A 41241-nucleotide genomic window follows, 5' to 3' on the forward strand; every position below is an offset into this window, starting at 1 on the left:
CGTCATGCGCACGGCCGACGGCAGCCTGGTCGCATCACGCCACTCCGTCGTCCATGCCATCGTCTTGTCAGCATAGGCGAACGACATCCGGAACGGCGCAGACAGCAGCACCACGGGATCACCGAACCGGAATTGATCGGCCACGGGTTGTCCGACCGACACGGGCTCGAACGCGGCGCGAGATCGCAACAGAGCGCGCTCGCTTCTCGCGCCATCCGCGCCGATGCGCACGATGTCGAGGCCATGCCCGGCATTGGGTCCGAGTTCGGCGCGAACGAACGTCGCCGTGAACTCCCCGCCCACGAACAGCGGTCCCTTCTGCTCGCGATTGGCCGATACGAATTGCGCAGCAGCGAAATCATCACCGACCCGCCGCAGCGCAGCGGCGACCATCTCGGCGCGCTGCACGCGATCGAGGCCGCGCTTCCAGGCCGGCAGCCATTGCGACGTCACCACCGCCAGCGCCGATAACACGATCCCGGCAATCGCGAGCGCACCGAGCGCCTCGATCAGTGCGAAGCCCTGCTCCGGCGATTGATCGGATCGGGCGATCATCACCGCGCTCCTCGCACCAGGCGAACCGTCTGCACGTCGGCGACCGCACCCGAACCAGTCTTGATGCGCAAGGTCACTGCCTCCGGAATCCATCCGGTCTGTCCGGCCGGCTCATTCCAATCGCCGCCGAGCGGCCGGGCCAGCAGCGCCACCGCCCCGGAGCCGGAACGCCGGTCGATGCTGCCCGGCTGCAGCCGGCTGCGATCCGCCAGCATCGTTGCCAACGCCAGCCGCATGTCGGTGACGAGAGTGACGTGCTGTTCGAGCTTGCGAACGCTGGCCGCGTTGCGCGACACCACCGCGCCGATGGCGATGATCGATACGCTGACGACCGCGAGAGCCACGAGCACCTCGATCAGCGTGAAGCCGGCTTCGCCGTGGTCGCGGATCTCAACCATTGGCGAGCGCGCGCGAGACAATGTCGATCCTCCCCGTCAGCCAGTTGACCCTGATCTCCAGGCTCAGATCGGCGCGCGACAACGTGATCGCTCCTCCGCAGGACAGGCCGTCAGGGAAGAAGCTGATCGTCGCAAGCACCGGCCGATGCTGGCAGCTGCGCGGCAACGTCGCCAGGAACGCGACATCGTCGGGCAGCTTCAGCGCAGCCGCGCCGCTGCCGGAGCGGATCAGGCGTCGCGTCGTGTCGATCGCAGTGTCGACCCGCGTACCGGTCCGCATCGATGCAGCCCGGTCCGACTTCAGCAGTGTCACGGCCTGGAGTGCATAGGCCTGCAGCCGCGGCCGCGACGTCTGCCGCGGCAGATAAGGCAGCGCGACGGACGCCAGCAGCGCGACGATCGCGAGTACGCAGACCATCTCGAGCAGCGTAAAGCCGCGCTGGCCGTCGTCACTCACTGCGCGCGGCTCGTTTGCGTTCCCAGGACGACGTCCGCGGCCGTTCCGCTGCCGCCCTCCTGGCCATCGGCGCCATACGACAGAATGTCGTACGGGCCGTGGTCGCCCGGTGCGCGGTAGACGTAGTCGGTATTCCACGGATCTTTCGGCACCGCTCCACCCTTGAGGTAGGGACCGTTCCAGGCGCTCAATCCGGCCGGGCGTTGTGCCAGCGCCGCGAGGCCTTCCGAGGTCGAGGGGTAGCGGCCAGCATCGAGATAGAACAGGTCGAGCGCCGCCGAGAAGCTCTGCAGTTGAATCCGCGCCGCCTTGGTCTTGGATTCGCTGAGATAGTTCAGAACGCGCGGGCCGATCAGCCCCATGATCAGTCCGATGATCGTGATCACGACCAGCATCTCGACCAGGGTGAAGCCGCGCTCGTATTCGCGCGCGGTTCTCGTGGCCGGCTCGATCTGCGTGTTCGATCTCATGTCGTTCTCCTTGATAGCAATCAGCCGACCAGTTGCGTCACAGAAAGCAGCGCCGTCATGATCGAGACGATCAGCCCGCCGACGACCACGCTGATGAGCAGAATGGCGGCCGGGCCGACGATGCCTACGACACGGTCGAGGCCGCGCTGGAGCTTGGCTTCGTAGAATTCGGCGATCCGGGTCGACAGCGTCGGCAACTGGCCGGTCTCCTCGCCAAGCCGCAGCATGCGCAGCGCCATCGGCGGCAGCACGTTTTCTGCCGAGAGCGCCTGGGACAGCTTGCCACCGTGACGAACGCGATCCGCTGCGGCGGACCACGGCGCGCGCGACGAGGTCATCGACATCACGTCGACGAGAATGCGCAAGCCTGCGCTCAGATTGACGCCGCAGCCGAGCAGCAGGCCGAGGTTCCGGCAGAACAGGCTGGTCCGATAGAACATGAGGATGCTGCCGATGCCGGGCGTCAGCGCGAGCGCGTTGGTCAGGCCGGCGCGAATCGCCGGCTGGCGCAACAGCCACCAGCCTGCCGCGATCAGTGCCGCGCAGCCGAGTGAGATCGCGGCTGCATTGGCGCGCAGCAGATCCGACACGGTCATGAAGAAGCCGAGCGCGGTGTCGGCACGACCGCCGAAATCGCGCAGCACTGCGGAGAAGTTCGGCAGCACGGCCACGAGGAAGAACAGCATCACGCCGATCGCCGCGAGGAAGACGAAGGCGGGATATTGCATCGCATCGGTCAATTTGCGGCGCGTCGCCTCCGACCGCTCCCGTTCACCGGCCAGCGCAGTCAGCACGTGATCGAGCGTTCCCGATGCTTCGCCGACGCGCATCAGCGCGACATACATCGGCGAGAACAGCCGGGGCTGGGCGGCCGCCGCATCGGCGAAGCTTTCGCCGGTCAGGATCGCCGCGCGCAGCCGTGCCACCACGGGACGGAGGCGGCCGATGTCGGAATCGTTGGACAACAGGTCGAGCGCGTCATCGAGCCGCGCACCGGCCTTGAGCAGCAAGGCCAAGTCGCGGGTGAACGTGGTGACCTCGGACGCCGAGGGCGTGCCGAACGAGAGCCCGGACGCCGCTCCCGCCCGCTCCTTCTCCTCGACGGTCTCGATCGGCAGCAGCTGCAAATACGAGATGCGCCGTTCGACCTCGCCGCGCGATGGCGCGACGAGCGATCCGACGACGATTTCACCAGATTGTGTCAAGGCGCGATAGCGGTAGCTGGGCACGATCCACCTCACCGCGCGACGAGGACACGAAGCAGCTCGGACGCCGAGGTGACGCCGGCTCGGCACTTGGCGACGCCGTCGTCGAGCATCGTCGTCATGCCTTCCTTGATCGCCAGCCGATCGATGGCGAGGCCGTCGGCACCGTCGGCAATCAGCTCCCGCAGGCTGCCGGTCAGCTCGAGCAGCTCGAAGACGCCGACCCGGCCGCGATAGCCGCTCTGGCCGCATCGCTCGCATCCGGTCGGGTGCCAGGTGACATCGCCGGGGACGAGGCCCAGATGCCCGAAACGCGGATCGTCGCGACAAGCCTCCTCATCAAGGGCCTTCGGCGTCTTGCAATGGTCGCAGAGCTGGCGCACCAGCCGCTGCGCGATCACCGCGCGCAAGGTCGAGCGCAGCAGAAAACCCTCGACGCCGAGGTCGAGCAGCCGCGGCACCGCCGCCGCCGCGGTTTCCGTATGCAGCGTCGTGAGCACGAGATGGCCCGTCAGCGCGGCATGGACGGCGACATGCGCCGTCTCGCTGTCTCTGATCTCGCCGACCATGATGACGTCGGGATCCTGACGAACGAAGGAGCGCAGCGCGCTCGCGAATGTCAGTCCGATCGCGGGCTTGATCTGCGACTGGTTGATGCCGGGGATTTCATATTCCACCGGATCCTCGACGGTGAGGATCTTGCGCTCCGGCGTGTTGAGCATGGACAGGATCGTCGCCAGGGTCGTGGTCTTGCCGCTGCCGGTCGGCCCCGTGATGACGATCATGCCGTGCGGCAGCGCGATCAGACGCCGGAGCGCGGCGTCGTCGCGGGTCGCGAGGCCGAGGCGGCTCGCGACGAGCTGCGAGCGATCCTTTGGCAGGATGCGCAGCACGGCCGATTCCCCGTGCTGCGTCGGCATGACCGCGACACGGACGTCGATCTCGGCACGGCCGGCGCGAATACGCGCGGCGCCGTCCTGCGGCAGGCGCCGCTCGGCAATGTTGAGACCGGCAACGATCTTGATGCGCGAGATCACCGCCTGCGGCAGCACGCCCGCGGGCGCCACGATTGGACGCAGCAGCCCGTCGACACGCAGCCGGACCACGAGCCCGGTCGAGAACGGCTCGATGTGGATGTCGCTGGCGCGCATCTCTACAGCCTTCTCGATCAGATCATTCACGGCGCGAACGACCGGCGCGCCGCTGGCGAGATCGCGCAGGCTCTCGATATCATCGTCCAGCAGCTCCCGGGCCGGAGAGATCCCGGCTTCGTCGGAATCGCCGAGCCGCTGGTCGAGAACCACGGCGATATCCTCATGGGATGCGACTTTGAAAAGAATCCGCGGGCCGAGCACCAACTCGGCGGCCCGGCGCACCGCCTGATCGGTCGGGTCGGCCATCGCAAACACGGCACCGCCGTCGGAGTCCTTGTAGGGATAGCCGAGCACTTCGCGCAGAAAGCGGTCCGAGAACTCGCTCACCGCAGGCAGAGCAGCCATCAGTTCGCGCAATGCAACGCGCTCCAGCCCGGTAAAGCTGGCGGCCTCCTCGGCGAAGATTTCAGCGGTGAGGCCGAACCGCTCCCAGAGCGCGATCTGCGCTTCGCCCGCACCTCGGCCCTCGCCCGCCGCCTGAGGATGGCGCTCGCGCAGATAGGCATGGAATTGCGTCGACAGCGTACCGCTCATGGCGTGATCCGGGTGGCGCCCGTGCCGACGCATCGTCTCGGCACCCCGCAACTGGCTGCCGACGTTATCGATCGCGAACATGACGGCTGTACGAATGCGGTCGATGCCGACAATTCCAACACACAGCTCACGCAAAGGCCGGCAGCGTCGGGCGAATATACATAAGTGTCACATTGGGCCGCTATGCAGACTGCCAGGTCCAACCGAGGCGCGAGCCTCATTCGACCCGGCAACACGAGTAGATCGGCAAGTTCATGTTTCGTATCGGCAATCGAAGCCAGTCCGCTGCGGTTGTCCGTCATGCCTCTTTGCTTGCGACGGCAGCGCTGCTGGCGTCGTGCAACATGGCAACCCTCAACTCCCAGGCCAGCGCGCCGGCGGATGTCGATGTCATCGACAAGGTGCGCTCGATCGACATCCTGCCGCGCGACAATGCACCGGTCGCATCGATCCAGGGCCGTCCCGAGGTCGAGCGCGCGAGCGCACGGACTTATCAGGGGACGACGATCCAGGAGGTTGCCGAGGCCAGGCCGCTCCCGGCGGCCGATGGCAAGGGGTACGACCTCAACTTCGAGAACACGCCGATCGCGGTGGTCGCGAAGGTCGTGATCGGTGACATTCTCGGCGCGGGCTACGCGATCGATCCCCGCGTGCAGGGCAATGTCAGCCTGGTCTCGGCACGGCCGGTGCCGAAGTCGGACATCCTGTTCGTGCTGGAGAGCGCGCTGCGGCTGTCCGGCGTCGTGCTGGTCCGCGAGGGCGGCAGCTACAAGCTGACCCCGCTCGGCGACGCCGTCGGCGGCGGACGCGTCGACGGCGAGGCCGGCCGCGCCGAGCCCGGCTACGGCGTCTCCGTCGTGCCGCTGCAATATGTCGGCGCGCAGACGATCTTGAAGCTGATGGACAGCTTCGCGACCCGCGCCGGCAGCGTGCGCGCCGACACCACCCGAAACCTGCTGCTGATCCAGGGCACCGGGGCGGAGCGGCGTTCCGCGATCGAAACCGTCATGAGCTTCGACGTCGACTGGATGCGCGGCCAGTCGGTCGGCATCTTTCCGGTCAGCAACTCCGCCCCGGAGCCGCTGATGGCCGAGCTCGAGAAGATCATGGACTCCGGCGAGAACGGTCTGAGCCAGAGTCTCGTCAAGCTGCAGGTCGTCAACCGCCTGAACGCGATCATGGTGGTGACGCGCAAGCCGGCCCTGCTGCAGAGCGCGGCGACCTGGATCCGCCGGCTCGACCAAGCCGATTCCGGCCGCACCAGCGTCCACGTCTATCGCATTCGCTATGGCGACGCGCGCCAACTCGCCAAGGTGCTGACCGACATGTTCGGCGGCGCCGGCTCGTCGTCGACCGACAGCTCAGACGGCCAGACTGCGCCGGGGTCGGACGGCACCACGACATCCGTCGCCGACCGGCTGTCCTTCAACACCAATGCAACGGGATCGTCGAACTCCGGCGCCAATGCTTCGAGCCGGAACCAAGGCGCGGGCGGCCTGTCCGGCATGCAATCGTCCAGCGCATCATCCGGCAGCACGCCAACATCGACCGGCTTGGAGTCGCGCGCCGGCGGCAGCGGTGGCCAGTCCTTGATGCCGAACATCCGGATCACGCCGGACACCGTGAACAACTCGCTGCTGATCTACGCCGACCGCGAGAACTACCGCATCATCTCCAATACGCTGCAGCAGCTCGACCAGCCGGTGCTGCAGGTCGGCATCGAGGCGACCATCGCCGAGGTGACGCTGACCAACGAATTGTCCTACGGCGTCCAGTCCTATCTTTCGAGCAAGGTGCTGGGCCTCGGAACCGACAAGGGCTCGATCACCAATACCCAGACGACATCAGTTGCGACCGCCACCACGTCAGCCGCGACGACTGCGTTGATCAACCGGGCTTTGCCGGGGTTCAATTTCCTGATCGGAAACGAGGCTTCGCCCAACATGATCCTCGACGCGCTGCACACCGTGACCAGCGTGAAGGTGCTGTCGAATCCGTCGCTGGTCGTGATCAACAACCAGAGCGCCACATTGCAGGTCGGCGACGTCGTGCCGGTCTCGACCGGAAGCGCCACCGTGCTATCGTCGAGCAACACCGTGGTCAACACCATCGACTATCGCAACACCGGCATCATCCTGCGCGTCGTGCCGCGGATCGCCGCCAACGGCAACGTCCGGCTCGAGATCGAGCAGGAGATCAGCAACGTCGCCGCGCAGAGCACGGCAAGTCTCACGCCGACGGTGTCGCAGCGCAAGGTGAAGAGCGCGATCTCGGTCGCCAACGGCCAGACCGTGCTGCTGGCCGGCCTGATCAGCGAGCAGCAGAACGGCAACCGCAATGGCATCCCGGGCTTCGACGAGATCCCGGTGCTCGGCGATGCGTTCTCGCACCAGGGCAAGAAGGGCACGCGCACCGAGCTCATCATCTTCATCCGGCCCCAGATCATTCGCGACGGCAGCGATGCGCATCAGGTGGCCGAAGAACTCCGTTCCAAGCTCCGCGGATCGGTCGGAGCGAGCATCACGGATGATTTGCGTGTCCGCACCACCCGCTGATCCCCGCCAGGTGCCCCATCGGATGATCCGGCGCCTCGCGATCATTTGCATGGCGGCAGGCCTGTTGCTCGGCGCTGAGGCATCGCCCGTCCGGGCCGATTCGATCAGCACCGCGCGGAGCGCCTATGCACGCGGCGATTTCGTGCGCGCCGTGCGCGTGCTGACCCCGCCCGCACTGCGCGGCGATGCGCGGGCACAGGCGATGCTCGGCTTCATGTACGAAAACGGCTTCGGCACGCCGCAGGCCTATGAGGTCGCGAGCGATCTCTATTGCCAGGCCGCGGCGGCCGGCAATCCCTTTGGCCAGGCGATGCTCGGGCTGATGTACGACAAGGGCCACGGCGTTCCGCAGGACGTGGTGCTGGCCTACAAATGGTTGAACCTTGCCGCCGGACATGCCGGGTCGGCACAACGCAGCTACTATCTGCGCCTGCGCAACGCCGTCGCCTCGAAGATGTCGACCAGCCAGATCGCCGCGGGCCAGGCGCTCGCGCTGAGCTGGACACCCGGCCGGCTCTGAGACCTTGCGCGATCGAGCCGCGACAACCTGATCCGCGATCGCAGCGGCGGGACAACGCGTCTCTCGTTCCGTCCGACAGCGCCGCAACCCCCACCCAATCATCATCCATCCTTCAGCGGACTGTCAGCCGATCGTCACGCCCTCGTTATTGGTGCTCCGCATCGTCCCGAGACCGCTCGCGTGAAGCGGCCCGATGCAAACCGAGGTCTTGGGGGATCTTGCAGATGTCGTTCCGGCCATCGTTCAAACCTGCCCTTCATCAACTGCTCAAGCTGTCCATTGCAGCGTCGTTGCTCTCGTTCGCCGCCGCGGCGCCGAGCCTTGCGCACGACCACGGCCATGGCGACGATGACGACAGCTACACCATTGGCCTGTGGGGCGACCTGCCCTACTCCACGCTGCAGGCCACCGTCGGCGTGCCGAACCTGATCGCGGACATGAACGCGCACCGGCTGAAGTTCACGGCACATGACGGCGACCTGAAGCAGGGCTCCAACTCGGTGTGTGATGCCGGCCTCTATGCCCAGGCGCTGGCCTATTTCGACAGCCTGGAGGCGCCGGCGATGTTCACGCCGGGCGACAACGACTGGGTCGATTGCGATCGTCCCTCGAATGGCGGCTACAACTCGCGCGACCGGCTCGACTACGAGCGCAAGGTCTTCTTCTCGACGCCGTTCTCGCTCGGTCAGCGCAAGTTGCGCCAGGAGGTGCAGACCGACGCGCTGTGCCTCGGCGCCAACGGCACCAGGGTCGGTTGCGTCGAGAACCGCCGGTGGACCGTCGGCCGCGTGACTTACGCGACCCTGAACATCCAGGGATCCTGCAACAATCTTTGCGACACTAATCCAGATCCGGACGAGTACAACGCACGCAACGCTGCCGTGATCCTCTGGATGCAGCAGACCTTCACCCAGGCCAAGTCGCGCAACGCCGCCGCGGTGATGTTCATCACTCAAGGCAATCCCGGCTGGGACCAGACAGATCCTACGCGCGCGCCGCTGCGCGATCCCAGGACGCTCGCCCAAACCGACGGACAGCCGGACGGCTTCGTCAGCTTCCTGGCCGCGTTGCGCATTGAAGTCGAGGCATTCCGCAAGCCGGTCGCCTACGTCCACGGCGATTCGCACTACTTCCGGGTCGACCAGCCGTTCCTCAGCAGCACCGGACAGCGCCTGGAGAACTTCGTCCGCGTCGAGACGTTTGGCGATAACCAGGGCAACGGCAACAACGACGTCCGCTGGCTCAAGGTCACCGTCGATCCGCGCAGCCGCGACGTGTTCTCATTCCAACCCGTCACCGTGCCCGCGAACCGCACCGCCGTTCCGGCACCAGCTCGCAACTGACGCTCATAGCACGCGCCCAATCGCCCACCGAGCGAGAGGGATCGAACCAGGATCACAAAGCAAGACTTCCGTGGCCGATTGGCCGCGGAAGTCTTCGGAGGGGCACAGCTCGACGGTCCGGCTTCGGGATACTGAGCTGCACTGACGTCGCAAAGCCAATGCCGTTCTGCCGGATAGTGTTTCTGTAAAAAATAAATCTCTTGCCAATTTTCGTAACTCGCGCATCCCGAGAACGGCTCCTCGCTGGAGCCCCCGTGTTGCGCGGCATCCGGTGCCGGAGGCCGACAGCCTCGGTTGTTGACATAGCGCAACCCTCGCTGCCGCCGCTCGCGATACCGATATCCGCGGGGTAGGTATCAGGAGGCCTCCATGAAGACGTTGTTCACGCTCGCTCTCGGCATTGCGGTGATGACGGCCGCATCCGCTTATGCTCAAGGAACCGGTCCCGTCGCGACGCAATGCGCCGCGGACATCCAGAGCCTCTGCTCCGGCAAGCAGCACGGTCAGGGACAGGTTCGCGCCTGCCTCGACTCCCATCGCGACAAGGTCTCCGCCGACTGTCGCGCCGCACTCGACACCACCGGCGGCGGCCAGGGCAAGGGACCGCGGCGCTAGATCATGATGCGATTCCACGGGATCGCACCATGATCCGCCCCCTTCGCTTGAGCATGATCTTTTCGGAAAACCGGCTTCCACTTTTCCGGATCATGCTCTAGGCCAAGTCGCGGGCAACGATCCCTCGACCAGCCGGCGATCCTGTGGCAGATCGGGAGACCCGGCCGATCTGCCACCGTCGGATTCCATGATGTCACCGAAGCAGGATTGGACGCACGCCTTCCCGCCGCTGCGACAGCTGCCCGAGGAGATCTTCGCGCAACTGCGCGAGGCCAGCCTCATCGTCGAGCTCCCCGAGGGCAGCCGCATCTTCGGGCCTGGTCAGGCGCCGGACTCGTTCCTGCTGCTGCTCGACGGGACCATTCGCGTGCAGCAGACCTCGGAGTCCGGCCGCGAGATCGTGCTGTACCGCGTACAGGCGGGAGAAAGCTGCGCCCTGACCACGGCCTGCCTGATGGGCTATGAGGAATACCAGGCAGAGGGCATCGCCGAGACGCAGATCCGCGCCGTGGCGATACCACGTGCGCTGTTCGACCGGCTGATCGCGACCTCGCGCGAATTCCGCCAGTTCGTGTTCACCGCGTTCAGCCGCCGGGTCACCAATCTCTTTCGCGTCATCGAAGAGGTCGCATTCGAGCGCATCGACGTTCGGCTGGCGCAGAAGCTGCTCGAACTCTCTGGAGCGAAGCAGCAGGTCGTCGCCACGCATCAGGATCTCGCCAACGAGCTCGGCAGCGCGCGCGAGGTCGTCAGCCGGCAGCTCAATGAGTTCGCCAGGCGCGGCTGGTTGCGAATAGCTCGCGGAATTGTGGAGATCACCGACCGGCCGGCGCTCGTCCGCCTGGCACAGCATGGCTAGGAGCCGGCTCGACTTCGTGACTTAGTTACAGACCATTGCTCGACGCCGCTCTATCGTTTGCAGCATCGCAACGCCAAAGGGGAGCGTGACATGACACAGAACGTTGGCAAGATCGACCGGCTGCTCAGGATCATCGTCGGACTGGCGGTTCTCAGTCTCACCTTCGTCGGGCCGCAAACGATGTGGGGCCTTCTCGGCCTGATCCCGCTCGGCACCGCCCTGGTCGGCTGGTGCCCGCCCTACGCGCTGCTCGGCATCAACACCTGCGGAACCAAGTCCAGCCCGACGTCTTAGACCGGGCATTACAACAACGAGGCGCGGGCGGCGATGCCGCCCCGAAGCTTCATCGGGGAGCAGCAGCCATGTCCTATCCGATCGATCTCCGCGTGCAGCCCAAGGTGGCCGGCTTCTTCGATCCGGACACCAGCACGATCAGCTATGTGGTGAAGGATCCAGCATCGCCGTCCTGCGCGATCGTGGATCCCGTTCTCGATATCGACTATGCTGCCGGCCGCATCAGCACTCGCTCCGCCGACACGCTGATCGACTATGTCAGGATGAACGGTCTGCAGCCGCAATGGTTGATCGAGACCCACGCGCACGCCGATCATCTCTCGGCCGCGCCCTACATCCAGGACAAGCTCGGCGGCAGGATCGGCATCGGCGAGCACATCCTGACGGTGCAGGAGACGTTCGGCAAAGTGTTCAACGAGGGCACCGAATTTCGCCGCGACGGCAGCCAGTTCGACCGGCTGTTCAAGGATGGCGACACCTATCAAGTCGGGAAGATGACTGCGTTCGTGATGCACACGCCCGGCCACACGCCGGCCTGCGCGACGCATGTGATGGGCGATGCAGCGTTCGTCGGCGACACGCTGTTCATGCCCGATGGCGGCACGGCGCGCGCGGACTTTCCGGGCGGCGATGCGCGCACGCTGTTTCGTTCGATCCGCAGGATTCTCGAGACGCTGCCGCGCGAGACCCGGCTCTTCATGTGCCACGACTACGGCCCTGATGGACGCGAGGTGCGCTGGGAAACGACCGTCGGCGCGGAGCGACTCCACAACATCCACGCACGCGACGGCATGACCGAGGACGCGTTCGTCGCGCTGCGCGAGGCCCGTGACAAGACACTCGGCATGCCGCGGCTGATCATTCCGTCGCTGCAGGTCAACATCCGCGCCGGACATCTTCCTCCCGCCGACGAGAGCGGCAAGACCTTCCTGAAGGTGCCGATCAACGTGCTCTGATCCGGCGGACGGCATCATCGTCAGTTCCACGATCGCAGCGTCACGAAGATGTCAGTTGCCAACCATGGCGGTCACGCGTGACCTGTCTGCACTGGAGAAGAGATCCGAGATGAGGCGATTTGGTCTCAAGATGCCCGCGATGACGCGCCGCCTGGTAGCGGTGCTGCTCGCGCTCGTCATGAGCTTGGCTCCTCTGCTCGGAACGTTCGACGCGACCGCCGCCACCGGCGACGCCGTTGCGCAGAACTGGTCGCGCCCGGCGACGAGCGCTCCGAAACCGTGCCGGAAAGCCGTCCTGCCCGGCACCATCAACTCCTGTCCCTTTGCCGGAGCCGGCCTCACCGCGATCCCGGCAGAAGAGGATGCGACGGCGCAGCCCGTGGCGACGTCCCGGACGCTGGCGTGGCGGTCCTATGAAGAGGCGTTGGCGGCGCAGTGCCAAGCCTCCTCACCCTACCGCCCGCCCTGTCGCCGCTCGTGATGAGCCAGCCGCTCGCGCCTCGCCCCTTGGCGTAACGCGACGGCTTCAACCGACGAATACTCCATATCGATCGCGCATGACGCAAATCGCCGCGAGGCGCCCCTGCCACGGGGCTCGCCGAGCGACCGCAGCGCCATGGCCGCCGCAAACGCGCGATCCGCACGCGGGAGAATCATCATGTTCATTCGTCATCTTGGCCGGCTCGCGCTGCTGCTCGGCGCGCTCCATGTTGCGGCGACGGCCGCAGATGCGGCCGAGCCGAGACCTCAGCCGAACCTCGACACGCGGCTGCTGGTCGGCGAGGTCGCACGCGCTGACGACGGTGCCGTCACCGCGTGGGCTGGGCTCGACGTCCGGCTCGGCGCCGGCTGGCACACCTATTGGCGCTCACCGGGCGAGGCCGGCGCGCCACCGCAGTTCGACTGGAGCGGCTCGCGCAACGTCGCCGACGTCACCGTCGAATGGCCGGCGCCCCGCCGCTTCAGCGAGCAGGACATCGACACGTTCGGCTACGACGAACACGTGCTGTTCCCGCTGCAGGTGCGGCTGCAGGACGGAACGGCGCCCGCGCATCTCACGCTGAAGGCCGTCCTGTTCGTCTGCTCCACCATCTGCACCCAGCAGGAAATGAAGCTCGAGGCCGACATCGCCGCCGCCTCGCACCGGCCGAACGATCAGGCGCTGATCGACGCATGGCGGCAGAGCGTCCCTCGCGAGACCGCACCCGGCCTTTCGATCACGGCGTTGCGCATCGTGCGCCAGCCCAAGCCGCAATTGCTGATCGAAGCGCAGGCGACGCCGCCGCTGGCCGCGCCCGACGTGTTCCTCGACGGCGACGACGCGGTGTCCGGCGGTCGCGCGCAGGTAAGTCCGACGGCGGACGGCGGCGTGCGCATCATGGTGCCGGTGCAAGGGCTCGATCAGGCGAGCCCGTCGCATCCGCTGCGGGTCACGCTGGTCGACGGGGACCGTGCGATCGAAGCCGGGCTCCCCGTGAATGCAGCTGCGAGCGCACCACCTGCCGCAAAGACGGCGGGCGCGGCAGCGCCGCCGGCCTCGATCTGGGCGATCCTCGGCGTGGCCCTGCTCGGCGGCTTCATCCTCAATTTCATGCCCTGCGTGTTTCCGGTGCTGTCGCTGAAGCTCGTCTCGCTGGTCGATCACGATCCTGCCCACGCGCCTTCGCCGCGTCCAGCCTTCCTGGCGACGGCCGCCGGCATCGTTGCCTCCTTCGTGAGCCTCGCCGCCGTCCTCTCGGGACTCAAGGCAGCCGGGGCCCAGGTCGGCTGGGGACTACAATTCCAACAGCCCGCCTTCCTGGTCGCGATGATCGTCGTGCTCGCTGCGTTCGGCGCCAACCTGCTCGGCCTGTTCGAGATCAACCTGCCCTGGTGGATCGCCGGCCGCCTCGGCAACGCCTCCGGCCGCAACACGATGGCCGGTCACGCGCTCAACGGCTTCGTCATGACGCTGCTGGCAACGCCGTGCTCGGCCCCCTTCGTTGGCACCGCGGTCGCGTTCGCGCTGTCGCAGGCGGCCCCGCAGATCCTGTTGGTGTTCGCTGCGCTCGGCCTGGGAATGGCGGCACCGTATCTCGGCCTGGCAGCAGCGCCGCGTCTCGCCGCGCTGTTCCCGCGGCCGGGACGCTGGATGCTGAAGCTGCGTGCCCTTGCAGCGCTGGCGATGGCGGCAACGGCGCTATGGCTGCTGATCGTGCTCGCCGACATCAGCGGCCCGACGCCAGCGATGATCGTCGCAGCAGCGCTGCTGGTGCCTGCGCTCGTCATGACCGCGCGTCGTGCTCGGTTGCGGCAGACGCTGGCCGGAGCCGGTCTCGCCGTCAGCATCGGGCTCGCGCTGATCGCCGCGACGCGTGTGACGCAGCCGGACGCCGCAGGCCAGCCGGCCCGCATCGCCTGGCAGCCGCTGGTGCCCGCTGACGTCGCGACGCGGGTCCAGGCCGGCCACACCGTATTCGTCGACATCGGCGCCAGCTGGTGCCTCACCTGCAAGGTCAATGAGAAGCTCGTGCTCGACAGCGCCGCCGTGCGCACGCGGCTCGCCTCGGGTGTCATCGCCCTCAGGGCGGACTGGACCTCCCCCAGCGATACGATCGCAAGCTATCTCCGATCGTTCGGCCGCTACGGCCTGCCGTTCAACGTCGTGTTCGGCCCCGGCGCTCCCGGCGGCATTCTGCTCCCCGAGCTGTTGACCCCGCAGATCGTGCTCGACGCCATCGACACCGCATCGACCATTCCTCAACCGGAGAACCACAAGACATGACCAGGACAACATTCGCCGCGTCGCTCGCAACGCTGCTGCTGCTCGCAGCCGCCATGCTGCCGCTCCAGGCCCGCGCCGAGGACGACGACGGCGACATTCTGAGCGAGGCGCGCATCCTGCGCGATCCCGCCATTCCCGTTCTCGGCAACGCCGCTGGCGACATCACGATCGTCGAGTATTTCGACTATCAATGTCCGTATTGCCGCAAGATCAGCCCGGACCTCGCCAAGGTCGTGCGCGACGATGGTCATGTCCGTCTCGTCTTCAAGGACTGGCCGATCTTCGGCGGCCCCTCGATCTACGCCGCCCGAATGACGCTGGCGGCGAAGTACCAGGACAAGTTCGCCGAAGCCCACGAGGCGCTGATCTCGCTCAACGAAAAGCTCTCCGAGGCCAAGGTCGACGCGGCGCTCTCTGCAGCCGGGATCGACCTCGCGCGCGCCAAGGCCGATCTCACCGCCAAAGGCGGCGAGATCGATGCTGTGCTTGCCCGCAACCACGAGCAGGCCATGGGCCTCGGCTTCCAAGGCACCCCGGCCTTCATCATCGGCCGCTTCCGCGTGCCCGGCGCCCCCAACGCCCAAGCCTTCAAGCAAGCCATCGCAGATGCGCGGAAGGCGGCGGCGTCCACGAAATGAGCCGGCTTACCGGACTCACGCCGCCCGGATGTGAGCCAGGAACTGGTCGACCTCGCCGCGCAGCCGCGTCGACTGCTGGGCCAGTTCACCGGCCGCCGACAACACCTCGTTGGCGGCATGGCCGGTCTGCACGACGCCCGACGTGACGCCGGCGATGTTGCGCGTGACGTCCTGGGTCTTGCCGGCGACGAGGTTCACGTTGCCGGCAATCTCGCGGGTCGCCGCGTCCTGCTGCGCGACGGATGAGGCGATGATGGTCGAGATCTCGTCGACCTCCTGGATCGTGGCGCAGATCAGGCCGATGCTCTGAACGGCGGCCGCGGTTTCGGCCTGCACCGCGGCGATCTGGGCGCCGATCTCCTCGGTCGCCCTGGCGGTCTGGGTTGCCAGCGTCTTCACCTCGCTGGCGACGACGGCGAATCCCCTGCCGGACTCGCCGGCGCGCGCCGCCTCGATGGTCGCATTCAGCGCCAGCAGATTGGTCTGGCTGGCGATCTGGTTGATGAGCGCAACCACCTCGCTGATCTTGCTGGCCGCGATGTTGAGCCGCTGCACCTTGTCGTTGGACTGCTGTCCCTCGTCCGCGGCCTTGCGAACCACCGTCGACGCGCGCTCGAGAGTCTTGCTGATCTCGTTCATCGACGACGACAGCTCCTCGGCGGCCGAGGCCACGGTGTTCACGTTGTCGGACGCGGAGCCGCACGCCTGCGACACGGTCAGGGCCTGCTGCTTCGACTGGTCGATCGTGCTCGACATCGAGCGCGCTGTCGCCTCCATCTCGATGGCCGCAGCCGACACGGCGTCGACGACGCCCCGCACACTGGCCTCGAACCGGTCGGCCACCTCCATCATCACGCGACGCCGGTCCTCCTCGGCACGGGCCTGCGCTTTCTCCTGCTCCCCCTGCAGATCTCTCATCCGAATGGCGTTGTCCCTGAACACCGAAACGGCGCGCGCCATCTGTCCGACCTCGTCGGCGCGCTGGGCAGCTGGAACGCGGACATCCAGGTTGCCGTCGGCGAGCTCGCGCATGGCGCTCGTCATCTGAACGATGGGTCGAGAGATGCCGCGGGCGATCAACAGGCCCGCGAGGGCGATCAGGACGAGACCGGCGAGCGTCATTCCGATCATGATGGCGCCGGCGCGATTGCGGGCCTGGATGAACTCGCTGTTGTCCATGACGATCTCGACCGCGCCGATCGGCTTGCCGGAGAAGTCCTTGATCGGACCCAGCAGTGCGACAACGGGCACGCCCTTGAGCTCCCCCTGGCGCGACAGGAAGCTGCCGGAAGTGGCCTGCCGATAGTCGCCGTTCGCGAAGAAGGACGTCTCCCCGATCGTCGTCGCAAACAGCTTGAAGGCCGCATCGCCGGCCAGGCGGAACGCGACATCAACATTGCGACTGCGCTTGAATTCGTCGAAGAAGCCTTGTCCGAAGGTCAGGCCGAACTCGACCGAACCGAGATGCTTGCCGGCAGAGACGATCGGCACCACGCCGCGGAGCCCGAGGCCGGCAACGCCACCCTCGAGCCCGACGATCGGCTTGCGATCGGTGTTGGCGGCCACCACCGTCTTGCGGAAGCTCGACAGATCGTCGCCGAACTTGGCCGGCTGGTGCACGCGGAGGAACGACATCGCCGGCGGGGTATGAAACTGAAACTGGTCGACGCCATAATCGGACTTCAGGCTCGCCATGCCCGCGCCAAACAGCCGCATCAAGGCGTCCCGGTCGTTCTGCGCCATGGCATCCTGGACGGCGGGAATCTTGGCGACCACCGCGCTCATGGCCTCCGCGCGGGTCGACTCCAGCTGCAAACGCGAATTGAACGCATCATATTGGGCGTGGAGCTCGCGCTCATTGGCCCGGTCGATAATGCCGCCGATGATCCACATGGCGACCAGCAGCACGAACAAGGCCGTCACAGCGGCGCCGATCACCAGAGAAAAGGTGATCCTGCTTCTCAAGCCCACAAACTTCAACATGCAATCCTCGAGCTCTGACCGGTGCTCGAGTATTGCAGCGCTGCAACTAATTAATCCTGAATAAGTCAGCCAATATTTCTAACTAACAGGACCAGATGGGCAGCGAGGCGACCGTCGACACTCCCGCCCCTGCTCCGTTCTCGCGTCGCAACTTCTTTTAGTTGCACCTACCCGTCGATTCAACTTGAAAAGAACGACACTCGGCGCCTGACGGAGCCGAGTGTCCGACAGATTGGACAGAGCCTAGGCGACGGGACCGCCATGCGCACGCCAGCGGCTCATGCCGCCAGCATAGTGGCGGATGTCCTGCCGTCCTGCCGACAGCGCCCGCCGCAGCGCGGTCGCCGAACGACCACCGGCCTGGCAAATCAGGACCACCGGCTTGTCGTGCACGAGGTTGTCCGGGTCGAAGCGCGACAGCGGATGATTGACGGCGCCCGGAATGTGGCCGCTCTTGAACTCGTGCGGCTCCCGGACGTCGACGATCACGCAGCTACGCTGCTGATGCGCGCGTACCAGTTCGTCATGCTCGATGGCCGGCACGCTGGTCGATCCGGTCAGCTTGTTGAACAATCCTGCAAGCATTGGAAGAACCTCTCAACTGTTGACGATAGGGCGGTCGAATGAATGCCTAGCCCTGCGCCCGCTTCGCCTTGGCCTCGGATGCTTCGACCCAGAAGAAGAACGCCCCTGCACCGATCGCGAGCGCGGCAAACCAGACGCCATCCGGCACGCCGGTGATGTCGGGCAGCCGCACCTTGCCGAGCGACCAGACATTGAGGATGTGGGCCTTCACCCAGTCGAAGCTCAGCGCATAGAGGATCGCGCCGGCAATCATGCCGAACGCGCCGACGGCGGCATGCACGCTACCGCTGGCGATGGCGCCGAGCGCGGTGCCCGGGCAGTAGCCGTAGACGACCATGCCGATGCCGAACAGTGCTGCGCCGAGCGCCACCGCCAGCATGTTGGCGTCCTTGACGTAGTATTTGGTATTTCCGGTATCGACCAGCAGCAGCACACCGATGCCCCCGACCACGATCGCGGTGCCCATCACCTTCAGGACGGTGAAGTCGCGCAGCCGGAACTGGTTCTCGATCACGTTGCAGCTCGTGACCTTGCCTTGCTGCAGCAGATAGCCGAACACGGCGCCCATCAGGATCGGTCCGGCGATGCTCATCAATGACGTCATGACCTTTCTCCCTCTCAAGTCTTCCGGAACATCAGGCGCGACACGATCAGGCCGGTCGCGAACATCACCGCGAGGAACAGCCAGCTCGACAGCGCCAGTTGCAGCCCGCCGGAAATGCCGTGCCCGCTGGTGCAGCCGCCGGCCAGCCGCGCGCCATACATGATGACGATGCCGCCGAGAAACGCGGCGACGAAGCGCTTGAGCACCGACGGACCAAAGCGCTCCTTCCAGACCTCCGGCACCAGTTCGAGGCGCCACGTCCCCGAGATGACCGCCGACAGGAACGCGCCAAGCGGAATGCCGATTAGGAACCAGACGCCATAGTCCCATTTCAGTGGCATCGATTTCCAGTAGCTGTTGGCGGCGACGGCCTCGGATCCGATCACCGGCGCGGCGAACAGCGACGCGATGCGCGAAAACGCGGTCGTCACGCCGAGCGGGTCGCCGAACCCGGCAAACGCCACCCAGCTGAGGATGCCGATGCCGGCGCCGACCAGATAAGGCGACCAGTCAATGCGACCGGACTTGCCCAGATCCTTGACCATGACGTCATTCATCATTGCCACGACGGGTCCTCCCTGCTGACGCGGCCCTGCGCCGCGAACGACTTACCCAATTATATGCATATATTCGAATTTCCGCAATTATTATTCGGGCCGTGCCGAGACATGAAACGGCGGGCTCTGCGGCGGCCTGACTGCAACGAAAAGGCGGCATTGGCGAATTCGGTGACCGTAGCCCCGGAGCGAGTCGCGGCGGAGCATGATCCACCACGGCCCACGCTCTGTTCACGTCGGCGCATCTCGCAAGCCCATCGTCCCGCGCGCCCCGGTCGCGCAGCCTGCCGCGGCCACGCGAGACGTCATCGTAAATGGGCTCACCGGCCAGCGCAGAAGCGATGGCCGGTGAGTGGTGAACGGACCTGCGCACCTGTCCGGCAGTCTCCGGACGCAGGACCGCGAATGGCGGCGAGATCCGATCTGCGCCGCGCAGTCGCTGCGAGTCGTCCTAGGCAGCTCTCACTCCGGCGATGAACCTCTTCACTTCCATGCTCAGTCTGGCACTGTCGTCGGCCAGCGATTTCGCGGCGGACAGCACCTGGGAAGCGGCGGTTCCGGTATCCACGGCGCCGCGCTGCACATCTGCAACGTTGGCTGAGACCTGCTGCGTTCCTGAAGCCGCGTGCTGGACGTTACGCGATATCTCCTGCGTGGCAGCACCCTGCTGCTCCACGGCGGACGCGATCGTGGACGAGATCTCCTGCAATTTCTCGATCGTGATGCTGATGTCGCGGATCGCACCGACGGACTGCTGGGTCGCGGACTGGATGCCGGATATCTGCTGGCCGATCTCGCCCGTGGCCCTCGCCGTCTGCTCGGCCAGCGCCTTGACCTCGGATGCGACCACCGCAAATCCGCGGCCGGCTTCCCCAGCGCGCGCGGCCTCGATCGTCGCATTCAGCGCGAGCAGATTGGTCTGTCCAGCAATCGTATTGATGAGTTCGACGACGTCGCCAATACGGGCAGCAGACTTCGAGAGCTCGCTGACCTGCTCATTGGTCTTGCGAGCCTGCGCAACCGCCTCATTGGCCATCCGGGCCGAATCCTGGACTTGCCTGCTGATCTCGTTGACGGATGCGGACAGCTCCTCGGTCGCAGATGCCACCGACTGCACATTGGTGCAGGCTTCCTCGCTGGCCGCGGTGACGGACGTGGCCAGGTCCTGTGCGCGGCCCGCCGTATGGGTGAGCCCACCGGCGTGACCTTCCAACGCGCTCGATGCCGTGGAGACGGTTTCGACGATCTCACCGACCACAGCCTCGAAGCGGCCGGTGATCTCGTCGAGTCTTCGGCTGCGCTCCAGTTTCACCTCTGCCTCTTTCGAAGCGATATCGTCGGCCCGCTTCTTCGCAATCAAGGCGGTCTTGAAGACCTCCAGCGCGTCGGCCATCATGCCCACTTCCGTCTTTTGGCCGCGATAGGGAATCTCCGTCGTCAGGTTGCCCTCGCCGAGCGCCTGCATGGGCCTGATGATCGAAGCGATGCACCGGGAAATGTCGCGAATGAACCAGCTTCCGATCCCGATGCCGGCGAGAACGGCAAGGACGATGACAGCCGACATCAATGCAAACGCCTCGGCATATCCATCCGCGGCGATCTTCGTCTCGGCGTCGGCGCCACGATTGTTGAGGTCAATCAGCTTTCGAAGATACTCGTCCGACTGATTGGCGACGCTCCGGACCGTCTTGTTGAACAGGTCGCTCGCCTGCTTGGTCGCGTTGCCGTTCCCTGCGCGCAGCACCTCGAGCACGCCATCGGCAGTCTTGACATATTGCTCCCAGCCCCGCGACCAGCTCTCGAACAGGCTGCGCTCCTCGGCCGACGAGATCATCGCCTCATAGGAGCGGCGCGCCGTCGCGATCACGGCGAGGGTTGCCTTCATGTTGCGGTCGAGATTGTCCCTCTCCTCAGTCGTGTCAGCCGTCATGTAGGCCCGGAGCTGGGCCCGATTGAGGTTGATCGCGGAACGCAGCTCGCCGAGCACACGCACGCTCGGCAGCCAGTTCTTGGCGATCTGTTCGGTATGCGTGTTGATCGTCTGCATGCCGCGGACGGCCAGCAATCCGACGATGGTCATCGCCACCAACAGCAGCGCAATGACGGCCGCCATTTTTGCTCGAATGGAGAGTTGCGACATCTCGCGTGCCTTTCGTCGTCCGGCGCTTCGTATCGGTCCGCCGCACAATTGCGCCGTCCGCCTCGCGACGGTAACACCCGACCTTCGCAAATTTGGTTAACGGCGAGGATCTCCGGACTGCGACCTATCAACGTCATTGTCCCGTTGATAGTTGATCGGCATGCACTGCTCGGGGCGAGCCGCGGACGATGCGATGTACGCTCCTGCGTAAACGACGCAAAGACGGGGTCTTCGGACGCAGCATTCCCGACGCCGCCTGGCAGAAGCAGTCTCGCTTCCGGACGATGCCTCACGAAGGCATGACGGAGGGCGACTGAGCCGGACTCTGCACTGGCTTGGCCGCGAACAGCCAGCGGTCGACGACGAGATCGGTCACGCCCGCGCCCAGCCACATGCCGCCGAGCACGATCCAGGCCGTCAGCGCGAACACCGATGCCCCGGTCACGCCGGCTCCGACGGCGCAGCCGCCGGCCAGCATCGCTCCAAATCCCATGAGAACGGCGCCGATCAGATAACGTCGCATGCCCCGGCCGTCCGAGAAGCCTTCGAGGTTGAGCTCGCCCGCCAGCGCGGCGGCGATGAACGAACCGATAAACACGCCCGGGATGATGCCGAGGTCGAAACCCGGCTTCAGCTGCGGGCTGGCGAGCACCTGCATCAGGAGCTCGGCGGAAGGGCCGCTGAAGGTCAGACTTTTCAGCGGCACCGGCGCGAACGAGGCCTGCCCGAGCTGATAAGTCAGCAGCCAGCCGGCGGCGACTGCGACGCCCGCGCCAACGGCCGAGCGCAGGATCTTGGCACCGACCTGAAACTTCGACACCGCGGCGAGACCGGCCAGGAACCAGAGCATGCCGAAGCCGAGCTTCTCCGGCGTGCCGCCGCCGAACACGCTCATGATGTCGCGCGACGGTCCGCCATCGACGAGCCAGAGATTGGTGAGCCACTCACGTAACGGGGAGAGCAGGCCGTGATAGGCGGACTGCGCCGTCACCGCGAAGATCAAGCCTGAGAGCAGCGCCCGCAGATTGCCGTTGGCGGAGAGCACCAGAAGCCGGCTGGCACAGCCGCGCGCCAGGATCATGCCGCAGCCGAACAGGATGCCGCCGATCATCGCGCCGGAGATGCTGCCCTGCTGCGCCAGTTGGCGCGCTTCCGAGACGTCGAGCAGGCCCATCGCCACCAGCGCCTGGGTGCCAAGCAGCGCCGAAGCGAAGGTGAGGAGCCACACCGCCAGCCGCGGACCGCCCTGCCCGCGCGCGAACTCGACGGTAGCTGCGCGCAGACAGAAGCGGCTGCGCTGGGCGAAGAAGCCGAACGCGCCGCCGACCGCGAGCCCGCCCAGCAGCGACACCAGCTCCTCACCCAGAAGGTCGATCAATGCGGTGAGCACGGGCGCTCTCGTGGTTCAGGTCCGCCGCTCAACGCACCGGCGGCATCGGCAAGAACGCACGCGCCCGTCACGGGCGCAGATAGGCATAGCCGCTCTGCTGCAGCTCGGTGAGGCGCACCACCCCGCCCTTCTCCGCCACTGCAAAGCCGGGCAGGAGATCGTCGAGCTTCACCCCCTGCGCCTTCATGGTGTTGGCACAGGCCTCGAAGCCGACGCCAGCCTTCATCAGCCGCTCAGCCAGAGCCGATATGGTCTGGTCGGCCGAGATCGCGTGAAAGGCGCGCAGACCCGGTCCGTGGATCACCAGCCGGATGTCGGCGCGCCCCGGCCCGCCGGTGCCATCGACGTGGTTCTGGAGGTTGCCCAGAACGAACAGCGCGCGGTCCTGATCGGCGAGATGATAGGCGACGCGCTGGCGCGGAGACTCGGTCGCGGCCTGAGCACTGCCGACACCTATCATTCCGAACAGGCCGGCAAGACCGGCTTGCATCAAAGATCGTCGTTCCATGGGCTACTCCTAACGCGCGGCTGCGATGAATCCTGCGATGCGATCCGCGGCATCCTCGGCGGCGAGATCGCGAAAGAAGTGATCGGCATCATCGATCGTCTCCAGCCGGACACGACTGCCGGCACGCGCGGCCAGCGGCGCGAACGATGCGGCCACGTCCGGGACGGTCTTGTCTTCCGCGGCCGCTAGCACCAGGACCGGCACTCTGACGTCCGCGATCAGCGCCGCCGTGTCCTGGCGCCGGTCGGCGTGGTAGAACGCAGCGAAGGCGCGCGCGGTCACCTTGGCGTCGCGGCAATAGATGAAACCCGGTACCGACATCCACTCGCCGCCACGCCCCGAAGACACAGCAGCTTCAGCCTTGTCGAGCAGCGGCGCCAGAGGCTGGCCATAACGCTCCGCATAGGCGGCCTTCAGACTGGACTCGATGCCCACAGTGGCAGGCGCCAGCAGGATCGCGCCCTCAATGGCGGCTTTCGGATTGGCGATCAGATAGCGTGCGAGCTGATTGGCGCCGCGCGAATGCCCGAGCACGAAAATGCGCGACGAGGTCTGGCGCGCCTCGGCGAGCCAGGCAGCGATCTCTTCGATCGCATCATCCGGCGCGTAGTCATGCGGCTTCGCACAATCGTACATGCCGGTGCGGCGATCCAGCCCGAGCACGAGGTTGTGCGCGAGCGAGGCGATGCCACGCTCCGCCAGCGCCTTCGACAGGCCCTGGATGGTTTCCATGTCCTTGTGGGCGAGCGTGCCGTGCGTCATCAGCACCAGCGGCACATCAGGCGCCGACCGCGCCGGCAGCCTGAGCGTGCCGAGCGCCGTGCGGCCGCCGATCACGAGTTCGCGCGGCTCCTCCGCGGCCAGCGCGACCGAGGCAGAGAGACAGACGACAAGAGCGAGCCACCACCGCATCGCAGATTCCTTCACGGACGCACAATCGTCCAGTTCTTCTCCGACAGCTCCAGCAGGGTCGCGACCCCGGTCTTGACCACCGTGACGCCGGCGAGCAGCGACGGCTGCCGGCCCTCCTTGCTCGCGAGCGTCTCCAACGTGTTGCCGCAGGCGATGAAGCTCACATTGGGCATCGACTTGGCGAAGCCGAGCACCCGCTCCTTCACCGGCGAGCGGTCGGCCAGCAACATGTCGAGGCCGCCATTGAACGCCACCACCACGATCTCGACCTCGTCGCCCTCGCCCGAATAGTGCCGAGAGACATTGGCGGCGACGTCGAGCACCGCGCGCATCTTGGCCGGATCCTCATCGCTGATCTGCAGCGCGAGCCGATGCGGCTCTGCCGCGGCGGCAATCGAAGCGGCCCCGCTCGCGGCGAGCGCGACGGATGCGGCCGCCAACAGCATCTGGCGGCGGCTGCATCCGACCATCGTCACTCGACGCCCCGCGGCTTGCCGTCCTTGTCCTCAGGCGTCACGTCGACAGCGGTCGCACGTCCGGTGATCTTGACCGGCGCGATGCAGTTCGTCATGCACGGCTCCTTCTGCCAGAACGCCTTCTCGCTGGCAGCCCGATCGTCCATGATGAACCCGCCTTCGTTCGGCATCTTAATGGTGGCGAGATTCTTGTCGGTCAGCTCGAAGTTCTGATCGGTGATGACGTCGTTCAGATAGAGCACATAGGCGACCAGCGCGTAGTACTCGTCGACCTTCAGCGACTGCGGGCTGCCGAACGGCATCGCGTGGCGGACGTAATCGAACAGCGTCGAGGCGTAGGGCCAGTAGGAGCCGACCGTCTTGACCGGATTGTCCGAGGTCAGCGAGCCCTTGCCGCCGGCGAGCACCGGCCAGCGGCCGGCGCCCTCGCCGAACTCGCCGTGACAGCTGGCGCAATTGTCCATGAACAGCTTCTCGCCCTGGGCAACGGTGCCCTTGCCGGCCGGCAAACCCTGTCCGTCCGGCCGCACGTCGATGTCCCAGCCGCGGATTTCCTCGACCGTCGGCGCGCGACCGATATTGAAGCGCTGCGGCGCATTGGTTTCAGTCTTCGCGACGGTCTTTGCCTCGGACTTTGCCTCGGTCTTGGCCGCGATCTTCTCGGTCGGGCCACCGGCGAGCGCGACCGAGCCCGCAATGGTGGCGAGCGCGACTGCAATGATCAGCTTAGGCGACCTCGACATTCTCCACCTCACCATTTGCCTGCACGTGCCAGGTCTGGATGCCATTGTTGTGGTAGATGGAGTTGTAGCCGCGGACCTTGCGCAACTCGGCCTTCGAAGGCTGGACGTAGCCGGTCTCGTCCTGCACGCGCGACTGCAGCAGCAACGGCTCCCCGTTCCAGTCGAACTCGTAGTAGAAGCGCGTCAGCGCCTTATCCAGCACCGGGCCGTCGATCCGCGCCGGCCACCAGTTGCGGCCGCCATCGAGCGACACGTCCACGCGCTTGACTTTGCCGTTGCCCGACCATGCCAGGCCCGAGACGATCGTAAAGCCCTTGCCGTGCTTGATCGGCGCCTGCGGGCTCGGACTCGTGATCACCGACTTCGCATCCATCGACCAGGTGAAGCGCCGCGCCTTGCCGTTCGGCAGCAGGTCCGTGTACTTCGACGTCTCCTCGCGGGTGTGCCAGGGCTGGTCGCCGACCTCGATACGGCGCAGCCACTTGACCCAGAGATTGCCCTGCCAGCCCGGCACGACCAGACGTATCGGGTAGCCCTGCTCGGGATAGAGCGCCTCGCCGTTCATCTTGTAGGCGATGATGCAGTCGTCGAGCGCCTTCTCGATCGGCAGGCTGCGATCCATCGACGCGGAGTCCGCGCCCTCGACCAGCAGCCATTTGCCGCTGGGCTTGACGCCCGTCTCTTCCAGCAGCGTGCGCAGCGAGACGCCGGTGTATTGCACGCAGTGGATCATGCCATGCGTGAACTGGCAGCCGTTGAGCTGGGCGCCGCGCCATTCCATGCCGGAGTTGGCGGCGCATTCCATGAAGTGGATGCGGTTGACGCGCGGGTAGCGCTTGAGCTCGTCGAGCGACAGCAGCAGCGGCCGCTCCACCAGGCCGTGGATCATCAGCCGGTGATCGGCCGGATCGACCTCGGCGACGCCGCCATGATGGCGCTCGAAGCACAACCCGTTCGGCGTGATGATGCCTTCGAGCTCGTGCAGCGGCGTGAAGCTGACCGAGGATTCGCGCGAGGCCGTCAGCCATTCGACGTCGCGGCGGACGACGTCCTTCTCGAACTTGGACGGCTTGCCGTAGGGGCGCACGGCCACGCCCTCGCCGAGGGTGCGCGTCCATTCCGGCACGTTCGGCGGCTGGTTGGCGGGATTGCCAGCGCCGGCTCGGGCCTGCGAGGCCAGCGCGGTGGCCGCGAGGCCACCAGCGGCGGTCAGGAAGCCGCGGCGCGACGCGCGCGGGACTGAGGAAAGTGATTTGTCCTTGGACATCGTCGTCACACTCCGGAGACTTTGACGGCCCGGTTGGGCTCGAGACGCACGGTTTTCTGGCGCTGCAGATAGCTCGACACGACCTCCCAGATCGGCGGACCCTGCGTGCCCTCGTTGACGCTGGCCCAGCCCGCCACCTGGTACTCGCGCGACGGATCGATCGCGGCGCCGGTCTTGATCAGGCGCATGTCGGAGATGCGCTGCCCCTGCGGCTTGTTGACATCGATCGCGTAGGACATGCCGCCGATGCGGACCATGTCACCGCCCTGCTGATAATAGGGGTCGACATTGAACAGGTTGTCGGCAACGTCCTCGATGATTTCCTTCAGGCGCGTGCCGGTCATGCCCATGCGGTAGACAGCAGGATAGGTGATCGCGGTGGCGTTGGTGACGTCCTCGAAGGTGATGTCCTGGCCCGGCATCACGCTGGTGCCCCAGCGGAAGCCCGGCGACAGCGCGATCTCCGCATCGCGCTCCTGCAGCAGCGCCTGGCAGATCAGGTCGTCGAACGTGCCGTTGAAATTGCCGCGGCGATACAGCAGCGTCTCGGTGCGTCCCAGCGGACGGGCGAGCTCGGCGGCGAACGGCTTGCGCACCTCGGCGATCTTGGCCGCCATCGCCGGATCCGGCGTGATCACGTCGGAGAACAGCGGGATCAGCTTGTAGCGATAGCCCTTCACCTCGCCATCCCCAACGTCGAGATCGAGCCGCGAGACGAACTTGCCGGAAGAGCCCGACGCGATCAGCAGCGTCTTGCCGACCTTGACCGCTTCGGGCAGCGCATCATGGGTGTGGCCGGTCAGGATCACATCGAGCCCCTTGACGCGGCTGGCCAGCTTGCGGTCGACGTCGAAGCCGTTATGCGATAGCAGCACGACGAGGCCGGCGCCGTCCTTGCGCGCCTTGTCGACCTGAGTCTGGACGTCCTCCTCGCGCACGCCGAACGACCAGTTCGGAATCATCCAGCGCGGATTGGCGACCGGCGTATACGGAAAGGCCTGGCCGAGCACCGCGATCTTGACGCCGCCGCGCTCGATCATGGTCGAGGCCTCGAACGCCGGCTCGTTCCACTCGGTGTCGCGGATGTTGAGGCCAAGGAAGGGGAAGCCGAGCGCATCCACCGCCTGCTTGACGCGCTCGGTGCCGTAGGTGAACTCCCAATGCCCGGTCATCGCATCGGGCTTCAGCAGCGCCATGCAGTCGATCATGTCCTGGCCGCGGGTCTTCAGCGACGACCATGATCCCTGCCAGGTGTCACCGCCGTCGAGCAGCACGACCTTGTCGCCGCGCTCGGCGCGGATCGCCTTGATGACGGTCGCCGCGCGGTCGAGCCCGCCGATACGCCCGTAGGTCTTGGCGAGCGCCTCGAAATCGTCCGAGGTCAGCGCATAGGCCGACGACGAGCCCGGCGCGATGCCGAAGCGGGTGAGGAAATCCTTGCCGGTGACGTGAGGCGGCTGGCCCTTGGCGTCGCCGACGCCGAGATTGGTCGACGGCTCGCGGAAATACAGCGGCATCAGCTGGCCGTGGATGTCGGTCACATGCACGAGCGTGACGTTGCCAACCGGATCGAACGCCAGCAGCTCCTTCTCGGTCAGCTTCTGCTGGGCAAAGGCGCGGGTCGTACCTGCGAGCCCGGAGCCGCCCGTCAAGGCAGCCGCCGCCAATGCGACCTGAACGAATTCGCGACGCGATATCATGATGTGTCTTCCTTGTGTCCGCGGCTAGTTGCGGACCGACGGTGTCTCGACGGGCAGACCGATGCCGCGCCAGGCGACGTAGAGCTCGAGCGCCAGAAACTCATCCGACAGCGGCTTGTAAGGTACGCCGCGCACGTCGAACATGCAGCCCTCGAAGCGCTCGTGCAGCGGGACCAGGCGCTGATCGCGCAGCCGGTAGGTCGGAAAGCCGTTGGTCTGCCCCTGGCTGAGAAAATCGGCGCGCATGAACTTGCCGTTGTTCTTCTCATGGCAGGAAGCACAGGCGAGATCGAGCTGGCCGACCCTGGTGTAGTAGATCTCCTTGCCCTTCTCGAACCACGGCGACATCGGACCGTCGGTCTTCACCGCCACCGGCATGCCGCGCGACTGGAAACGGACGAAGGTCGTCATGTCCGTCAGCTCCTTGGACTTGAACGCCCAGGGCTGCGCCTTCATGTGCTCGGTGCGGCAGATGTTGATCTGCTGCTCGAGATTGACCGGCTTGTTGAGCTTCTCGCTCCATTTGGGCATCGCCGCGCCCACGCCCTTCATGGTCTTCTCGGCCTCGCCGTGACAACTCATGCACGACTTGCCTTCGCCGCCGTCGACCGTCTTCCAGACGTCGGCGGCCCGCTCGACCGCGAGGAAGCCCGGATTCTCCAGGTCGTCATCCTGGAGCGCGCGCGTTTCCTTGGTGCGGAACTGATAGCCCGAGATGATGGTCTTGAAGACGTGGCCGGGAGGCGCCGGAATGCCCTTCCGTTCCGCCTCCTGGCCGAACGTCGCGACTGCCGACAGGGCCAGCGCGGCCGAAGCCAGGACGGCGAGAGAACCGTAGCGAATGGACATCCGTCACTCCTCCTAGCGATGGCACGCTGCCGATCAGGCCTTCAACGCGATCTTTTCCTCGGCCGTCAGCACCGAACCGTCGTCATCGGTCCAGGCGAACTTGAACGTGCCTTCCTCGTCGACCTTCGCGTCGAACTGGATGTACGGATTGGCCGAGATCGCCGGCTCCAGCACGCAGGAGAACACCGGCTTGCCGTTGAACTCGCAGGTGAACTTGTTGATGATCTTGCGCGGAATCGGCTTGCCCTGCGCATCCTTGCGCTGGCCCGATTCCATCAGATGCGAGACCAGCGTCTTGATCTGGATGATCTCGCCCTTCTTGGCTTCCTTCGGAAGCTTGATCCGCGGCTTGTCTGCCATATCAGTCTCTCCCCTGTCTCAGCCGCCGCAGCCGCCGATGGTGACCTTGACGGTCTTGCGCTCGGTGAACAGCGAGCCGTCGCTCATCTTCGCCACCGCGATCACGTTCTGGGTCTGCGCCAGGCGGATGCGGATCGACGCCTCGGCCTTGCCGGACATCGGCGTGAACATCAGCGTCGCGACGCCGGCATTCGGATTGCCGTCGGCTACGAACAGCACCTCCTTGACGTAGTTCTCGGCGGTCATCGGGCTTTCGACCGTGAGCGCGAGCGGCACGGTGTTGCCGTTCTCGGCGATCTCGGGCAGATCGAGCGTGATCTTGCCCTTCACCGCTTCCTTGCCGCCGGTGAACTTCTTGATCATCTCGGCCGCGTCATTGCTCGGCTCGGCGTTGGCAGCCATCGGCAGCACCGTCAAAGCGACGAAACCGCCGCCGAGAAGGAACGCCTGTCGTCTGTTGATTGCGCCCATGCATCATCCTCCAGAGGCGGTTATTTCAATGTTTCGAGAAAGGCGACGACGTCCTCGACCTGCGCGGCCGTGAGAACGGGCTTGCCGACGAATTCCGGCCTGACCCGATTGAGTCCGTCGTTCTTGTAGAAGGCGGGCATCACCGTATCGGCGAAGATTCGCTTGGGATCGGCGACGATGAGGCGCAGCTGCGCCGTGTTGTAGCGACCGGCCACGCCGTCGAGCGATGGACCGAACTCGCCATGAAAATCCTCGGACTTCAGCGCCGTGACCTGGTGGCAGGCAAGACAATTGCCCAGCGTCCGGGTCAGGAACACCTTCTTGCCGGCGTCGGCATTGCCGGGCGCGCCCGTCAGCGATTTCGGAATGGCGTAGTCGACGACATCGAGCCTGATCGGCTCATCGCCTCGCGCTGCTGCCGAGAGCAACGCGCAGAACAAGGCAGCCGGAATCAAACGGCGCATGTTTCCACCCTGACGACGAGGCTTCCCCTCGCCTGCTGATGATAAGGACTTACGGTCCATCATATTCACAAATTATGATTTGATAATGTGATTGGTGTCAAGACGAATTCGATGCGGCAGCGCACTCAACCTTTGGACGAAGCGAGATAGTCGCGGAACGTGCCGCGCTCATAGGCCTTGTCGCGCACGAAGCGGAACATCGCGAGGAAGTGCGGCGGCTTCAGATAGCCCGGGGCGCGCGCCACCTCGCGCACGAGCGGCTCCTTGGCTGCGACGCCGTCGGCAGAGGGCGGAAAGAACTGGAAAGTCGGCGTGAAACGGATCGCGTAGCGCTCGGCGAGCTCCTTCTCGGTGAACTCCTGGCCGTCGAAGTCGGTCACCTTGCGGGCGCCGAGCAGATTCAGTTGAAGAATCTCGAAGTTCGCCCGGATGTATTCGGTGATGACGGGATCGGCGAAGTTCACCAGATGGGTCTCTCGGCAATAGGGACAGCCGCGCAGCTCCCACATCACCGCGAGCCGCTTGCCTCCCGACGCCGCGCTTTCGAGATCTTCACGCAGATCGAGGAAGCTGTTGAGAAACCACGCCTGATGATAGAGCCCGTCGTCGCCGAGCACCGCGTCCGCTCGCACCGGCGTCGGCACGGCGCCGAGCACAGCCGCGGCAGGCAGCATCACAACCAGGTCGCGACGCGACATCGTTCTGTTCGAGGTCATGGGCCTGCCCGCGCGCTTTGCCAAGTCGGTGAAAGTTCGATACATGATATTCGAATAACAGAATGTGAAAAAGGACATTCGATGCTGCGCCGCGCCATCCTGCTGTCCGTCGTCCTTGCAAGTGTCGGCTGCACCGTCCATGCAACGGCCGGTGAGAGCGCGGGGATGGCGGCCGTCATGCAGTCGGCCATGGCAAGCCTTCGGACCGCGGCGAGCTATGGGCGAACCGGCAACATCGCTCTGGCGCAGATCGAGCTCGACGATGCGCGCCGCGCCTGGACCGCGCTCGGCCGGATCAAGGACCAGCCGGCGCCCTACTCTGCCAAGTCCTTGAAGGATCTGCTCACAGAAGGTGACGACCGGCTCCGCAAGGCCGACGCTTCGCTCTCAGCGGGCGATGGCGCGACGGCGACGGCGGACATTGCAGCGGTCCGGCAGGCGCTGCATGTGCTGCGGCAACAAGCAGGCGTCGTCGAGCTCGGCGATTGTGTCTTCGAACTACGGCCTGCCATGGACGATCTGCACCATTTCGCGGCCGACTTTGCAGCAGCCAGGGCGACGGCCGCCGAGGTCAACCGGGCCGGCGAAGCATTGCGCGCGCAACTGCAGCGCTGCAACGGCCTCGCCGCGCCCGACATTGCCGGCCAAGCCGAGTTCCGCCGCCTGATCGACGGCGCCGCCACGAGCGCGCAGAACATCGGTCGCGCCGCGCACGAGGGTGACACCGGCCTCGTGCATCGTTACGAGATCGAGCTGCAGTCCTTCGTCAACCTGCTGGATTTCCGCTTCGGCTGATCAGCCGATCGTAGCGAGCGAGGGAAAGCGTTCGAAGATCCATTCCGACAGAAGCGGGATCACGCCGGCGAGAAAGGCGACACCGGTCAGGACGAGAAAGCCGCCCATGGTCTTCTCGACCAGCGGCAGATGCGGTTTGATCCCCTTCAGCATGGTCATGAACTGTCCCGTGAAGGCCGCCGCGATCAGGAACGGGATGCCGGTCCCGACCGAATAGGCCGCGAGCAGCAGCGCGCCCTTTCCCACGGTGGCCTCCGCACCGGCCATCATCAGCACGGCGGCGAGCACCGGCCCCGCGCAGGGCGTCCAGCCAAACGCAAAGGCCAGCCCCATCACGAACGCGCCGAGCAGGCCGGCCGGCTTGCGGCCGACGTCGATCGTCGCGCTTCGGTACAGCAAGGGAATCCTGAGCACCCCGAGGAAATGCAGTCCCATCGCGATGATGACGAGGCCGGCAACGATGCCGAGCTGGCTGAGATGGCCGGCGATGAAGCGACCGAAGACCGAGGCCGTCGCACCCAGACCGACGAACACCAGCGAAAAGCCGCCGACGAAGCACAGCGCGGTCAGCACCGTCCGCCGCCGCTGCGCTATGCTGGTTTCGGTGATCGTGTCGGCCGCCGAGACGCCCGCCATGTAGCACAGGAACGGCGGGACGAGCGGCAGAATGCAGGGAGACAGGAAGGACAGGAGGCCGGCGGCGAGCGCTGCGCCGAGCGTGACGTCGAGATCCATCTTTCCTCCCGGGCAGCCCGTGCTGCGTGCCCGAGCTGCAGCGCAGGCTTCGGAAATCGCACACTAGTACATATTCGAATTTAATGATAGATTGACCGGCAAGTCCAGAGAGGATGGCGGCATGTCCGGTAAAATCACAGCGCGCGGGTTGGCAATATTGGCATCGGTCGCGGTCGCCGTACTGTGCCAGTCGTCGCCTCTCCTCGCTTCCGAACTCGTGATGTTCGAGCGTCCGGGCTGCGGCTGGTGCGCCCGGTTCAATGCCGAGATCGCGCCGATCTATGCCAAAACCGACGAAGGGCGCAGCCTTCCCCTGCGGCGGGTCGACCTGACTCAGCCGCTGCCGGCCGATCTCGCCGGCATCGATCCCGGCGCATTCACACCGACATTCGTTGTGGTCGATCAGGGCCGCGAGGTCGGGCGGATCCGCGGCTATCCGGGCGACGCGTTCTTCTTTGGGCTGCTCGGCCGCATCGTGAATGTTACAAGCGGGGCTCAAACCCGCTCCTGACGGACAATCGAGGGATCCAGAATCCATGCCGCTGCCGAATCTGAAGGACATCGAGACCTCCGCCGAGCTCGAGCAGATGATCGAGAAGGCGCGAGAGGCCAGCGAGATGCTCAAGGCGCTGTCCCACGAGTCCAGGCTGCTGCTGCTCTGCATCCTCTCCGAAGGCGAAAAATCCGTCACCGAACTCGAGCAGTTCCTCGGCGAACGGCAGTCGACGGTCTCGCAGCAGCTCGCACGTCTCAGGCTCGACCGGCTGGTCACGACGCGGCGCGACGGCAAGACGATCTATTACAGTCTGGCGAGCGAGGACGTTCGCAAGATCCTGACCGCGATCTATGACGTCTTCTGCGAGCCGGTCCGCAAGCGCCGCCGCTGAGCGTCGCTCTGCACTGCGAAGATCGACGGCCGCATCCGGCAATCGGGCTCGAACGCCGACAGCGGGCTTTGCAAGAGGGTCTAGCTTCGCCGGCGATCCTGGCGCAGAGTGCCCGGACACGAACAAGGATGTCGGGGAGGAATGCTCGGTCCGTCAGCATTGACGTTCATGTGCGGGCTGTTGGCAGGCGCCGTGCTCGGGGTCGCCGGCCGCGCAGGTCGATTCTGCACGCTCGCGATGCTCGAGGACGCCTTCTTTGGCGCCGACACGCGGCGCCTCAAGTCCTTTGCCCTGGCTGCGGCCATCGCGCTGGTCGCGACCCAGCTGCTCGCCAGCTTCGGCCTCGTCGATCTCTCCCGTTCGATCTATCTGACCTCCACCATTCCGCTCGGCGGCGCCATCCTGGGCGGATTCTTGTTCGGGATCGGCATGGCGCTGGTCGGCACCTGCGGCTTCGGGACCCTGGTTCGCATCGGCGGCGGTGATCTGCGCGCCATCGTCGTCTTTCTCGTGCTCGGCGTGTCCGCCCTGGCGGCGATGCGCGGTCTCATCGGATTCATGCGCGTGGGTCTGATCGAGCCGCTGTCCGTGCATCTGCCGGAGGCGATGAATCAGGGCATGGACACGCTGCTGTCCCTTGCGCTCGGGTCATATGCCCGGCCCGCGATCGTGTCCGTCACGGCGGTGGCGCTTGCGGCCTGGGCGCTGGCCGATGGACGGCTGGTGAAATCGCCGCGGCTGATGCTGTCGGGAGTAGCCGTCGGCGGCGCTGTCGCCTTTGGCTGGTTCGCAACCGGATGGCTGGGCAACGACGATTTCGACCCGGAGCGGGTAACCTCGCTCAGCTTCGTCGCCCCGCTCGGCAACACGGTGCTGTACATTGCCACGCTTTCCGGCAGCCACGCCGACTTTGCGATCGGCTCGGTCGCGGGGGTCATCCTGGGGTCCTTCGTCGCGGCAACGTTCTCGCGCGTCTTTCGCTGGGAAGCCTGCGACGACGCTCGCGAACTGAAGCGTCACATGGTCGGCGCGCTGTTGATGGGCACCGGCGGCATCATGTCGATGGGCTGCACCATCGGCCAGGGCCTGTCCGCATTCTCGACCCTCGCGCTATCGGCGCCGCTGACCATGCTCGCAATCACCTGCGGCGCGCGCCTTGGGCTCGAATACACGATGACCGGCGAATGGCGGCCCGCGCTCCTGAACCTGCTGCGCATGCACCCGTGATGAACGACAAAGCCTGACCGGCGCATCGCCCTCGCACGCCCTCGGCGACGGAGATCCTCGCTCGCGTCAGACCGAGCACGAGACGAAGCCCGGTGAGCGCCGAGCTGCCTAAATCCAAGGGTTTCTCGAAGCAATCGGCCCGCGTACCCAGGCTCACATCGTATCGACCATGGCACTGATCACCATGGGGTGCCGGCTCATGCCCAGATAGTCGTTCGGACACCAGATCGCGACCTCGCGCTTGCCTCGCCCGGATGCCAGATCGCATGCGGCACGATAGCGCCGCTCCTGATGCAGCCGATCGAGTGCTCGCGGAACATCCCGTTGTATTCGGGGAAGAGACCGGACGGTTACACCTGATCGTCCATGATCGACGCCCTGCCTGCTATCTTGCCCGGTTGAACTGGTAGGAGCCCTGGACGAACACGCCGTAGCGCTCCGTCGTGTATCTCAGGACCTGATTGAACGAGTCGACGGCATTGGTGCTGAGATGCCACCAACGCCCACCGATGCCGATCCGGAAGTTGTCGGTCAGCTGATAGTTCAGGACGGTCTCGGCCTGGAAACCGGTTCCTTGTCCCGAAGCAGGATCGCGACCGAAGGTGAAATAGTGCGTGTCGATCGCGTTCTGCGAGGTCCAGACATAAGCGGCCTCCACTTGCCAGTTCAGCCGATCCGACAGCCGCGTGTCGAGTGTGACACCCGCCCGTCCGGTGTGCCACCGATCCTGCTCGGTCACCACCTTGACGCCGGCGCCCAGCGCTGGACTGCAGATCACCGGATTGCCGCCCACCTGGGTGCAGCCGCGCGCATCGACGGTTTCCGTCCAATACTGATAGCCGACGAAGGCGCCAAACCGGAAGCGATCGGTTTCCAGCAGGTTGAAGCCAACATCGAGATTCGCGTATTGCAGCCGCCCGCCGACATTGCTGACGGTCTTGGATGACGGATTGACGAAGGGAGCGAAATCCTCGTCGACGAGCGTGCCCGAGCTGATCTTGCCCGCACCGATATAGCCCTTCAGGAACATGTTGGTGAACGGGCCGTCGAGCGCATCGACCCTGAAGAACATCTCGCCGCTATGCCCGGTCATGCCGCCATAGGCGAGCCGGGAGACCTGCTGCGTGGCGGCCTGGTCGGCGAAATAGCGATAGCGATTCTGGCCCGAGCTGAACCAGTAGCGAACGCCGGTCTCCAGCATGTAGGACGGCATGATCGACGCGCGCGACCGCAGCGGAACGTCGCCCGAGCCCGCCCCCTGCCCGCCTTGCAACGCTGCGGGCCTGGCCCAGGCGCAACTGACGATCGAGGCGTTGCACTTGGTGACACCGTCGGCGTTGAAGTCGCGCCGCAACGTGACCGTCGCGAACAGATCCTTGGTCGTCGTCTTGACGTTGGCCAGCGTGCTGTCGACGAACCGGTACCCGATCTCCGTTTCCAGGCTGATCTCCTTCGACCAGAGATAGCTGACCAGCAGCGATGGCAGGATCGTGTACTCCTTCAGGTCGGTCTTGGTCCCGGACCTGTACCCCGCCCGCAGCCGCGGGCTGATGGAGAGATCGGGCGTGATCGGATAGCGCGTGGCGAGATCCAGCACGTAGAACTTCGAATCCGCCAGGCTCGCGTAGCGCAGCGCGCCCATGAACAGATCGCCCGGCTTGATGATGCCGTTCCCGGTCAGCTGAGCCGACAGATAGTATTCGAGGCCGCTCGCCGGTGTGCCGTCGACGCCTCCGGACGGAAGCGTGCCGGTCAGATTGGTGACCGTGGCATCGGCGGCGACCTGCCAGGTCTCGTTCAAGGGCCGCGAATAGCTCACCATCGCCGACTGGAACGTTGGCGTCCGGTCGATCGCGAGCTGCCTGATCTCGCCCGCGGTGTTGAACTTCATCATGTCGTAGAGCGTCAGGAAGGGTTGGCCCTGCAACGCATTCCAGGTCGAGAGAAAGGGCACCCGCCGATAATCGAACGAGGCGTTGACGACCGACTTGTCCTCGAACGTATACGTTCCCGAGAACACGGCCGCATTGAGCGCGCGGAAATGCGTGTCGTAGTCGATCAGGCCGAGCAGCGACTTGTTGGCGTCGAAATAGCGGAACTCGGCGCCAATGGCCTGGCGGTCGACGATGTTGCGGTCGTATTGCGTGATCAGGTAGACGGTGGTTTCGAGCCCACCCAGGATCTTGCCGAAGTCGATGCTTGCGCCATAGAGCGTCTTGCCGTCCTTGAACGGTGCGTCGAAGCGGCTCCAGTTCGGCGAGCCCGCAAGCACGTTCAGGCGCAGGCCGGGGCTCTTCTGCCAGCTCAGCACCGCACCGTCGAAACGTCCGATCACACCGCCGGTGTTGCGGGATTGGCGTCCGAGACGCAACGTCACATCGGCTTCCTTGAGCGTGTAGTCGACCTGCGCGGTCGAGACGCCGTACTTGTCGTTTCCGGTATCGAACTGGCGCTCATGGGTGAACGCCAGCCTGAACTTGGTCCTGATGCGATCGTTGTCGGCGGTGCCGAGAAAGTCGAAATTGGTGAGCAGCGTGTTCTGGTGGACACGGTGCGCGTCGGGATCGGCATTCGGGTTCGGCGCGATCGCCCGGTCCTTGACGGCGCTGGTCGTGTCGTTGGTAATGAAGGTCGTCGACAGGCTGCCCGACATCGACCAGCGGGTATCGCCGTTCGGCCCTGCCGCCTTGGTCGGCATATCCGCTCCCATGTCGGGGTTGGCAGCAGGCATGTCGCGCGGCCGCGCCGGCGCGCTGGTGGTCGCGGTGAGAAGCGCGGCGAGCCGCTGTCTGACGCGCTCGGCGCCCTCGCCGCTCGGATAGCGGCGCAGATAGTCTTCATACTCGGCCTGGGCGGCGGCGGTCTGGCCGGCCTTCTGGCGCGCGACGCCGAGCAGCTCCTGCGCCTCGGCGCTCGAGCCGTTCTCGGGGAGTTTCAGCACCTTCCTCAGGAGATCGATCGCGGCGCTGAAATTGCCTTTCTTGATCGATGCGCGCGCCTCGTCCATCGAGGCCTCCGCAAACCGGATATCCGCCGCGGAGGGCTGCTGCATCGAGCGATTGTCGTTGCGGACCGACGCCGCCGCACCGGAAATCACTGCCGGCTTCGAGGCTTCCGGAGCGGCCACGCTCGGCACCAGGGCCTTCACCTTGCAGGCCGACACCGGGCCCTTCCGGGCAACGACGATGGCCACCTGCTCGAAGCTGCCGGATTGCACGATCTGGTAGGTGAACTCGCCGCCAAACTGGACGACGAGGATCGGTCCTCGGTTCTGATCGAGCGTCAGATAGACGTCCTGGATGCCGGAGCCCTGGGCGTTGTCGACACGCACGCCTTCGCGTCTGACCAGGCGCCGCGCGGTGACGGCGTCCCGATCGACCAGTTGCAGCGAGACACTGAGCTGGCTGCCCTGGTCGAGCGGGAAATGCCCGGTGTAGCGGACGCGAACGTGAAAATTGATCCGCAGGAGGCTGCAGTTTCCGACCGTCGTGGCATTCGCGCTGGCAACGAACTGGTCGATGACCGGCTGGGCCGGTGCAGCGCCAAAGGCGCCATCGAGCAGAATCGCGAGCAGGCCGGTCAACAGGATGATCGCCCCTCGGGTCGACCTCGCTGCCGCGGCCATTCTGAACCGGCCGCGCATCACCAGCCGCCTCCATTGACCCGGTGCTGCCGCTGGCGGCGGGTGACGATGGCGGTCTGCGACTTGTCAGCATAGATGTGGCACGCGCCGGTACAGTCCTTGAGCTCGGCGACGGTGTAGTTCATCGGTGCCGGCTTCAGGAGCTTGGCGTGCTGCTGCGGCCGGAAATCATTCGCGTGACAGGCGGCGCAGTCAGGCCTGTAGGCCGCGAACTTGAAGGGGACGGCTTGCGAGTTGCCGCTGTGGCAGGCGGTACAGCCGATCGCCGCGCTATGGTTCGGATAGCTTGCCGACATATGCCGGTAGTTCACCGAGCTCCAGCTGATCGTCCGGTGGCAACTCTCGCAGGGGACGTTGGTCACGAAGTGCTTCTGCGACTTGCCGGTGGCGTTGGAGCCGTTGTGACAGCTGGCGCACGGCGCCGTCAGGCTGGCGTGATCCATCCGTGCGCCCGAGAACGACACGGTGTTCTTGTGGCAGCTTTCGCAGGGCGCGCTGGTGACCACGTGACGCGGCGGCTTGCCGCCGGCCGATGATCCGTTGTGGCAGGTGGCGCAGGCTGCCATCGTCCCGGTGTGGCTGAAACGCGCGCCACTGAAGGTCGTCGTGCTCTTGTGGCAGGTCTCGCACGGAGCATTCGTCGCGACGTGCTTCTGCGGCTTGCCGCCCGCGGCCATGCCGTTGTGGCAGCTCGCGCAGGCCGCCGTCGTTCCGGTATGGCTGAAGCGAGCGCCGCTGAACGTCGTCGTGCTCTTGTGGCAGGTCTCGCACGGCGCGTTGGTCGCGACGTGCTTCTGCGGCTTGCCGCTCGCAGCCATGCCGTTGTGACAGCTCGCGCAGGCCGCCGTTGTCGCGGTGTGGCTGAAGCGCGCGCCGCTGAACGTCGTCGTGCTCTTGTGGCAGGTCTCGCACGGCGCGCTGGTCGCGACGTGCTTCTGCGGCTTGCCGCTCGTGGCCACGCCGTTGTGGCAGCTCGCGCAGGCTGCCGTTGTCCCGGAGTGGCTGAAGCGGGCGCCGCTGAACGTCGCCGTGCTCTTGTGGCAGGTCTCGCACGGCGCATTCGTCGCGAGGTGCTTCGGCGGCTTTCCAGGCGCATTCATGCCGTTGTGGCAGGATGCGCACGGTCCCTGCGCGGTCATGTGGTTAAATCGCGCGCCGGGCTCTGGGGCGCTCGGCCCGGCAAGTCCTGCCCTCGGGCTGAACGTCGGCAGCAGCGACGGAAGCCGACCCGCGTTCTTCGCCTCCGGCGAGTCGGTGCCGGCGGCACCGATCGGAGGCGCGAGCTTGCTGCGCAGATCATTCGGTACAGACGCGGTGGGAGCGGACGTCGTTTGCGGCAGCGAGCTCGGCGGCTGCGGCACAGCGGCCACCACACCGCCGGGCTTCGCGGAGCTTTCGGATCTGGAGAGGCCTGGCGCCGCGGCCGAGCTCCCCGCTTCTGAGCCGGTCGTCGCGGCCGTCGACGTCGCAGCCGTATTCGCCAGCGGCTTGCTGCTGAACAGGAGCGTCGAGCTGGATGATGCAGCGGGCTTGGTCGCAGCTGCGGCCTGCGATGCAGCTGGTGCAGCGCTCGCACCCGGTGCGGCATCGGGAATCGTCGCTGCCGTCATGGTGCGGTTGGCGGTCGAGGCCGGCGTCACCGCCTTTGCGACCGGAGCCTGGGCCTGAACCACCGACCTCGCCGTGGTGGAGCAACCCGCCGCCGGCTTTTGCGGGTCGTCGTCCCAGCTGGAGAAGTTGGCGGCGGCGCGGACGTGGCAGCAGCCGCAATCCTGGGTCTTGGCGCTGTGATCCGGCCCCTGCGCTCCTCTGCGGCCCTGGCTCCGGTACGAGCCGTTGTGACAGCTGTCGCAGCGCGTCGCGTGCACGGCGGCATGGCTCATTGTGTAGGTCGCAAAGCTCGCCGCGGTGTTGCTGTGGCAGTTCGAGCACTGGACGCCCGTCACCGGAATGTGCGGCGGCGTCGTCAAGCCCTTCGCGCTCGAGCCGTTGTGGCAGGTGGAGCAATTGGTATTGGCAGCGGAGTGGGTGAACGCAGCGCCACCCCAGCTGGTGAAACCACCGCTCGCCGCTTTGCTGTGACAGCTGACGCAGTCGGCTCCGCCAGTCGCGACGTGGCCCGGGAACGACGCCGTGCCCATGGCACCCTTGGTGCCCTGGCCGGTGAAGCTGCCGTTATGGCAGCTGTCGCAGCGCGCCGTCGCCACCGCGGCGTGGTTCATGGTGTAGGTCGTGAAGCTCGCCGCGGTGTTGCTGTGGCAGTTCGAGCATTGCAGCGTCCCGGTCGGGATGTGCGGCGGCGTGGTCATGCCCATCGCGGTCTTGCCGTTGTGGCAGGTCGCGCAATTGGTGTCGGTGGCAGCGTGCTTGAACGCCGCGCCACCCCAGCTGGTGAAGCCGCTCGCGGCCTTGGCGTGGCAGCTGACGCAGTCCGCGCCGCCGGTCGCGACGTGGCCCGGGAACGACGCCGTGCCCAGCGCGCCCTTGGTGCCCTGGCCGGTGTAGCTGCCGTTATGGCAGCTGTCGCAGCGTGCCGTCCCCACTGCGGCGTGGTTCATGGTGTAGGTCGTGAAGCTCGCTGCTGTGTTGCTGTGGCAGTTCGAGCATTGCAGCGTCCCGGTCGGGATGTGCGGCGGCGTCGTCATGCCCTGCGCGGTCTTGCCGTTATGGCAGGTCGCGCAATTGGTGTCGGTGGCGGCATGCTTGAATGCCGCGCCGCCCCAGCTGGTGAAACCGCCGCTCGCCGCCTTGCTGTGACAGCTGACGCAGTCGGCGCCGCCAGTGGCAACATGGTTCGGGAACGACGCCGTGCCCAGCGCACCCTTGGTGCCCTGACCGGTGAACGAGCCGTTGTGGCAGCTGTCGCAGCGCGCCGTCGCCACCGCGGCGTGGTTCATGGTGTAGGTCGTGAA

Annotated in this window: 40 protein-coding genes (1 of these 40 only partly in view); 14 read left to right on the forward strand and 26 right to left on the reverse strand. The window is 65.8% G+C overall.

The genetic code is table 11. From position 1 onward, the window contains the following. The 6 genes in view from QX108_RS32310 to QX108_RS32335 are tightly spaced (at most 20 nt apart) and all read right to left on the reverse strand, a layout consistent with a single transcriptional unit that may run on beyond the window. Positions 1 to 555 carry the 5' portion of a type II secretion system protein gene (locus QX108_RS32310; protein WP_315721964.1) on the reverse strand. Its footprint begins 168 nt before the window's first position, so 555 of the gene's 723 nt are visible here — the first part of the coding sequence; it begins with the start codon at positions 553 to 555; the stop codon falls past the left edge of the window. Continuing rightward, a complete protein-coding gene (locus QX108_RS32315) occupies positions 555 to 953 on the reverse strand; it encodes a prepilin-type N-terminal cleavage/methylation domain-containing protein (protein ID WP_315721965.1) in 399 nt (132 codons plus the stop codon). The genes QX108_RS32310 and QX108_RS32315 overlap by 1 nt, the downstream gene beginning before the upstream one ends. Next, complete coding sequence (locus QX108_RS32320; RefSeq protein ID WP_315721966.1) at positions 946 to 1410, reverse strand: prepilin-type N-terminal cleavage/methylation domain-containing protein; 465 nt, start codon at positions 1408 to 1410, stop codon at positions 946 to 948. Before QX108_RS32320 ends, QX108_RS32315 begins: the two co-directional genes overlap by 8 nt. Continuing rightward, positions 1407 to 1880, reverse strand: coding sequence for a type II secretion system major pseudopilin GspG (gene gspG / locus QX108_RS32325; RefSeq protein ID WP_315721967.1), 474 nt, complete (start codon positions 1878 to 1880; stop codon positions 1407 to 1409). The genes QX108_RS32320 and gspG overlap by 4 nt, the downstream gene beginning before the upstream one ends. A 20-nt stretch (positions 1881 to 1900) precedes the next feature. Further along, the gene (locus QX108_RS32330) at positions 1901 to 3109 is read right to left on the reverse strand and encodes a type II secretion system F family protein (RefSeq protein ID WP_315721969.1); all 1209 of its coding nucleotides are present in this window, start codon (positions 3107 to 3109) and stop codon (positions 1901 to 1903) included. An 8-nt stretch (positions 3110 to 3117) separates the two neighbouring features. Further along, on the reverse strand, positions 3118 to 4773 hold the full coding sequence (locus QX108_RS32335; RefSeq protein WP_315721970.1) for a GspE/PulE family protein: 1656 nt from the start codon (positions 4771 to 4773) through the stop codon (positions 3118 to 3120). Positions 4774 to 5027: 254 nt separating this feature from the next. Here QX108_RS32335 and gspD point away from each other — a divergent pair, with 254 nt between their 5' ends. From gspD to QX108_RS32385, 10 genes are all read left to right on the forward strand, one after another. Continuing rightward, complete coding sequence (gene gspD / locus QX108_RS32340) at positions 5028 to 7328, forward strand: type II secretion system secretin GspD (RefSeq protein ID WP_315784213.1); 2301 nt, start codon at positions 5028 to 5030, stop codon at positions 7326 to 7328. Beyond that, on the forward strand, positions 7300 to 7848 hold the full coding sequence (locus tag QX108_RS32345) for a tetratricopeptide repeat protein (RefSeq protein WP_315784211.1): 549 nt from the start codon (positions 7300 to 7302) through the stop codon (positions 7846 to 7848). Before gspD ends, QX108_RS32345 begins: the two co-directional genes overlap by 29 nt. 224 nt (positions 7849 to 8072) lie before the next feature. Beyond that, positions 8073 to 9191, forward strand: a complete 1119-nt coding sequence (locus tag QX108_RS32350; protein ID WP_315784209.1) for a hypothetical protein — start codon at positions 8073 to 8075, stop codon at positions 9189 to 9191. Positions 9192 to 9560: 369 nt separating this feature from the next. After that, entirely contained in the window at positions 9561 to 9806 is a 246-nt protein-coding gene (locus QX108_RS32355; RefSeq protein WP_315784207.1) for a cysteine rich repeat-containing protein, read from the forward strand. A gap of 190 nt (positions 9807 to 9996) precedes the next feature. Beyond that, positions 9997 to 10665, forward strand: coding sequence for a Crp/Fnr family transcriptional regulator (locus QX108_RS32360; protein ID WP_315721975.1), 669 nt, complete (start codon positions 9997 to 9999; stop codon positions 10663 to 10665). 90 nt (positions 10666 to 10755) lie between these two features. Further along, a complete protein-coding gene (locus QX108_RS32365) occupies positions 10756 to 10959 on the forward strand; it encodes a DUF2892 domain-containing protein (protein WP_315721976.1) in 204 nt (67 codons plus the stop codon). A gap of 68 nt (positions 10960 to 11027) precedes the next feature. Further along, complete coding sequence (locus QX108_RS32370; protein ID WP_315721977.1) at positions 11028 to 11915, forward strand: MBL fold metallo-hydrolase; 888 nt, start codon at positions 11028 to 11030, stop codon at positions 11913 to 11915. 109 nt (positions 11916 to 12024) lie between these two features. Next, on the forward strand, positions 12025 to 12396 hold the full coding sequence (locus QX108_RS32375; protein ID WP_315799634.1) for a hypothetical protein: 372 nt from the start codon (positions 12025 to 12027) through the stop codon (positions 12394 to 12396). A gap of 177 nt (positions 12397 to 12573) precedes the next feature. Beyond that, positions 12574 to 14679, forward strand: a complete 2106-nt coding sequence (locus QX108_RS32380; RefSeq protein ID WP_315784202.1) for a protein-disulfide reductase DsbD family protein — start codon at positions 12574 to 12576, stop codon at positions 14677 to 14679. Continuing rightward, positions 14676 to 15317, forward strand: coding sequence for a DsbA family protein (locus tag QX108_RS32385; RefSeq protein ID WP_315784200.1), 642 nt, complete (start codon positions 14676 to 14678; stop codon positions 15315 to 15317). Before QX108_RS32380 ends, QX108_RS32385 begins: the two co-directional genes overlap by 4 nt. A 15-nt stretch (positions 15318 to 15332) precedes the next feature. Here QX108_RS32385 and QX108_RS32390 read toward each other — a convergent pair whose 3' ends face one another. From QX108_RS32390 to QX108_RS32470, 17 genes are all read right to left on the reverse strand, one after another. Beyond that, positions 15333 to 17300, reverse strand: coding sequence for a methyl-accepting chemotaxis protein (locus QX108_RS32390; protein ID WP_315784198.1), 1968 nt, complete (start codon positions 17298 to 17300; stop codon positions 15333 to 15335). 243 nt (positions 17301 to 17543) lie between these two features. After that, positions 17544 to 17885 carry a rhodanese-like domain-containing protein gene (locus tag QX108_RS32395; RefSeq protein ID WP_315721982.1) on the reverse strand — a complete coding sequence of 114 codons (342 nt, stop codon included), beginning with the start codon at positions 17883 to 17885 and terminating at the stop codon, positions 17544 to 17546. Between the two features lie 46 nt (positions 17886 to 17931). After that, positions 17932 to 18489, reverse strand: coding sequence for a YeeE/YedE thiosulfate transporter family protein (locus QX108_RS32400; protein ID WP_172113115.1), 558 nt, complete (start codon positions 18487 to 18489; stop codon positions 17932 to 17934). A 14-nt stretch (positions 18490 to 18503) separates the two neighbouring features. Beyond that, the gene (locus QX108_RS32405; protein WP_315784580.1) at positions 18504 to 19046 is read right to left on the reverse strand and encodes a YeeE/YedE thiosulfate transporter family protein; all 543 of its coding nucleotides are present in this window, start codon (positions 19044 to 19046) and stop codon (positions 18504 to 18506) included. A gap of 451 nt (positions 19047 to 19497) precedes the next feature. Continuing rightward, on the reverse strand, positions 19498 to 21186 hold the full coding sequence (locus tag QX108_RS32410; protein WP_315799636.1) for a methyl-accepting chemotaxis protein: 1689 nt from the start codon (positions 21184 to 21186) through the stop codon (positions 19498 to 19500). Between the two features lie 289 nt (positions 21187 to 21475). Continuing rightward, entirely contained in the window at positions 21476 to 22576 is a 1101-nt protein-coding gene (locus tag QX108_RS32415) for a YeeE/YedE family protein (RefSeq protein ID WP_315784195.1), read from the reverse strand. A gap of 67 nt (positions 22577 to 22643) precedes the next feature. Further along, entirely contained in the window at positions 22644 to 23084 is a 441-nt protein-coding gene (locus QX108_RS32420; protein WP_315784193.1) for a DsrE family protein, read from the reverse strand. Between the two features lie 9 nt (positions 23085 to 23093). Then, a complete protein-coding gene (locus QX108_RS32425) occupies positions 23094 to 23996 on the reverse strand; it encodes an alpha/beta hydrolase (protein ID WP_315784191.1) in 903 nt (300 codons plus the stop codon). Between the two features lie 11 nt (positions 23997 to 24007). After that, positions 24008 to 24442, reverse strand: a complete 435-nt coding sequence (locus QX108_RS32430) for a hypothetical protein (RefSeq protein ID WP_315726415.1) — start codon at positions 24440 to 24442, stop codon at positions 24008 to 24010. 26 nt (positions 24443 to 24468) lie between these two features. Then, positions 24469 to 25260: a cytochrome c gene (locus QX108_RS32435; RefSeq protein WP_315784189.1), complete on the reverse strand. Its 792-nt coding sequence runs from the start codon at positions 25258 to 25260 to the stop codon at positions 24469 to 24471. Further along, positions 25199 to 26482 (reverse strand): sulfite dehydrogenase, encoded by a 1284-nt coding sequence (gene soxC, locus QX108_RS32440; RefSeq protein WP_315784187.1) that lies wholly within the window; start codon positions 26480 to 26482, stop codon positions 25199 to 25201. Before soxC ends, QX108_RS32435 begins: the two co-directional genes overlap by 62 nt. Positions 26483 to 26487: 5 nt before the next feature. Beyond that, on the reverse strand, positions 26488 to 28182 hold the full coding sequence (gene soxB, locus QX108_RS32445) for a thiosulfohydrolase SoxB (protein ID WP_315784185.1): 1695 nt from the start codon (positions 28180 to 28182) through the stop codon (positions 26488 to 26490). A gap of 24 nt (positions 28183 to 28206) precedes the next feature. Then, on the reverse strand, positions 28207 to 29031 hold the full coding sequence (gene soxA, locus QX108_RS32450) for a sulfur oxidation c-type cytochrome SoxA (RefSeq protein ID WP_172113107.1): 825 nt from the start codon (positions 29029 to 29031) through the stop codon (positions 28207 to 28209). Positions 29032 to 29064: 33 nt separating this feature from the next. After that, complete coding sequence (gene soxZ, locus QX108_RS32455) at positions 29065 to 29391, reverse strand: thiosulfate oxidation carrier complex protein SoxZ (protein WP_315721990.1); 327 nt, start codon at positions 29389 to 29391, stop codon at positions 29065 to 29067. An 18-nt stretch (positions 29392 to 29409) separates the two neighbouring features. Next, positions 29410 to 29862: a thiosulfate oxidation carrier protein SoxY gene (soxY, locus tag QX108_RS32460; protein WP_315784182.1), complete on the reverse strand. Its 453-nt coding sequence runs from the start codon at positions 29860 to 29862 to the stop codon at positions 29410 to 29412. A gap of 20 nt (positions 29863 to 29882) precedes the next feature. Next, positions 29883 to 30326, reverse strand: a complete 444-nt coding sequence (soxX, locus tag QX108_RS32465) for a sulfur oxidation c-type cytochrome SoxX (RefSeq protein WP_315784180.1) — start codon at positions 30324 to 30326, stop codon at positions 29883 to 29885. Between the two features lie 125 nt (positions 30327 to 30451). After that, positions 30452 to 31000 carry a thioredoxin family protein gene (locus QX108_RS32470; protein ID WP_315784576.1) on the reverse strand — a complete coding sequence of 183 codons (549 nt, stop codon included), beginning with the start codon at positions 30998 to 31000 and terminating at the stop codon, positions 30452 to 30454. A gap of 123 nt (positions 31001 to 31123) precedes the next feature. Between QX108_RS32470 and QX108_RS32475 the strand changes: the two genes are divergently transcribed. Next, positions 31124 to 31837 carry a hypothetical protein gene (locus tag QX108_RS32475; RefSeq protein ID WP_315784178.1) on the forward strand — a complete coding sequence of 238 codons (714 nt, stop codon included), beginning with the start codon at positions 31124 to 31126 and terminating at the stop codon, positions 31835 to 31837. Here QX108_RS32475 and QX108_RS32480 read toward each other — a convergent pair whose 3' ends face one another. Beyond that, positions 31838 to 32572, reverse strand: coding sequence for a cytochrome c biogenesis CcdA family protein (locus tag QX108_RS32480; RefSeq protein WP_315784175.1), 735 nt, complete (start codon positions 32570 to 32572; stop codon positions 31838 to 31840). Positions 32573 to 32693: 121 nt separating this feature from the next. Between QX108_RS32480 and QX108_RS32485 the strand changes: the two genes are divergently transcribed. From QX108_RS32485 to QX108_RS32495, 3 genes are all read left to right on the forward strand, one after another. Next, positions 32694 to 33083 carry a thioredoxin gene (locus QX108_RS32485; protein WP_315721995.1) on the forward strand — a complete coding sequence of 130 codons (390 nt, stop codon included), beginning with the start codon at positions 32694 to 32696 and terminating at the stop codon, positions 33081 to 33083. Positions 33084 to 33108: 25 nt separating this feature from the next. After that, positions 33109 to 33459, forward strand: coding sequence for an ArsR/SmtB family transcription factor (locus tag QX108_RS32490; RefSeq protein WP_172113100.1), 351 nt, complete (start codon positions 33109 to 33111; stop codon positions 33457 to 33459). A gap of 141 nt (positions 33460 to 33600) precedes the next feature. Then, entirely contained in the window at positions 33601 to 34686 is a 1086-nt protein-coding gene (locus QX108_RS32495; protein ID WP_315721996.1) for a YeeE/YedE family protein, read from the forward strand. 385 nt (positions 34687 to 35071) lie between these two features. On the opposite strand, the gene QX108_RS32505 is transcribed toward QX108_RS32495, so the two are convergent. After that, on the reverse strand, positions 35072 to 38329 hold the full coding sequence (locus tag QX108_RS32505; RefSeq protein ID WP_315784172.1) for a hypothetical protein: 3258 nt from the start codon (positions 38327 to 38329) through the stop codon (positions 35072 to 35074). Then, positions 38329 to 41241, reverse strand: a 2913-nt coding sequence (locus QX108_RS32510; RefSeq protein ID WP_315799635.1) for a hypothetical protein, incomplete at its 5' end; no start/stop codon positions are given. The genes QX108_RS32510 and QX108_RS32505, both read right to left, overlap by 1 nt.

Origin of the sequence: Bradyrhizobium sp. SZCCHNR1002 (assembly GCF_032381435.1) — a bacterium.
Classification (GTDB): Bacteria; Pseudomonadota; Alphaproteobacteria; order Rhizobiales; family Xanthobacteraceae; genus Bradyrhizobium; species Bradyrhizobium aeschynomenes.

Bases quoted from the DNA above. Each gene is read 5' to 3' on its own strand.
- QX108_RS32420 (WP_315784193.1), bottom strand. From the start codon at position 23,084: ATGGAACGACGATCTTTGATGCAAGCCGGTCTTGCCGGCCTGTTCGGA.
- soxY (WP_315784182.1), bottom strand. From the start codon at position 29,862: ATGGGCGCAATCAACAGACGACAGGCGTTCCTTCTCGGCGGCGGTTTC.
- QX108_RS32425 (WP_315784191.1), bottom strand. From the start codon at position 23,996: ATGCGGTGGTGGCTCGCTCTTGTCGTCTGTCTCTCTGCCTCGGTCGCG.
- QX108_RS32490 (WP_172113100.1), top strand. From the start codon at position 33,109: ATGCCGCTGCCGAATCTGAAGGACATCGAGACCTCCGCCGAGCTCGAG.
- QX108_RS32485 (WP_315721995.1), top strand. From the start codon at position 32,694: ATGTCCGGTAAAATCACAGCGCGCGGGTTGGCAATATTGGCATCGGTC.
- QX108_RS32410 (WP_315799636.1), bottom strand. From the start codon at position 21,186: ATGTCGCAACTCTCCATTCGAGCAAAAATGGCGGCCGTCATTGCGCTG.
- QX108_RS32505 (WP_315784172.1), bottom strand. From the start codon at position 38,329: ATGCGCGGCCGGTTCAGAATGGCCGCGGCAGCGAGGTCGACCCGAGGG.
- QX108_RS32475 (WP_315784178.1), top strand. From the start codon at position 31,124: ATGCTGCGCCGCGCCATCCTGCTGTCCGTCGTCCTTGCAAGTGTCGGC.
- QX108_RS32315 (WP_315721965.1), bottom strand. From the start codon at position 953: ATGGTTGAGATCCGCGACCACGGCGAAGCCGGCTTCACGCTGATCGAG.
- QX108_RS32470 (WP_315784576.1), bottom strand. From the start codon at position 31,000: ATGCTGCCTGCCGCGGCTGTGCTCGGCGCCGTGCCGACGCCGGTGCGA.
- QX108_RS32345 (WP_315784211.1), top strand. From the start codon at position 7,300: ATGATTTGCGTGTCCGCACCACCCGCTGATCCCCGCCAGGTGCCCCAT.
- soxA (WP_172113107.1), bottom strand. From the start codon at position 29,031: ATGTCCATTCGCTACGGTTCTCTCGCCGTCCTGGCTTCGGCCGCGCTG.
- QX108_RS32360 (WP_315721975.1), top strand. From the start codon at position 9,997: ATGTCACCGAAGCAGGATTGGACGCACGCCTTCCCGCCGCTGCGACAG.
- QX108_RS32395 (WP_315721982.1), bottom strand. From the start codon at position 17,885: ATGCTTGCAGGATTGTTCAACAAGCTGACCGGATCGACCAGCGTGCCG.
- QX108_RS32365 (WP_315721976.1), top strand. From the start codon at position 10,756: ATGACACAGAACGTTGGCAAGATCGACCGGCTGCTCAGGATCATCGTC.
- soxC (WP_315784187.1), bottom strand. From the start codon at position 26,482: ATGTCCAAGGACAAATCACTTTCCTCAGTCCCGCGCGCGTCGCGCCGC.
- QX108_RS32370 (WP_315721977.1), top strand. From the start codon at position 11,028: ATGTCCTATCCGATCGATCTCCGCGTGCAGCCCAAGGTGGCCGGCTTC.
- gspD (WP_315784213.1), top strand. From the start codon at position 5,028: ATGTTTCGTATCGGCAATCGAAGCCAGTCCGCTGCGGTTGTCCGTCAT.
- soxZ (WP_315721990.1), bottom strand. From the start codon at position 29,391: ATGGCAGACAAGCCGCGGATCAAGCTTCCGAAGGAAGCCAAGAAGGGC.
- QX108_RS32375 (WP_315799634.1), top strand. From the start codon at position 12,025: ATGAGGCGATTTGGTCTCAAGATGCCCGCGATGACGCGCCGCCTGGTA.
- QX108_RS32355 (WP_315784207.1), top strand. From the start codon at position 9,561: ATGAAGACGTTGTTCACGCTCGCTCTCGGCATTGCGGTGATGACGGCC.
- QX108_RS32430 (WP_315726415.1), bottom strand. From the start codon at position 24,442: ATGCTGTTGGCGGCCGCATCCGTCGCGCTCGCCGCGAGCGGGGCCGCT.
- QX108_RS32400 (WP_172113115.1), bottom strand. From the start codon at position 18,489: ATGACGTCATTGATGAGCATCGCCGGACCGATCCTGATGGGCGCCGTG.
- gspG (WP_315721967.1), bottom strand. From the start codon at position 1,880: ATGAGATCGAACACGCAGATCGAGCCGGCCACGAGAACCGCGCGCGAA.
- soxX (WP_315784180.1), bottom strand. From the start codon at position 30,326: ATGCGCCGTTTGATTCCGGCTGCCTTGTTCTGCGCGTTGCTCTCGGCA.
- QX108_RS32435 (WP_315784189.1), bottom strand. From the start codon at position 25,260: ATGGCATCCAGACCTGGCACGTGCAGGCAAATGGTGAGGTGGAGAATG.
- QX108_RS32480 (WP_315784175.1), bottom strand. From the start codon at position 32,572: ATGGATCTCGACGTCACGCTCGGCGCAGCGCTCGCCGCCGGCCTCCTG.
- QX108_RS32335 (WP_315721970.1), bottom strand. From the start codon at position 4,773: ATGAGCGGTACGCTGTCGACGCAATTCCATGCCTATCTGCGCGAGCGC.
- QX108_RS32380 (WP_315784202.1), top strand. From the start codon at position 12,574: ATGTTCATTCGTCATCTTGGCCGGCTCGCGCTGCTGCTCGGCGCGCTC.
- QX108_RS32495 (WP_315721996.1), top strand. From the start codon at position 33,601: ATGCTCGGTCCGTCAGCATTGACGTTCATGTGCGGGCTGTTGGCAGGC.
- QX108_RS32350 (WP_315784209.1), top strand. From the start codon at position 8,073: ATGTCGTTCCGGCCATCGTTCAAACCTGCCCTTCATCAACTGCTCAAG.
- QX108_RS32390 (WP_315784198.1), bottom strand. From the start codon at position 17,300: ATGTTGAAGTTTGTGGGCTTGAGAAGCAGGATCACCTTTTCTCTGGTG.
- soxB (WP_315784185.1), bottom strand. From the start codon at position 28,182: ATGATATCGCGTCGCGAATTCGTTCAGGTCGCATTGGCGGCGGCTGCC.
- QX108_RS32385 (WP_315784200.1), top strand. From the start codon at position 14,676: ATGACCAGGACAACATTCGCCGCGTCGCTCGCAACGCTGCTGCTGCTC.
- QX108_RS32405 (WP_315784580.1), bottom strand. From the start codon at position 19,046: ATGAATGACGTCATGGTCAAGGATCTGGGCAAGTCCGGTCGCATTGAC.